Below are 57,671 nucleotides of genomic sequence, written 5' to 3' on the forward strand. Positions count from 1 at the left end.
GCCGCCGCAATGGGCCATCCTTGGCCCAGTGCGGCTAACCCGGCGTCCTGCCGGGTTACCCACGCTCCAAAGCCTGCGTTCGGCCAGCGTGTTTAACGGGGCGATCCCAGATCAAAAACAAAGCGAGGCGGCCTTAAAGCCGACCTGATCTTTGAAGCGTACGCGGTGTGGCTTCTACTTCCTTAATCGCTGACGAAGTCAGCAATCTTTTGATCTGCTCTGGCTCTGGCTCTGGCTCTGGCTTTTGATCTTGATCTCAGGCGCCCCGTTAAACACGCTGGCCGAACGCAGGCTTGAATCCGTGGGTAACCCGGCAGGACGCCGGGTTAGCCGTCCTGGGCCAAGGATGGCCCATGACGGCGGCCCACGGATTCAAGCCGGAGTGAGGGAACACCGAGCCTAAGCGAGGTGCCGAGTGTTGGGGCAAGAGCCCTTTTGGTTACTTTTGGGGCTCTTTTCCAAAAGTGACCCGCTGTAAGAGCGGAACCATAAGCAGCCGTGACCGCAGCAACGGATATGTACTCGGTCAAATCCAGCGCATGGTCGGCCCGAAGGCCGCCACGGAAGCAACCACCCTCACCACTCGGCACCTCGCCCAGGCTCGGTGTGCCCGTCACCCGGTGAGTGCAGCAACGCTTTGGCGCCGTCCGGGCCATACCAGGCGTACCCGTAGTAGCGGTTGGTGAGGTTTTTCAGTTGCAGGTCAACCCTGACGACCGAGCGCGGTGTTGGCAGCGCAACAGCGGTTCAATAAAGTGTTCGATTGTCCTGGTCGTGAAGGGTGACCGGTACAGCGCCAACCCTCGAATTTGAGGGCTTCCAGGCTTGGCATGAATTGTGTTGTGACCCGATTGGCGCTGACCCGACAACGGGAGGGAAACCTCACCTTTCATAAGAAACCACACCCATGCACAACGTCTTGCATCGCACAGTCATCGCCAGCCTGCTGGCACTCGGCGCCTTGGGCGGGCCGGTTGCCCAGGCCGCCAACGATCAACAGTTCATCCCGCTGGCCACCTACCGGGTCGGCGCCTACGCTTCCAGCGGCATTCCGTGGTGGGCGGGGGAGATTGATTACTTCCGCTACATCAACGAAGTCGAAGGCGGCGTGAACGGCGTCAAGCTGGTCTGGCAGGAGTGCGAGACCGAGTGGAAGACCGACCGCATCATCGAATGCTATGAGCGCTACAAAGCCGGTCTCGGCGGCGCACCCACCGGGTTCTTCTTCACCCACAGCACACCGGCCTCCTATGCGCTGATGGACCGTGCCGCCTTTGACCACATCCCGCTGATCGATGGCGCCGGCGGGCGTACCGAATCCACCGATGGCCGCGTGTTTCCCTACGCGTTCCCGTTGTTGCTTAACTACTACGGCCAGGCGTCGGTGGGCATCAACTACATCGCCCAGCGCGAAGGCGGCCTGGACAAGCTCAAGGGCAAGAAGATCGTCACCGTCTATCACGACTCCGCCTACGGCCGCGAAACCCAGGCAGCCATGCAATTGCTGGCGCAAAAATACGGGTTCGAGAACATCCAGATCCCCGTGGCCGACCCCGGCAACGAGCAGTCGACCCAGTGGCGCCAGGTGCGGCAGATCAACCCGGACTGGGTGTTCCTGCGCACCTGGGGCGTGTCCACCCCCGTCGGCATCAAGACCGCCGTGCGCTTTGGCATCCCCGTGGACCGCCTGATCGGTGATGTCTGGGCCGGCTCCGAAGCCGACGTGATACCCGCCGGCACCGCCGCTAAAGGCTACCAGGCGTTGGCGCCGTTCCCCGGTGGCGACAGTTTCGACATCCATAAAAAGCTCAGGCAGTTCATCCTCGATCCCGGCAAGAGCAACCTCAAGGACCCCAGCTACTTCGGCAAGGTCTACTACAACATCGGCCTGATCAACGCCGCGATTGCCGTCGAAGCGCTGCGCACCGGCCAGGCCAAATTCGGCAACCGCGCGCTGAACGGCGAGGAAACCCGCTGGGCGTTCGAGCACCTGGACATCGACGCCGCGCGCCTCAAGGCCATGGGCTTCGAAGGTCTGCTGGCACCGTTGAAGCTGTCCTGCGCCGACCACGAAGGTGGCGGCTCCGCCCGGGTGCAGCAGTGGGATGGGCAAAAATGGGTGCTGGTGACCGACTGGCTGCAGGCCGATCGCGCCACCTTGCGTCCGTTGATCGAAGCCAAGTCCGCCGCGTATGCCCAGGAGAAGGGCATCGTGGCGCGTGATTGCTCGGCACAGTAAACCTCAGGCGGCGCTTGCCGTAAGTTGCCGGCCAGGGATGGCGGCAATCAGTTCGCGGGTGTAGTCGCTGGCCGGCTGGTTGAAGATCTGCGCGACCGAGCCTTGCTCAACCACGCGGCCATTGCGCAGCACCAGCACCTCATGGGCGAAGTTGGCCACCACTGACAAGTCGTGGGACACCAGCACATAGGCAATGCCCATCTCCCGTTGCAGCTCTTCCAGCAGGTCGAGGATGCGCGCCTGCACCGACACGTCGAGGGCGCTGACCGGTTCATCCAGCAACAGCAGGTCGGGTTTCAACGCCAAGGCCCTGGCGATGGCGACCCGTTGGCACTGCCCACCCGACAGTTCACGGGGCAGACGATCCAGAAAGCTCACCGGCAGGTGCACGCGGCTGATCAACGCCCGCGCTGCCTGCTCCAGGGCGGCGCCCTTGAGCAAGCCAAACGACACCAGCGGCTCCACAATGCTGTCGAATACCGTGAAGCGCGGGTCCAGCGCCGCGAAGGGGTTTTGTTGCACCAGTTGCAGGCGTTGGCGCAACGGGCGGAAGTCGCGCCAGCTCAGGTCGGTGACGTCTTGCTGCTCGAACCGCACCCGGCCCTGGGTCGGCTTTTCCAGGCCCAGGGCGATACGCAGCGCGGTGCTCTTGCCCGAGCCGGACTCGCCGACGATGGCCAGGGTTTGGCCGGGGTAGACCTCCAGGCTCAGATCCTCCAGGGCCACGAAGGTCGAGGGCTCGCCCTTGACCTTGGGCAGGGCAAACGTCTTGCCGACGTTGTGCAGGCTCAGGATCGGCTCACGTCCCAGGTCGAGGTTGAGCAACGGTTCACGCCGCCTGGCGAAGGCGGGTGCGGCGGCGATCAGCGCGCGGGTGTAGTCGTGGCTGGGGTGCGCGAGGATCTGCCGTGGCGGACCTTGCTCTACCACTTCACCCTGTTGCATCACCAGGATGCGGTCGGCACGGTCGAGCGCCACGCCCAGGTCATGGGTGATGATCAGCAGGGAAATGCCGCGTTCACTGACCAGGCGCTGCAAGTGGTCGAGGATCTTGCGCTGCACGGTCACGTCGAGGGCGCTGGTGGGCTCGTCGGCGATGATCAGGCGCGGGTTGCCGGCCAGGGCGATGGCGATCAGCACGCGCTGGCGCATGCCGCCGGAGAGTTCATGGGGATACTGGCGTGCGCGAAGTACCGGCTTGTCGATGCCCACCTGTTGCAGCAGCTCGACAATGTCGGCGTCGACAGCGGGGTAGCGTTTGCCCTTGGCGAGTACCAGCGCCTCGGCGATTTGCTGGCCGATGCGCAATGTGGGGTTGAGGCTGACCATCGGGTCCTGGGGCACCAGGCCGATGGTGCGCCCACGCAGCTTGCGTTTCTGCCGTTCGCTGGCGTGGGTCAGGTTGTGGCCATCCACCCACAGTTCACCGGCGCCGATCTGCGCATTCTCGGGCAGCAGGCCTAGGATGGCGTTAGCCAGGGTGGATTTGCCCGAGCCGGACTCGCCGACAATCGCCACGGTCTCGCCCTGGGTGAGTGAAAACGACAGGCTGCGCACCGCCGGATTGAGCTGGCCGCCGGAACGGTAGTCGACACTCAGTTGGCGCACATCGATTAAAAGCGGCTGGGTGCTCATCGCTGGATCTCCTCGAACGTGCGGGCGATATGGTTGAGGCTGAACACCACGGCCACCAGGAACAGGCCAGGCAACAAGGACACCCACGGTGCAGTGATCAGGAAGTGGCGGCCGTTGGCTATCAAGGTGCCCCATTCCGCCGCCGGTGGGGCGGCGCCGAAACCGAGAAAACTCAAGCCTGCGGTGGCGAGGATCGCGGCGCCGAAATCCAGGGTCGCCAGCACGGCTACCGGGCCCCAGGCGTTGGGCAGGATGTGCCGCAACAACGTGCGGCCCCAACTGGCACCGCCCAGGCGAGCGGCTTCGACATAGGGCAGGGTTTTCACCCGCAGCACTTCGGCACGGGTGGTGCGGGCAAAGCCGGGAATGATGCCAATGCCCACGGCAATCGCCACGGGTACCGTACCGAAGCCAATGGCCGTGACAATCGCCAGGGCCAGCAACAGGCCGGGCAGGGCCAGCAGCACATCGACAAAGCGCATGATCAGGGCATCGATACGGCCACCGGCAAACCCGGACAAAATGCCCAGCCCCAACCCGCCCACCAGGGCGATGCCGACCGCCAGGGAGGCGGCCAGCACTGACAGGCTGGCGCCGTAGACCACGCGGGTGAACAGGTCGCGGCCCAGCTCATCGGTGCCGAACCAGTGGGTCAGGTTGGGGGCGCTGAGTTTGGCGGCGGGCGCGGTGGCGTAAGGGTCGAAGCTGCTCAGCAACTGCGGCGTCACGGCGGCGACCAGCGAGAACAGCACCACCAGCACCGCCAGGCTGAACCCTGGGCGGCGCAGCAATGGCAGGAGTGTCGCCGTTGCGCGTTGTAAGGGGCTGCGGCGGCGCCAGAGTGGTTCGCTGCGGATCAGTTTCCGGGTAAGCGTGGTCATGGTCTAGGACACCTTGGGCGTGTGGGAGATGCGCGGGTCGAGCCAGGGGTAAAGCAGGTCCACCAGCAGGTTCACCAGGACAAATGCCGCCGCCGAGACCGCGACGATGGCCAGCACCACCGGAATGTCCTGGCGCAGCACCGCTTCCTGGGCCAGGCGGCCGATGCCGGAGCGAGCGAAGATGGTTTCCACCAGCACCGCGCCGGACACGGTGTTACCCACCTGCAGGCCGATCAGGGTGAGGATCGGCAGCGCGGCGTTCCTGAACCCGTGGCGCGCCTGCACCTGGCCCCGGCTCAAGCCCTTGGCGTACGCAGTGAGGATATAGGCCTCTTTCCACACGCCCTGGAAGCTGCGTTGCAGCACCTGGGCGTACACCGCTGCGCTGGGAATCGCCAGGGTGATCGCCGGCAGCACCAGGCTTTCAACCCCGCGGCTGCCAGTGGCGGGAAACCAACCCAGGCCAAACGCAAACACCTGGATCAACAGCAACCCCATCCAGAACACCGGCACCGAAAAGCCCAGGGACGGCAAGCGCGCCAATGCCTTTTTCAACGGTTGCCAGCGGATATACGCGGTGAGGTAAGCCAGGCCGATACCGCCGAGCAGCGAGAGCACAATCGCCAGGCCGGCCAGGGAAAGGGTCTGGGGAAGGCGTTCGGCGAGCAATTCGGCCACCGGGCGATTGAGTGACAGCGACTGCCCGAAGTCCCCGCGCAATGCCCCCAGCAGCAGGTCGATATATTGCTCGAACAGGCCTTTGTCCAAGCCGTAGTAGGCGCGCGCCTTGGCCAGGTCTTCCACCGACAGGGCGTCGGCTTCCATGCCGGACGCGCTGAGCATGATCGACAAGGTATCGCCCGGCAGCAGATAAAGGATGAAGTAGGTGATGCTATAGGCCCCCCATAGCACCAGCAGCGCCTGGCCGACCCGGCCGATCAGGTAGCGGCTCATGGCGTGCCGACCTCGATATCGCCCAGCAGCGCGAAGCCTTCGGCGGTCCAGCGGAAGTTTTTCACCTTGGGCGACGTCGCGGCCTGCCACACGCGCTCATACACCGGGAACGCCGAGCCCTCGTCGATCAGCAGGTCCTGCAGGTCGCCGTAGGCTGCCGCCCTTTGAGCGCTTTGGGTGGCGGTGATGCCGGCGTCAAACAGGCCCTTGGCGCGCTCAAGCACCTGCGGCTCAAAGATGTTCGTCGCTACGGTTGAGCTGTTGGCAGTACGTGGATCAAGGATGGTTTGCAGGATGATCGGATCGGCGCGGGTCATGTAGCTGATCGTCAGGTCGTAGTTGCCGGCGGAGTTGTTGGCGACCCATTCGGCACGCGTTACCACGCTGAGTTTTACCTCAATGCCGACTTTGCGCAGTTGGTCCTGCAGCAGCACATCGCCGGCGGTCTCGGCCTGCATGACGTTGTAGTTCAGGCTCAGGCGCTTACCGTCCTTCTGCCGATAGCCGTCTGCGCCTTTGGCCCAGCCGGCAGCGTCCAACAGGCGCTCGGCGCCCACCGGGTCATAGGCGAGCTTGGCGCCCTGGCTCTTGAAGTAAGGCGTGGTCACATCAAAGATGCCGTCTACCACCGCGAACTCGTCGTTGTAGACGGTACTCGCGTAGCTCTTGCGGTCGATGGCTTTCTGCACGGCGAGACGCACCTGTTTATCGGCCAATACGCGACTGCCACGGGTGTTGGGCAACAGGTTCAGGGAGGGCCCCGGCAGCGAGCGGCTCTGGATGGTGGCGCCCTTGGATTGGAACAGTTTCAGGTCGACTTCCGAGAACGGGTTGCGGGGCCACAGGATGTCGGCCTTGCCTTGCAGGAACAGGCCGTTACGCACGCTTTCCTCGGGGATGTAGGTGACGTCCACCGCATCCAGGTGCGCTTCGCCCTGGTTTTTCATATTGGCCGACGCCCAGGCGTAACCCTTGCGCTTGGTCAGGTGCGCGCCGACTTCCGGGGTGTAGCTGGCCAATACGAACGGGCCGGTGCCGATGATCTTGCCGAGTGAGCGTTCCTTGACGCTCAGCGCGTAGGAGGCCGGCGCGAGGATGGCCAGGTTGGTCGTGGAGGTCGCCTGCAGGAAGCCCGCATTGGGTTTGGCGAGCACCAGCTTGACGGTCAAGTCATCGACCACTTCGGCGTGATCAAAGCCTGCCAGGTACGTCGCGCCGAAGGTGGCCGGCAGCTCGGTCGCCAGTGCCTTGTTGCTGTCAAACGCGGTTTTCACGGCCTTGGCATCGAAGCGTTCGCCGTTGCTGAAGGTGACGTTGTCGCGCAGGTGGAAGGTGTAGGTCAACGCGTCGTCACTGACTTCCCAGCTTTTCGCCAGCCAGGGAATGATCCTGCCGGTCTGCGGGTCCTGGTCGGTGAGGGATTCGGCGATATTGCGCAGCAGCACCCGGTGTTCGAGCCAGTAGACCTGGAACGGATCAATGCTGACCAGGATGGTGTTGTCGCCAAAGAAGGCGATGTTCAGGGTCTTGCCGGCCTGGCTGTCACTGCCCGCAGGTGAGCAGGCGGCCAGGCTTAACATCAGGACGCAAGGGGCCAATAGACGGCTCATCAAGTTGGAGGTGTTCAATGGGATGCCCTCGTATGGCGATTGGCTTAGAAGTCGTAGGCCAGCTTGGTGTACCAGTAGCCACCGCCGGGGTAGAACGGCGGGTTACCGTAGGGCGCCAGGCCCAGGTTGCTGTAGACGGCGTGCCGGTCGGGGCGCACGTCGAAGATGTTGGTGCCGCCGATGCTGACGGTGATCTGGTCGACGAAGGTGTAGCTGACGTCCAGGTCGGTGATCCATTTCGCACCGAAGCTGCGGTCGCCGGAGGGGTTTACCGCCAGGGTCTTGACCGCACCGTAGCGGCTGGTTTGCAGGTTCACTGCGAGGTCCTCGACCTTCCAGTTGGCGCCCAGGATCCATTTGGTCTTGGGCGAGGCTTGCGTGAGATCGCCTTCGCGGTCGCGGCCCACCAGGGTGACGCCGGAGTTGGCCAGCGCACTCGGGGTGTCCCGTGTGCCTTCGATAGTGGTCTTGTTCCAGTTGAAGCCCAGGCTCCAGCGCACATCGCCCCAGGCATCCAGCGGCGTGGTGTGGTCGGCGACCACGTCCAGGCCACGGGTGCGGGTATCGAAGGCGTTGGTGTAGTAGTTGACCCAGGTCCCCGAGGGCACGCCTTGGGCGGTGAGGATGCCGTTGATCACGCCGTTGCCCTGATCGTAGATATTGCTGGTCAGGGCGATGCGGTCGTCGATGTCGATCAGGTAAGCGTCGGCGGTGATGCTGGTGCGCGGTGCCGGCTGCCAGGTCAAGCCCAGCCCGAGGTTGCGTGACTTTTCCGGCTTGAGGTCATCGCCACCCAAGGCCTTGGCCAGGTTGCTGCCCGACGGGGTCAGGCGGGTCACGGCGGGCACCACGTTGCCGTTCACGTCGACGGCCACCCGGTTGTCGGCCACGGTGTAGCCGATCTGGGTCAGGGATGGCGCCCGGAAGCCGGTGCCGACGGTGCCGCGCACGGCGACGCTGTCGGTCAACTCGTAGCGCGAATTCACTTTGAGGCCGAAGGTGTTGCCCGAGTCGTCATCGTAATGTTCGATGCGCCCGGCGACGTCGAGAAACCAGCGTTCGGTCAGGTCGAAGCCCAGGTCCAGGTAGCCGGCGTAGTTGTTGCGGATCAGGCTGACTTCATCCTCCGGGCGAATCGTCACCGCCGCCTGTGCGCCCGATGCCGCCGGGTAGGTGCCGGTGATATAGGCCTCGGGGTCACCGGCGAAGGTGCTGAAATGTTCCCAGCGATGCTCCAGGCCGGCCGACACTTGCACCGGCGAGGTCAGGTTGAACAGGCTGTCGTAGCGGCGAGTAAAGTCCAGGTTGTTCACCCACTGCTCGAAACGGAAGGTGGCCAGGTTGTCGAACTTGGTCGGCGACGCGGTGCCCAGGGACGGGTTGATATTCAGGTCGCTGGAATGGTGGACGTTGTTGCGTCCGTAGGTGGTGCTCAGGTCCCAGTTCCACTCGGCCGCCTGGCCCTTGCCGCCGAACAGCAGTTGGTAGTCGCGGTCCTTGATGTTGTTCAGCGGGTAGTAGCCGTCGGGGAACACCTCGGGCACGGCGGCCCGGCCGGTCGGCAGGCGGAAGTAGTTGGCGGCCTCGGCATCGCGCTCGCCGTAGGTTGAGAACGAGTAGAGCGTCAGGTCTTCCAGGGGCAGTTCGGTGTTGTAGGCGAGGTTGAAGGCCTTCAGGTCGGGGTCGCCGTTCTTGATTGCCACGCGGTCCCAGGCCGCTTCCCTGGCCGGGTCGTTGAAGGCGCGTACGCTGCTGTCGGCCTTGTCGTTCCACGCGGCCTCGCCGCGTTTGCGGGCGTCGGCGGAGAGGTGGAAAAAGCCGCCGTCGCCCAGCTTGAAACCCTGGTCGCCGGCCACCTTGATCGTCTCACCCTGGCCGGAAAACAACTGGCCGTAGCTGGTTTCCAGATGCCCGCCGCTGTTGCCGGTCTTGAGGATGATATTGATCACCCCGGCCACGGCATCGGAACCGTACTGGGCCGCCGCGCTGTCTTTAAGCACCTCGATGTGGTCCACCGAACTGACCGGGATCAGGTCGATGTCCACCGCATTGGCGCCGCTGTTGTCGATCGACCCGCGCTGGCCGGTGGCGCCGTTGTGCCGGCGTTTGCCGTTGACCAACACCAGGGTATAGGCCGGGCCGAGGCTGCGGTTGCTCAGCGGACGCGTCACCGAGTTGTAGCCGGCGATATTGGTGCCGAAGTTGAACGACGGCAGCAGCTTGGCAATCGCCTCGGACAACTCGGCGCGCCCGGTCTTGAGCAACTGTTCGCTGTTGATCACGTCAATCGGTGCCGGGCTGTCGGCCACGGTGCGTTGCTGGCCACGCAAACCGGTGGAGATCACGGTCACCGTATCGAGCTTGGCCTCGTCGGCGGCGGCTTCGGCGAAGGAGGGCGCGCCGGCCAGCAGCAGGGAACTGGTCAGCAGTGACAGGTGGAATCTTCTGCGGGGTAGGGGGGCGGCGATGTCTGGCATGTCGGGAAGGGTCCATGTAAGCCTGCTGAAGGCTCCTGGTGATCGGGGGTACGTCCTCCGCCAGGCATGGGGTCGGTGTGTGGAATGAAGATATCCCTATAAAAAACCGTGGGGAAAGTCTTTTTTGGAATAAGCTAATTATTAGATATTGTTATCTTGTAAATTTATAAGATCATCTATTTTTATTATGTGTAGGGCCTTGGCGTGGGTTGAGTGTTCGACATCCAAAACATCGACGTGGGGTGGCATGCCTGAGGTCGGCGTGAGGATTCCCTGCGGCTGAACGTAAATCTTTAGTCTGGCTGGCGCCGGCCGTAAATGAGACTACGATAGTCTCCATCAAGTGCCGGGCAACGCTATCCATAGGGTGTTGTTTTTGTGGGCACCCGTTGGGCATACATTCAATTGACTGGTTCGGTTACCGGCTTCGCCAGATACCCAGGCTTTTATGGGCCGAACCAGCAACAACTTTTGAAGTATTTACGGTGGGGTCTTCATCGTAAGCGTGGACGTATGCAGGAGCGGTAATGGCAGTCAAGGAAGTGCTGCAAACCCTTAAAGGCGTATTTGCCTGCCTGTCGGGTGCGGTTGTGGTCCTGGATCGATCTGCACGGGTCGTGTTGGGCAACCCTGCGTTTTCAACGTTGCAGTGTCAGAACGGCGTCTCTCCTGAGGCAAACACCGAGTTTCTCTCCTTGCTGCGCCCGCAGGACAGCCAGCTTTTTTATGCGGCGCTGGAAAAGGCCGATGGGCAATCCCGGGTGTGTTTCGAGGCGACCGCGAGGCAGTCCGGCCGGTTGAACCTGTCGATGACACCGTGGCGCGACGACTATTTTATTGTTGAAATCCTTCCCCTGCCTGGGCCCCCAACCGCGCATTCCCACAGCGAGCGCTTCTCCGAGATCCCCCTTGAAGCCATTTTCGATTCCTCCGGCACTGGCTTGGCCCTCGTGTCACTGGACGGTCGTTGGCTGAGGGCCAATAGCGTCATTTGCAGGCTGCTTGGCTACAGCGAGGCACAGCTGCAAAACACCACGTTCATGGCCTTGACCCACCCCGAAGACCGCGAAGTGGGCAAGCAGCTGATAGAAGAGTTGAAGGGCGGTGCACGGCAGGGCGCTACCTTGCATAAACGCTACATCCACCACGACGGCCAGGTTGTCTGGGTGCGCCTGACCGTGGGGCTGGTGCGGGACGACCAGGGGCAGCCGATCTGTTTTGTCTCCCAACTGGAAGACATCACCGAGAACTGGCAGCTTCGCGAAACCTTGCTGGGCAGCGAGCTGAAATTCCTCACCCTGGCGGAGAATTCCCCCAACATCATTGTTCGCTACGATCGCAACCTGTTGCGTACGTACGTCAACCCGACGTTCCTGCTCTTGACCGGCATGTCTTATGACGAGGCCATAGGCGCCAGCCCCAGGGAGCAGCCCGGCGATTACCTCGACTATCTGCGTCATGTGGCATCCACAGGCGAGACCGCTCAATTCCTCAACAGTTGGCCGGCCGGCCCCGGTGGTGAAGCGGTGAGTTGTGTCGTCAGCCTGATGGCTGAACGCAGCCCATCCGGTGAGGTGGCAGGCGTGCTGGCACTGGCCCACGACATCACTGAGTTGCGCAAACAGCAAGTGCTTGAGGACGCACGTCTGCGCATCTTCGAAACAATGGCCACGGGCGCCTCACTGGACGAAACCCTGGGGTTGCTGGTGAGCTATCTTCAACTGGCCTTGCCTCACTGTTCCTGTGGCGTAGTGCTTGCTGAACCGCAAAGCCTCGATTCGTCGGTATCCAAGCCTTCTTCCGCCTGCTGGTACGAGCCCATCCTCGACAATCAGGGGCAGACCCTTGGGGCTTTCGCGTTGTCGCGCTCGCCCGGCTCTGCGCTGGATGAGAGCGACCTGCAGCGCGTGCGCCAGACCTGCCACATTGCCGCGATTGCCATTGAACGCTGGCGCTCCGAATCCTTGCTCAGGGAGCGCGAGCGCCGCTACCGGGATATTTTCGACCATACCCTGGACATGTTGTGCCTGCTGGAAGCAGCGCCACGGGGTGAGCTGCGCTGTGTCGAGGTCAATCCGGCCCTGTTGCAGGTACTTGGGAAACCCCATGGCGAGGTTATTGGCGAGGCGCTGGCGTCGATCTTTGGCCGGCTCAACGCGGAAAGAATCCAGGCCCTCCATGACCAATGCAGGGCCGCCGGACGGGTGGTGGAGTCTGAGGAGAGCATGGTGCTGCGCAACGAAGTGCGCAACCTGCACTTTACCCTGGTGCCGGTGGCCGACTCGGGCAGCGTGGGCCTGCGGGTGTTGGTGATCGGTCGTGATGTGACCCATTTGACCCGGGCCCGACAGAAAGAACTGGAACGCCAGCACGACATCAACGCCCTGGTGGAAAACAGCCCGGACGCCGTCGCGCGCTTGAGTGTTCTCGGCGAGGTGCTTTACGTCAATGCGCAGTTGCGAAAATGGGTGGGCGGGGCCTGGCCGGAACTGATGGGCATGCCCATGGATGAAGTGGTGCCCCTGAACGCCCAGTCCCAGCTTTTTCGAGAATTGGTGGCCCAGGTGATTCGCCAGAATAAAGCCACGGAACAGGAGTTCTTATTGTCGGGTTTGAAAACCGCGCCCAAGGTGGTGTTGATCCACTTTGTTCCCGAGGTCGACGGCCAGCGCGTCGTCAGCGTGCTGGCCGTCGGGCGCGATATTTCCAAGCTGCGCGCGGCGGAGCGGCGCCTGGCCAATTCCAACGCACAATTACGCGACCTGTCGACCCGCCGGGAAACGGCGCGGGAAGAGGAGCGCAAACTGATTGCCAGGGAGATCCATGACGAACTGGGCCAGCACCTGACGGCGCTGCGCATGGGCATCTCGTTGCTGAGGTTTCAGTTCGGCGCCGATACGCCTGAGCTCACCCCTCAGGTCGAGCGCTTGATGGGGCTGACCGACAAGACCATCCAGGTCGTGCGCAATGTGTCCACGAGCCTGCGCCCCTCCGCGCTGAACCTGGGGCTGGTGTCCGGTCTTGAATGGCTGACAGCCGAATTCGTCACCCTGACCCAGGTTCCCTGTGCGTTGAACCTGCCGCTGATTCCCCTGACCCTTCCGGATACCCACGTGACCGCAGCGTTTCGCATCGTGCAGGAATCGCTGACCAATATCGCGCGTTATGCCCAAGCGACGCAGGTCAGCGTCACCCTGAGCCCGCAGGAGACGCACTGGGTGCTCGAGGTCCAGGATAACGGCAAGGGCTTTGACCCCGATGCCGTCGGCCGCCAGACCCTGGGCTTGGCCGGCATGCGTGAGCGCGGCCTGATGCTGGGCGGCAAAGTGATCATTTTCAGTCATCCTGGGCAGGGCACTACGGTCCAGGCGTTCATTCCGATGCACAAGGATAGGTATTGATGATTCGCATGCTGATCGCCGATGACCACACCATCATGCGCGAAGGACTCAAGCAACTATTCTCGCTGGTCGCCGACGTGCAGGTGGTGGCCGAAGCCGAGAGTGGCACGCAACTGATCGAACTGTTGCGCCAAGTCGAGATCGACCTGTTGCTGCTCGACATGAATATGCCGGGTATCAGCGGCGAGATTCTGATTGCGCGCCTGCATACCCAATACCCGAAACTGCCGATTCTGGTGTTGAGCATGCATAACGAAATCCATATCGCGCAACGGGCATTACGCGCCGGTGCACTTGGCTACCTGACCAAGGACCGCGATCCCGAAACCCTGTTGGTCGCGATGCGTCGAGTGGTCAGTGGCCAACGCTACCTGGACCCCGGGCTGGCGGAACAGATCGCGCTGCAAAGCAGTGGCTTGAAGCAGCAGACCTTTGTCGAGAGTTTGTCCGATCGCGAGTTCCAGATCCTGCGCCTGCTGGCGCACGGTATGAGCGTCAACCAGATCGCCGAGCAGTTGGTCATCAGTAACAAGACGGTCAGCACCCACAAGACCCGGCTGATGGAAAAAATGGGGTTTTCCTCCACCGCAGACATTGTGCGCTTCGCCATGACCCTGGGTATTTCGTGAAGCGTGTACGGGGGTAGGGATTTTCCTAGGCGGTTTTCCAGGATCCCTACCCCAGAATAGGGATGCTCCGATGGTTGCAGTGCCATTATCGGGCCAGTATCTCTTTCAAGCAGTCGAATGGCCGGTCAGGTCGTGACGACATGCCTTGACAGGGAGACAAACCGTGAGCGCACCGACACCACCCCCTTCCGCTGCTTTGACCCTGTTTCCGGTTGCGTTCGCGGGTCTGCTGGGCGGGCTTGCGATTGCCTGGAGCGAGCGCTTCAGCATGGTGTCGCTGGCCGCTGGTGGCGCCTTGTTTACGTTGTGTATCGGCATGGGCCTGTGGGCAAACAGCAGGTGCCGGGCGCAGTGGCGTGGCCTGCAACAGCAGCTCGATCAACCGGCATCCATTGCTCCGACGCTGGCCGTCGATAACGGCCTGGCACAGGTGTGCGTCAGCGTGCTGCCGATCTGGTCGCGGCAGATAGAAGCGGCGCGTTCGATCAGTGAAACCTCGATTCTCAGCCTCAGCGAGCGTTTTGGCGCGCTGTCATCCAACATCAGCCACAGCGTCTCCAGCAATGGCGGCCAGGACGCTTCGCAACAATTGGTCGACTTGCTGGAGGTGGGCCAGGCCGACCTCAACTCCATCGTCGTGGCGCTGCGCGCCGCGCTCACCAATAAGGAGAATGAGCTCAAGGAAGTCATGCAACTCTCGGGCTTCACCGAGCAGCTTCAGCAGATGGCCAAGTTCGTCGGCGACATCGCCAGTCAAACCAACCTGCTTGCCCTCAACGCGGCTATCGAAGCTGCGCGAGCCGGGGAGGCGGGGCGAGGGTTTGCGGTGGTCGCCGATGAAGTGCGCAAGTTGTCGAGCATGTCCGGCGAGACCGGGCGCAAGATCAGCGAAACCGTGATCACCGTCAACGCCGCCATCGCCCGTACGGTGCAGATGTCCCGCCACCACGCCGAACAAGACACCCTGACCCTCGCCGATTCGGAGCGCGTGGTGTCGGAGGTTATCGAACATTTTCGCGCAACCGCCCAGACCATTGTGCGCAACAGCCATGACCTGCAGCAGCAGAGCGCCAACGTCGCCGACGAGATTGCCCAGGTGCTGGTTGCCCTGCAGTTCCAGGACCGCGTCAGCCAGATGTTGACCTTGATTACCCGCGACCTCGACAAGTTGCAGCAGCAGTTGGACGAACGTCATGAGTCGAGCCTCAGCGGACAGTCCCTGGCGCCAATGAGCAGTGACCGTTGGCTGCAGGAGCTGTCAACGGCCTACACCATGCCGGAGCAGCACGCCATTCATGGCGGTAAAGCGCCTGCCCAGGCCGCTGCCAACGAAATCACGTTTTTCTAGAGGAGTTTTTCCGATGAGCAAAACCATTCTGATCGTCGACGACTCGGCCTCCATCCGCCAGGTGGTGAGCATCACCCTCAAAGGCGCCGGTTACGACGTGATCGAAGGCTGTGATGGCAAAGACGCCCTGAGCAAACTGGACGGCCGCAAAATCCACCTGATTGTCAGCGACGTGAACATGCCCAACATGGATGGCCTCAGTTTCGTCAAGGCCGCCAAGCTGTTGCCGGCCTACAAGTTTACGCCGGTCATCATGCTGACCACCGAAGCCAGCGATGCGATGAAGCAGCAAGGCCAGGCTTCCGGTGCCAAGGCCTGGATGGTCAAGCCCTTCCAGCCTGCGCAAATGCTGACTGCCGTCTCCAAGTTGATCCTGCCATAGCGATGACCAGCGACCGCTGGCCAGGAGGTTTGCATGAAAAGCTCCGTCCCGATGCTACGTCGAATCCAGGTCATGGAGGGCCCCTTGACGATCTACACGGCTGCCGAGCAAAAGGACGTGCTGTTGTCGTTGTTTCCCCTGGCCCATGAAGTCGAGTTGGACCTGTCCAGTGTCGATGAACTCGACAGTGCCGGTTTGCAGCTGTTGATCCTCATCAAGCGCGAGTCTCTCAAGGAGGGCACCCAGCTGTTGCTGAGCAACCCCAGTTCGACGGTGAGCGAAGCCTTTCGCCTCAGCGGCCTTGACGACTACTTCACCAATGCGAGTTTCACCCAGTCGGTCGGAGCGTAAGCGTATGAACATGGATGACGTGCTGCAGACGTTCATTGCCGAAAGTCGCGAGCTTCTGTTGCAAATGGAAGATGCGCTGCTGCAGATCGAGAAGTCGCCCCAGGACCTGGACACCATCAACGGCCTGTTCCGCGTGGCCCACACCATCAAGGGGTCGGCCGGCCTGTTTGGCTTGATGCCGATCGTTGAGTTCACCCATGTCGCCGAAAGCGTGCTGGACCGGGTGCGCAGCCTGGAAGTGCGCGTCGACGAGGCGTTGAGTGCGTTGTTCCTCGACGCCCGTGACCATATCGGCCAATTGATCGACCTGCTGGCCGAGGACGGCAACCTGGATCGCCTGGACGAACCGGTGCGGGCTCAGGGTCAAGCGCTCATTGAGCGGCTGTCGCTGTATCTGGACGCGGCGGTCTCGACCCCGGCGCCGGCCCTTCAAGCGCCGGCGCCGGCGGATGAGCCAGGCGCCAGTCCCGGCCATTGGCATTTGTCGCTGCGCTTTGGCCCGGATGTGTTGCGCAATGGCATGGACCCCTTGGCGTTCCTGCGTTATCTGAGCACGCTGGGGCGTTTGCTGCACACCGTTACCTTGTTCGATGGGTTGCCGCCCATGACCGCCATGGACCCGGAAACCAACTACCTCGGGTTTGAACTCGCACTGGCCAGCGACGCGTCCCTGGAGGTCATCGACGGCGCCTTTGATTTTGTCCGCGAGGACGCGCTGGTTCGCATCCTTGCGCCGAATGCCACGGTGCAGGCGTGTCGGACCCATCTCGACGAGTTGCCGGAAGACAACGCCGCGCTGATTGAGCTGCTGGTGCGTTGCGGCACACTGACCGAGGCCCAGGCCTTGCTCGTGACCCAGGACGCCGAGCAGGCACCGGTCGAAACGCGCAGCGAGCCTGATGTCCAGGATTCGACAACGCCGCCGGTCAAGGCCGGCAAAAGCGCGGCGAGTAACGAAGGCAACCTGATTCGGGTCGATGCCGCCAAGCTGGACCAACTGATCAACCTGGTCGGCGAGCTGATCATTGCCGGTGCCGGCGCCAACCTGGTGGCGGTACGCAGTGGGATTGGCGAGATGATCGAAGCCACCAGCCTGTTATCGCGGCTGGTCGAGGAAGTACGCGACTCGGCGCTGACCCTGCGCATGGTGCAGATCGGCGCAACCTTCACGCGGTTCCAGCGGGTGGTGCGGGACGTCTCAAAAGAGTTGGGCAAGGACATCGTGCTGCACATCGGCGGCGGTGAGACCGAGCTGGACAAGACCGTCGTCGAACGCATTGGCGACCCGCTGACCCATTTGGTGCGCAATGCCATGGACCACGGCATCGAGCCTGCGTCGACGCGCCTCCAGCGGGGCAAGCCGGCCCAGGGCACGGTACGCCTGAATGCCTATCACGAATCCGGCAGCATCGTGATCGAGGTGTCCGACGACGGCGGTGGCCTGGCCAAGGACAAGATCCTGGCCAAGGCCCGTGAGCGTGGTTTGGTGGGAGAGGGCCAGCAGCCGTCGGACAAAGACATTCTGAATCTGATCTTCGAGCCGGGATTCTCCACGGCCGACCAGGTCAGCAACCTGTCCGGGCGTGGCGTAGGCATGGACGTCGTGAAGCGCAATATCACGGCGTTGCGCGGCAGCGTCAGTCTCGAGAGCGAAGTCGGACAGGGCACCACGGTGCGCATCCGCCTGCCGCTGACGCTGGCGATCATTGACGGTTTCCTGATCGGGGTGGGCAAGGCTTCTTACGTGATTCCGCTGAACATGGTGGAGGAGTGTATCGAGCTGGCCCCTCAGCGGGGCACCGAAACCGGCTACCTGGACCTGCGGGGCGAGGTGCTGCCAATCCTGCGGCTACGCGACATGTTTGATGTGCAAGAGCCTGGAGGCAACCGGGAAAACGTGGTCGTCGTGCAATACGCAGGCTTGCGTGCCGGCCTGGTGGTCGATCGCCTGCAGGGGGAGTTCCAAACCGTGATCAAGCCACTGGGCAAAGTGTTTGGTGATGCCCATGGGCTGGGCGGGTTCACCATCCTCGGAAGTGGAGCCGTTGCGCTGATCCTGGATATCCCGAATTTGCTAGGACAGGTTGCCAAGGAAACCCCACATCGTTCGATCCCAAGCCCTTTATCGACTCATTGAAGCGTCATCAGGAGTGCCTCGCCATGACTGTTATTAGAAATATCATGTTGCTGGTTTTCACAGCCATGCTGGGTGTCTGCGTGTTGGGTGGCACCAGCCTGTACCTGGCCGGTGAAATCAATACGAGCGCCAGCTATGCCAACGTCAACACGGTGCCCAGCCTGCTGGAGATCGACCGCGCCGCCGCGGCCTTCACCGACCTGCACGCCTTGCAATGGCAACGCTTGAACGAGACCGACAAAACCAGCGTGCCGGCTTACGCGGCCAGCGTGGCGCAGGATTTCAGTGCCGTAGGCAAAGCCCTGGATCGCTATCAGGCCGAGTTGACCTCCGACGAGCACGATACGGCGTTGTTGAAACAACTGCGCGGCCACTTGGCTGAGTTTGCGGCGTTGCAGACGCACTTCGACAAGCTCATCGATGACGGTGACCAGGCCTCGGCCCGTGCATTGATCGAGACGAGCCAGCCCCTGCAGACCGCCGTGCTCACGGCGATCGGCGAGCTGCGTGAATACAACCTGGAACTGGGGCGCAAGGGCCAGGTGCTTGCCACCACCACCGAGAAGAACGCACGCACCCTCATCCTGCTGGTGAGCGGCCTGACCCTGGTGGCTACCCTGCTGATCGGTGTCTTGCTGGGGCGCAATGTGATGCGCCGGCTCGGGGCGGAACCTACCGTGGTGCAAGCCTATGCGGCACGTCTATCGGCTGGCGAGTTGAATGCCAAGGCAACGCTCAAGGCGGGAGACACCACCAGCCTGATGGCGAGCATGCAGCAGTTGGGCGCGAACCTGCATGAATTGATCGTGGAGATGGACCGTATGTCCAGTGAACACGACAAGGGCGAGATCGATGCACAGATCGATGCCGGCCGTTTTCATGGCAGTTACCGCTCCATGGCCCAGGGCATCAACGATATGGTCAACGGCCACATCGCGGTGAAGAAAAAAGCCATGGCCTGCATACGCGCCTTCGGTAACGGTGATCTGTCTGCGCCCCTGGAACAATTCCCCGGCAAAAAAGCCTTTATCAACGACAACATTGAGCTGTTGCGCACCAACATCCTGGCGCTGATCAATCAAATGCAGCACATGTCCAGCGAGCATGAAAAAGGTGACATTGACGTGATGATTGACGTCGAGGGCTTCTCGGGTTCGTACCGGGATATCGGCCAGGGCATCAATGACATGGTCAACGGCCATATCAACGTGAAGAAAAAGGCCATGGCCTGTATTCGCGCGTTCGGCGAAGGGGATTTGTCCGCGCCTCTGGAGCGTTTCCCCGGCAAGAAAGCCTTCATCAATGAAAACGTCGAGCAACTGCGCGCCAATATCCTGGCCCTTGTGGAAGATACCAGCGAGATCAGCGACAGTGCGCTGATCGGCAAGCTGGACACCCGCCCTGACGCCGCCCGGCACCAGGGCGACTTCCGCCGCATCATCCTCGGTATCAACGGTTCTCTGGACGCGATCATCGTACCGATCACCGAGGCCATGGAGGTGCTGTCGGCGATGGCCGCCGGCGACCTGACCCGCAGCATTACCGGCGACTACCAGGGCAAGTTCCTGGAGCTGAAGCACTCGGTCAATGGCACCGTGGAAAAGCTCTCGGAAATCATCGGCGAAGTGCGCGGCTCGGCGGACTCGCTGTCGAGTGCTTCGGAAGAGATCTCCGCCACCGCCCAAAGCATGGCCCAGTCGGCTTCCGAGCAGGCGGCATCGGTCGAACAGACCTCGGCGTCGATGGAGCAAATGTCAGCGTCCATTTCCCAGAACACCGAAAATGCCAAGGTCACCGACGGCATGGCGGGCAAAGCCAACAAGGAAGCGTCGGAAGGCGGTCGAGCCGTGAAGGACACCGTGGCGGCGATGAAAACCATCGCCGAAAAAATCGGCATCGTCGATTCCATTGCCTACCAGACCAACTTGCTGGCGCTCAACGCGGCGATCGAAGCGGCACGGGCCGGCGAGCACGGCAAAGGCTTTGCGGTGGTCGCGGCCGAAGTGCGCAAACTGGCGGAACGCAGCCAGATTGCCGCACAGGAAATCAGTGAAGTGGCCAAGAACAGCGTGGCCCTGGCCGAACGGGCGGGCAACCTGCTGGACGAGATTGTGCCGTCGATTGCCAAGACCTCCGACCTGGTGCAGGAAATTGCGGCTGCCTCGGAAGAACAATCCATCGGTTCCGAACAAATCAACAGCGCGATGTCGCAGATGAGCCAACTGACCCAGCAAAACGCGTCGGCCTCCGAGGAACTGGCGGCGACGGCCGAGGAAATGAGTGGCCAGGCCGAGCAGTTGCAGGAACTCATGGGGTTTTTCACTGTGCAAAGCAAACGTGCCGGGCGCAATGTCTCGATGCCCCAGATCAGCCGAGCCATGTCCACCCAGGACCTGGACAGTCGCTCCTCGGACGGCGGTTTCGTCCGCTTCGGGAGTTGACCCATGGGCACCTCAGCGGTCATGCAGGGCGCTGTCGAAGCTGCGCCGCCAGTGGATGAACCCTTGCAGTACCTGACCTTCCTGGCGGCCGAGGAGATGTACGCGGTCAATACCCTGAGCGTTCGTGAAATCATCGAATACAACCAGGTGACCAGCGTACCGATGATGCCGGAATTCCTGCGGGGGGTTATCAACCTGCGCGGCTCGGTAGTGCCGGTCGTGGACCTCAAGGCGCGTTTCGGCAAGGGCACGACGGTACTGGGCAGTCGCACCTGCATCGTCATCCTTGAGGCGGCGAAGGAGGGCGAATCCCAGGTCCTGGGGGTGGTGGTGGACTCGGTCAGCGAAGTGATCGAGATACTCGAGATCGATATCAAGCCCGCTCCGGCGTTCGGCAATCACATTCGCACCGACTTCATCGGGGGGATGACCAAGGTGCGAGGCGAGTTCGTCACGCTCCTGCAGATCGAGCATGTGCTGTGTGTCGATGAGATAGCCGGCCTGATCTCTGTATAGGTATCTCAACGCTGAACCCCCGGCGGATAGGGCTGTTGTGGTGAGCGGGCTTGTCCCGCGCCGGGGTGCGAAGCGCCCCTGATGAAGACGAAAACGTATTTGAACCGAGGTGAATCATGGCCCCACCCATCGACAGTCCAGGCAATCCCAGCGTCTCGAGCCCGAGCCAGTACCTTACCTTTGTGCTGGGGGAGGAGATGTTCGCCGTGGGCACGCTCAACGTTCGGGAAATCATCGAATACGGGCCGATCACCAGCGTGCCGTTGCTGCCTCCCAGCATACGCGGGGTGATTAACCTGCGCGGCGCGGCGGTGCCCGTGCTCGACCTGGGGGTGCGCTTCCGTGGCGAACGCACGGTGCAGACTCCAAGGACCTGCTTTGTGATCCTTGAGGTACAGGCCAATGCCCAGCGCAAGCCGGTGGGCATCATTGTCGATGCGGTCAGCGAGGTCCTGGAGATCGCCGACCAGGACATCGAACCCTCGTTGAATTTCGGCACCGATGTCAGGGCCGACTTTTTACTGGGCATCGGCAAACTGGAGAGCGGTTTCGTGCTGTTGCTGGACATCGGTCGCGTGTTGTCCCTGGAACAGGTCGATGCGCTGGCCAACCTTGAGTCTTCGCTACCTTCGATCGCCTGAACAGGCTGGGGGAATGTCCTGATGAACGTGATCCTCTCTGACGCCGAGTTCGTGCAGTTTCGTGACCTCATTTATCAAATCGCCGGCATCAGCCTGTCCGACGCCAAGAAACAGTTGGTGAGCGCTCGCCTGGCCAAGCGGCTGCAAGTGTTCAAGCTCAATACCTACGGTGCGTACTACAAGGTATTGATGAAGGACAGCGTGGAGTTGCAGGTCGCGGTGGACATGCTGACCACCAACGAAACCTACTTTTTTCGTGAGCCCAAGCATTTTGACTTCCTGCGCGATGTCGCGTTGCCCGAGCTGCGCGGCAGCGGGCCGTTGCGCATATGGAGTGGCGCCTGCTCGACCGGCGAAGAACCCTACACCCTGGCAATGGTGTTGGCAGACAACCTCGCCGGCCGGCCCTGGGAGATTGTCGCGTCGGACATCAGCAGCCGGGTATTGGAAAAAGCCCGCCTTGGGCGTTATCCCCTCGACGGCATACGCGGCATCCCCGAGGCGCTGTTGAACAAGTATTGCCTCAAGGGCGTGGGCGCCAACCACGGTTGTTTCATGGTCGACCCGGCACTGGCGGCGAAGATCGATTTCCAGTCGATCAATCTGAATAACCCGCTGCCGAAACTGGGGATGTTCGATGTGATCTTCCTGCGCAATGTGATGATCTATTTTGACAACGACACCAAAGTGCAGGTGGTCAAGCGCCTGGTCAGCCACCTCAAGCCGGGCGGGTACTTTCTGGTCAGCCATTCGGAGAGCCTCAACGGCATCACCGATCAGCTGCGGCTGGTCAAGCCTTCCATCTACCGGAGGCCGCATGCCTGACAGTCGACCGCCCAACGAGGTGTTCCTGAATCCCGGCGATTGGTTTTTCGGCTCGGGTGCGATTCGCCTGCGTACGGTGCTGGGATCGTGTGTTGCATTAGTGTTCTGGCATCCCCGGCGCTTGCTGGGGGGCATGTGTCACTACCTGCTGCCACAGCGCGCCGTGACCAAACAGGGCGTCCTGGATGGTCGCTACGGCAACGAAGCCTTTGAACTGTTGCTCGCTCGAATACAGTCGATCAAGGCCCTGCCGACGGAGTTCAGGATCAGCGTATTCGGCGGTGGGAACATGTTTCCCGGGCTTGTGCGCTCGGACAATGATTACGTCGGCCAGCGCAATGTCGAACAAGCCATGCGCCTGCTCGACCTGCATCAGTTGCGGTGTCAACACTTCCATGTGGAAGGCGTGGGTTATCGGACGATTGTGTTCGATCTGGCCAACGGCGAAATCGAACTCAACTACCTGGCCTTGAAGTGAACCCCCAGCAGCCCTCATGGAGAGCGTGCGACATGAGCCTTATCAAAGTGCTGATCATTGATGATTCCGCCGTGGTGCGTCAGGTGCTGACGGCGACCCTGGGGCAAGACCCCGCTATCGAGGTTATCGGCGCGGCGGCAGACCCGGTGTTCGCCATGGACAAAATGAACAAGCAATGGCCGGATGTGATTGTGTTGGACGTGGAGATGCCACGGATGGATGGCATCACGTTCCTCAAGAAGTTGATGGCCGAACATCCCACGCCCGTGGTCATCTGCTCCACGCTGACCGAAAAGGGTGCGGCCACCACCATGCAGGCGCTGGCGGCCGGCGCGGTCAGCATTGTGACCAAGCCACAACTCAACCTGCGCCAGTTTCTGACCGACAGTGCCGATGAATTGGCGGGGGCCGTCAAGGCCGCCGCGCGGGCCAATATGAAACGCATGGTGCCTTCCAGCGAGCGCGCTCCCGCCAGGCTGACGGCTGACGTCATATTGCCGGCGGGCGCCCAGGCAATGGCGCGCACCACCGAGAACATTGTCGCCATTGGTACGTCCACGGGCGGCACCCAAGCCCTGGAATTGGTATTGACCGCCTTGCCCAGGGTCTGCCCGGGCATCGTCATCGTGCAGCACATGCCCGAACACTTCACCGCCGCGTTTGCCGAGCGCCTCAATCGATTGTGCGAGATCGAGGTCAGGGAGGCGAAGAATGGTGATCGGGTTATCCCCGGTTGTGCGCTGATTGCCCCTGGTGGTCGGCACATGGTGCTCAAGCGCAGCGGTGCCCAATACCAGGTGGAAATTGTCGACGGACCTCCGGTCAGCCGGCATCGACCTTCCGTTGATGTACTGTTTCGTTCGGTGGCCCGCAGTGCCGGGAGTAACGCGCTGGGGATCATCATGACGGGGATGGGCGACGACGGCGCCCGGGGCCTGAAGGAAATGCACGACAACGGCGCCCGCACCCTGGGCCAGGACGAAGAGTCCTGCGTGGTGTATGGCATGCCCAAGGAGGCGTTCAAACTGGGGGCCGTGGAGCGTGAGTTGCCCCTTGAGCAGATATCGGCGGCGATTCTGCACTCCATGCATCAGCGCCGCTGACGGTTCGGGGTTCTGTGCTGATTGATGTGGCGTTCCGGCAATCCGTTCCGGGCCCGGCTGGCGTTTCAGTATGGGTCATGGTGGGCTCAGGGCAGGGAATCAATAGCCTGTAACACCGCACAGGCAATGGTCTTCGTAATGGTTCGACGTTGAGCGTTATCGAGCATCGGGCTTAACCAGGTGGGTAGACTGTTCAGCATGGGCAAAATGGCCGTGAGCGCACCCTCGCGCAACGGCCCGCCCGGTGGATGGCCTGCCTGGCCGATCAGATCCATTATTTCCGACTCATAGGCACGCCGCAGTTGCTGGACGCTTGCCTGCATCGAGTCGCCCAGGCAATTGGCGTCCATGACCGCCAGCTTGAAGTGACCGGTCATGTGTTCATGCAATTGAAGGTGACAGTCGATCAGTTGGGCCAGGCGTTGATCGGGTGCCAATCCGCGATTCTTGATGCCGTGCACCTGGGACAACAGGGTTTGATACAGCTCCATCAGCAGTTCGTAAAGCAGCGCCTCTTTGCTTTCCACATGGTGATAGATCGCCCCCGGGCTTATACCGACATGCGCGGCGAGTTCACGCATGCTGACCTGGTTGAAACTGCGCTCCTTGAATAACTCCGAGGCTTTGCGCTGGAAGTCTGATCGGTTCAGCACACGCCGTGCCTCGGATTGCGCACACGCCTGGCGCTCCGGCACACCGGCCACGCGTTCATGTCCCGGGCGCCTGCTGCCGGGCAATTTCCTGATTGCGCAGGATAAAGCGCTGCAACTTGCCGCTGGGGGTCTTGGGGAGTTGCTCGACGAACTCCACTTCCCGGGGATAGGCATGGGCAGCCAGGCGCTGCCGTACATGCAGGCGCAGTACTTCGGCCAGCTCGGCGCTGGGCTGGTACTGGCTGTCGAGCACGACAAAGGCTTTGATCAGCTCGGTGCGTTGCGGGTCAGGTTTGCCGATCACCGCCGCTTCGATCACCGCGGGGTGTTCGATCAGCGCGCTCTCGACGTCGAACGGCCCGACGCGGTAGCCGGACGTCGTGATCACATCATCATTGCGGCCGACGAAGCTGATACTGCCGTCGTCATTCAGCTCCACACTGTCGCCGCTCAGGTAATAGCGCCCCACAAAGGCCCGGGTGGGCATACCCAGGTAGCCATCGAACCAGCACAGGGGCGAGCGCTCGCGATCCACCGCCAGGACGCCCGGCTGACCCGCCGGCAATTCCCGATGCGCCTCGTCCAGCACGACGATGCGGTAGCCGGGCACCGCATAACCCGCCGAGCCCTCACGGACCGGGTGACGCAAACCATGGTGATTGCACAACACCATGCCGATTTCCGTCTGGCCGTAATGATCGTGAATGGTCACGCCGAGCTGCTCGGCAAACCAGCGGATCACGTGTGGGTTGAGCGGCTCGCCGGCACTGCTGACGGCACGCAGGCGGCCGCGCACGGCGTCGGCGAACGCTGCCCCCTCGGCGATCAGCAGGCGATAGGCCGTTGGGGAGCCGGCCAGATTGCTGATGGCGTACTTGGCAATGACTCGGCAGGTACTTTCCACCGTGAAAGGGCCGTTGTAGAACAGCGTGGCATGACCACAGGCCAGCGGGCCGGTCACCGCGTAATACAGGCCATAGGCCCAGCCGGGATCGGCCAGGTTCCAGAACCGGTCGTCCTGCTGCAGGCCAATGGAGTCGCGCATATAACCCTTGAAGGCGAGAATGGCGCGCAACGGCACTTCCAGAGGCTTGGCCGGCCCCGTGGTACCCGATGTGCACATCAGCAGGAACGGCGCGCTGGCGTCCAGCAGTACCGGTTCGCACTCGACGTCTTGGCCGTCCAGGATGCTCCAGAACGGGTAGTCGCCGGGGTTCTGCGGGCCCTCGCCGGTTACGATCACGCTTGGGCAGTTGCCGATCTCATCCAGCTTGGGACGGTTCTGCGCATCCGTCACGATCCAGCGCGCGTTGGAGCAGCCCAATCGTTGCTCGATCGCCTTGGGACCGAATGCGGTGAAGAGCGGTTGATAGACCGCGCCCACCCGCCAGGTCCCCAAGATGGCAATCAGCAGTTCAACCGTGCGCGGCATCAGGCCGGCGACGCGGTCGCCCGGTTTCACCCCTTGCTCACGCAAAAAATGGCCGAAGCGGGCGGCGCTGGCCTGCAATTGGCTGAATGTGTATTGGGCGGCGCTGCCATCCTGCGCTTCGCAATACAACGCCACGGCGTCGTCGTGGGCGTGCCGGTCGCAGCATTCGACGCAGGCGTTCAGGGCAGTCAGGTCGCCTTGCAAAGCCAGTTCGGCGGTCTGCTGGTAATTGAAGGATGTGGCCACAGCTTGATAATCACGCATAACGACACCTGGTTCTTATTGTTGGGTTTGTACGGCCAATAGTTGCGCTGCTCACGACTCGACCCGTGGCGCTAGCTGTCCATCATGTCGGCCGCTTGCTGGGTCGCCTGGCTGGTGCGGGTCGCCAGCTTGCGAACTTCATCGGCGACCACCGCGAACCCGCGTCCGGCTTCGCCAGCGCGGGCGGCTTCAATGGCGGCGTTCAAGGCCAACAGGTTAGTCTGGCTGGCGATGCCCTGGATGGTGGCGACAATGTGCGTCAGCTTGCGCAGGGTCTCCTGCATTACTCGGTGCTGGTGTTCCTGAGCCTCACGCATGCTGTTTTCTTCATGGTGGGCATGGATATCGGTGATGGCGCCCACCACTCTTTGCGGGGAACCGTCCTCTGCGCGTCGCGTTTGCCCACGGCCGCGAAACCAGCGGTAATTGCCACTGCTGTGCTTGAGCCGATAATCGACATCAAAGGGTGTTTTTCCGCTGCGGTCTTCGACGTGGGCGACAAACGCCGCGATTGCCCGTGCGCTGTCGTCTGGATGCAAGCGTGAGGTCCAGCTTTCCAATGTGTTGGGAAATTCCTCAACCGTGGTGTACCCCAGCAGTCGCCGCATTTGCGAAGACCACCAGATGGTGTTGTTCGGGTTCGCCGGATCACCCGCCACCACCTCTATGTCCCAGAGCCCGTCATGGAGCATTTCACGGGAAATCTCGAAGCGTGTGGCCGCCAGTTCGAGTGACTCTTCGTGCAGGCGCTGTTCATGAATGTCACGCAGGCTTCCGCCGATGGCGACCGGTACGCCTTGCGCATCCCGGCGCGCCACACCGCTGATCCTGCGCCAACGATAGTCACCGTCTGATGCAAGGGCCATGCGTACGTCCAGCGCAAAGGGCGTTCGCCCGCTGCGATCACTCAGGTGCCGGGCCAGCGCGTCGAGAAGGCGTCGCCGGTCCGTCGCGTGCAGGTGCTCGTTCCAGCGGCCAAGTTGATCAATACCTTGGGTCGGGATCGACGCGGACCCTGTCCACCTCATGGCCCACTCCGGTGCGGGTGCAGCAACACCTGCCGGTTGCAGTTCCCAAAACAGGTCACCTGCGCCTTGAGCGATAAGTGCCCAGCGCGCCTCCTGCTCCTGTAAAAGCGCGTCGCGGCGGGCCAGGTGCTCGGCCAGTTGGGTGGCTTCCAATGCCAGCGCGTGTGTCTGTGCTTTCAGGGCTCGCCGCTCTTGCAGCAATGTCTCGACGCCCGCCAGGATGCGTCGCAATAACGGGTTGCTCGACGACAGCGGTGTACTCGCCTGGTCAGGCTCATCCAGTCTGTCGGCAAGCGGAGCCAATACCCAGCGGCTGGTTCGGCTGAAAAAGAGCATGGGGCACCTCTATCTCGGATCAAATGGGGTCAATCGCCATGGGCTGTGTGGGTATGCGGGCAAGGGCCTGTTGGTCAAAGGCTGTCGCCCCTGGCAGCGCTTGCCAGGCCAGTGGGCCGGCGGCGATTTCCGGCGCGCTCAGCAGGCAGTGGTCGAGCTCGCGCTGTAACGCGTCGGTGTCGAGTCCCTGGCCGATAAACACCAACTCCTGCCGGCAGTCGCCGACCACGCTGTCCCATTTGGCCCTGATGCCCCGCAGCCGGTATTCGTCCCGGGGCCATTGCGACGGCTCGATGAAGTTCCACCAGCGCCCGACATAGTCCCACTGGAACCGCTTGCCGCTTTGCACCAGCAGGCCGGTTTCCAGGTGGCGGCTGGCGAGCCAGAAGTAACCTTTGCTGCGCAGCAACCGCCCGTTGCACCAGGGCTGCTGGAGAAAGTCGAGCAACCGTTGCGGGTGGAAAGGCGCGCGCTCACGGTACACCCAGGACGTCACGCCATAGGTGTCCGATTCGGACAACGGCGCGTCGGTCGCTTCCATTTTCCGCATCCAGCCCGGCGACGCCGCGAGGCTGGGTAAATCAAACAGATGGGTGCCGAGGAGGCTGGCTGATGGGATGTTACCGTGGGCCATCGGCATGATCCGCGCCGTCGGGTTAAGCCCTGTGAGGATCGCCTGCACGGCCTGGTACTGCGCGGCATCGATGAGGTCCAGCTTGTTGACGAGAATGACGTTGGCGTACTCCACCTGTTCGACCAGCAGATCGGCCAGGTGGCGCTTGGGTGCGTCTGGCGTGGCGTCGTCGCGATCAACGGTGTCCGGCGATTCGAGCAGTTCCTGGAAGCGACTGCCATCGACCACCGTCACCAAGGTGTCCAGGCGCGCCAGTTCGCTGAGGCTGAAGCCATCAGCGTCAAGGAAGGCGAACGTCTCCGCGACCGGCATCGGCTCGGAGATCCCCGTGGATTCAATCAGCAGGTAATCAAAACGCTGTTGGCGTGCGAGCATACTGATCTGCTCGAGCAAATCGGCGCGCAGGGTGCAGCAGATACAACCGTTGCTCATCTCGATCAACTCATCGCGACCACGGTGCAGCGCGACATCGCGCTGCACCTCTTCGGCATCGATATTGACTTCGCTCATGTCATTGACGATGACGGCCACGCGCAGGCCTTCGCGATTGCGCAGGATGTGGTTGAGCAGGGTGGTTTTGCCGGCGCCGAGGAAGCCCGAAAGGACCGTCACCGGCAGTCGGCTTGCCTGGGCGCCGTCTGTCATGGGTGCACCGCGTGCGCGCCGGCGGCCTTGTCCAGGTAGCTTTCGAACAGGTCGACCACCACAAAACCCTCATCGGCCGCATCCCCCCATAGGTCTTTCACGGAAAACTCGACGTGGTAGGTGGGTTGATGGGCGGCGCTTACATCGCCATGCCCAATCGCGTCGGGGAACGGCCATTTCTCTGACGTGCGGTGCAGGACCACGCCTTCCTTGCCGCGCACGTAGGCGGGCATGCGGATGTGCCCAGCCACATATTCGTCTCGCACCACCACCCGATCCCCCACCTCGAAGGGCGGCCGCCCCGTGATCGCCGGGCGGCCCTCGGCATGGGCGGGATTCGCCAGCTTGAAGTGGGAGCCCAAGGCCTGATCAAGCTCCGCCTGGGTGATCACGCCGGTTTCGACCAGCAGGGTGGCGGTCGCGATGACGTAGCGTTCGTAGTACTGGGTGCCGACATGCTGGCGCACATCCAGGCGTTCGACGGCGTGACGCACTTCGTCCACGCTGAACTTTTTCAAGTGGTCGGCACCGATGAACATCAAGCTGTAGGCCAGATGCTCCCAGTCCTGCTTGAACACCTGTTTGTAGCTCAGGCTGTTGATGGTGTGAGGGACTTTTCCAAAGCCTTGGAAACCGCCGAGATCGTGAAAGCCATCCATAATCAAAACTCCGGGAGTGAACGATGATGAGGTGTTGTTTTCAGCCCACGCGGGGCAGGGCGACGCCGATCAGCACGTCTTTGGTCACCAGCGTTCGAAGCTGCTCTTCGCTCATGTGTGCTGAGCCTTCAGGCCTGACCGGCACGACCAGGTAGCGGCTTTCGGCGCTGGTGTCCCAGACCTTGACCACCATGTCCCGGGGCAACTCCGTCCCCAGCTCGCGCAGTACCGTGCGCCCCTCCCGGACCAGGCGTGCGCGGAACTCGAAACCCTTGTACCACTCCGGTGGCAGGCCGAGGACCGGCCAGTTGGTGCAGGAGCACAGGCTGCAGACGATCACGTTCTTCAGCGTCGGCGTATCCTCCAGGGCGACGATGTATTCGCCCTGGGGGCCGGTGTAGCCGAACTGGGCGCAGGCCGCGGTGCCGTCCTTGAGCAACAGTGCCCGGAACTGCGGATCGACCCATGCCTTGGCCACCACACGGGCGCCGTTCTCGGGGCTCCAGCCGTGCTCCATCAATTGCGTGAGCTGCTCGACATAGCCCTCCGGGATGAGTTCCTTGCTCTTGAGGACTTGAAACAATGCCCAGGCTCTTTCGCCGGGCGTTGAAGTCGCTGTATTCATGGGGTCACTCCTATCAGTCAACACGGTGGTAAAGTCATTGGATTTCTTATTGTTCTACGGGCGCCGGCGGCGCCCGTAGACGGCTCAGAGCGTGCGCCAGTCCACGGATGCTTCAAACGCCGCCGCAGCCTGGTAAAGGGTGCCTTCGGCATAGTGTCTGGCGACCAGCATCAGCCCGACGGGCAGGCCGTCTACCCGCCCGCACGGAATCGACAGGGCGGGATGCCCGGTGATGTCCTGTGGCGCGGTGTTGCCGATCATTTCCAGCGCGCGCGCCACGTACTCAGTGATCGAGCAATCCGCCGGTGGGTGAGGTTGGGCAATGATCGGCGTAGTCGGCATCACCAGCAGGTCGTAGGTCTGCAGCGCCTTGTCATAGCCCTGCCGGGCGAAGCGCGCGAGGTTTTGCGCCTTGGCGTAATAACGTCCGTTGTAGTGGTTCAGCCCGTATTGGCCGACGAACATGCACAGCTTGAGCGACGCGGACAATTGGTTGGCCTGCTCGCGCCAGCCGACCTGTTTGTCCAGCAGGCCGACATCGTAGAGGCCTTTCCAGTTAAAGCCCGCGCCGTTGCCATGCATCATCTGCATGGTCAAGCCTTCGCAGCCGATGGGGTGCCACAACGAGCCCGCCAGGTTGTGCTCGGGAACGGACACCGCCTCGACCTGTGCGCCCAACGCCTCGAGACGGGCGATGGCGTCACGCACTTTCTCGGCGACGCGAGGGTCCTGGTTGGCCAGTGCGAAGCCCTCTTGCAACACACCGATTTTGAGCCCGCGCACGCCCCTCGACAGGTAGCTGTGATAGTCGTCGACTTGCGGCGCAGCCTGGCGCGGGTCAAGCCCATCCGCGCCGGCCATGGCTTGCAGCATCAGCGCGTTGTCGCGCACGTTGGCGGTAATGGGGCCGACATGATCGATCGTGGCTTCAATCGCCATGACCCCGGAGTAGGGCACCAGGCCGTGGGTCGGCTTCATGCCGTAGGTGCCGCAGAAGGATGACGGGATTCGGATGGACCCGCCTTGATCACCGCCAACGGCCATGTCCACCTCTCCGGCCGCGACCAACGCTGCACTGCCCGAGGAAGATCCACCGGCGGCGTAACCGTGACGATGGGGGTTGTGCACGGGGGCTGGGTCAGAGGTGTGACTGCCGCCGGACAAACAGTAATGTTCACAGGTGGCCTTGCCCAGGATCGTCGCCCCGGCATCCAGCAGGCGCGTGACCACGGTGGCGTCGAATGAAGGCACGAAACCGGCCAGCGGCGCGGCGCCGTTCATGAGCGGCACGCCTGCCAGGGCGATGTTGTCTTTCAGCGCGACGGTTTTGCCGGCCAGGAGGCCCTCCCGGGCCCCGTTCACTTCAGCCCGGTAGTACCAGGCGTTCAACGGGTTTTCCTTGTCCGAGGGCCGATAGCCCGAACTGCGTTCGTAGCGTACGGGCGGAACGAAATCAGGCAGCTCATCGACCAGGTCGTACGCGTCGAAACTCGGTTGCATCAGGTCCAGGTACTGCGCAGCCTGCTCCGGCGTCAGCTGCATGTGCAACTGGGTGGCGAGGTCCTGCAGTTGATCAAGCGTGGGTCGAATAATGGCCATGATTTTCCTTGATTTCATCGATGATCGGCGGGAAGACTTGAGGCTGTTCAAACACTTCCAGCACTTTCGGGGTCGGATCGTTCCGGGTCGTAATGGAGAACAAATTAGGCCTCTTTTGCCACTGCGGCTTGGTTGAACAGGACACTCGCTTGGCTGAACAGGACAGCTCAGCCCGGTGCCACTTCATGGTCAGATGCCTGTCAAAAAGTGGCCCCGACCCCATGCGCTAGAGATGAGGGCCAAAAAATAATCGGGACGAATGGGGCGGTGCCGGGTGTCAGCTTTGCGCGACACCTGCATCACGCAACATGCCGGTCTGCGGGTGGCAGTTGATGTACTCGAACAGCTGGTTCCTGGCGTCCGAGACCGACACTTCGTGGTACAGCCGCAACTTCACCAGGCCGGCCGCCACGCGGAAGAAGGTGACAAAGATGCGCAGGTGGGTGGGATGGGATTCCGCCCAGCGTTCCAGTTTCTCGACCGAGCGCCAGTGGCCGATGTTGTAGCTCATGTCGAGGAAGTTGCCGTCGAGGTCGATATTGCGCACGAATCGATTGCTGTAGCAGCCCAGGGGGGCTCCGTTATCGCGCAGGAAATCCATGCCGTCCTGCAATGTCGGCAAGATTTCGTCGAGGTACAGTGAACGCTCGTCAGCCTCGGCGTCAGCCCAATCCTGGCCGGAGCGAATCAGCGCGATGTTGTCATGGCCCATGACGATGACACGGCCACCTTTGGCCGGGTCTCCCTGCACCACCTTCAGTTCGCCCGTGGGGCTCATCCAGTCGGTCTGGGACGCCGGGAAACGATCGCGCATCGAGCCCCAGTAACCGTGCTCTTCGATCTCGCCGCTGGTGGTGTCCATGATCGCGCCCACCCCCGGCAACTGCGTCTGGAACGCATAGAGGGTTTCGAACTGCTCGGCACGCGGCGCGGTGATTTCGCGAAAATAACCCAGGCCGTCGTTCAGGCGATCCGGCGATGCCCACCAGTCATTGACGGGCGGTGATCGCAGCCAGCGGCAATAGGCTGCGGCGTCCTTCCAGTAGCCGACGATCATCAGGTTGTTGTAGCCACTGTTGTCCGTGTGATGGGTCAAGTCGTGGGTCTGCGGGCCGTCGGGCAGGCTGAAGCTGCCGACGATGTCGCGCATGGCCTTAAGGGCACGCTCACGCTGCGCCTCACCGCGAAACTGCACGCCCAGGTAGGCCATCGCTACCTGCTTCAATTGTTCGCCAGCGCGGCCGACCCACATAGGGAAGGGCGGCTGGTAGTCCTCGGGCACCCGGCGGGACAACGTCCGTGGGCATCTAAGGTGTTTGTCGATCGCAGATTCCATGGGCGGCTCCTTGTTTTTTTCAGGTTCAGGCGTAGCGGGCTGGACAGGCTGTGAGGTCATAGTCAGGCAGGTACGAACCGCCTCGCTTTGTTCGCCAGGACAACCGTTTGGTTGGAAAAGACAGATGCCCGATGCCAGGGCTCAGGCGCGATAAAGGGGGCTGGGCGTGGTCTGAATTTTGCTTTCCAAGATCGACCGGCAGCGTGTCGCTGCTTCAAGTCGTTGCATTAAGGTGAGTGCCATGGCTCAGAACAATCACTATTCCACCCTTGCCGTTTCGCAACCGCGTCGCTTCGATTACTGGAAAGAAGTGGTGTGTCGCCATTGTCTTATGGCTGACAGCAAACCCTCGACCCAGAGCGATTTCAACGGAACGCTCCAGGTCTCCGGCGTAGGGGCGTTGGATGTCTCCAGGCTGTCGTCCCCGCTGCACCATTGGGTCCGTTCCGAGCGGCATTTACGCAGTGGCCCCGCAGACGACCTGTGGCTGGGCTTCACCCTCAATGGGTATGGCGAACTTGAGCAAGAGGGGCGCAAGGCCACACTGGGTGCGGGTAATTTGTTCCTTTATGACGCAACCCGGCCGTTCCGATTCAGCCTGGGGGGGAGCGAAAACCACTTGATGCGCATCCCTCGACAGTTGCTGACTGAGCGGTTGCCGCGTGTGGCGGAATGCACCGCAATGGTGCTGGATGACCGCCGCCCTGGCGTGGTGCCGCTGCGCGAGATGCTGCGCCAGATGGCGAACACTCCCGTGCTTCTGGAGGATGGAGGCATTTGCAATCGTTACTCCAACACGATAATCGACCTGCTCGTGATCAGCCTGGAACTCCAGGACCTGAAGACGACCCATCAGGAGCTGGATCTTTATGCGCGGATAATGACCTACATCCAGCACCACCTGAGCGAGCGAGAACTGTCGATCGAACTGATCGCCCAAGCTCACCACGTGTCCACCCGCACGGTGACCCGTGCATTCGCCCGTCATCAGAAAAGCCCGGTCGCGGAGATCTGGAAAGAACGGCTGAATGCCAGTCGCGCGGCTATCGAGTGCGGCCAGGTGCGCAGCGTTTCCCAAGCCGCACTGGACTTCGGTTTTTCCGATTTCTCCCACTTCAGTCATGCTTTTCGCAAGGCGTTTGGGGTTGCGCCGCACACGCTCTTGACGCGCAACTGACGGGGCCCCAAAAAAAAGGCGGGGGTTATTAGCGTCCTGCTCGATAAAATTGACGAGATAAAAAGGGTTAAGTTGCTAGCGATCCCCCTGCCCACCTCACGGACTTGCCCCTCGTAGATACCGTCTTATCCAACCCCCATCAAGGCCCCCCGTAGCAGCTGCCGAGCGCAAGCGAGGCTGCGTCGGGCGCGCTGCCGATTCAAGCCCGAGTCGCGGCCGACGCCGCCTCGCCAGGGCTCGGCAGCTACGGATTTGACAGGCGTCAGGGTGCTCCCACCTCAGGAATGCTCGATCACCATCACCGCCGTGGTGTCCGCCTCAAGTGCCTCGAACACATGCGGCACATTCGCCAGGTAGCTGATGTAGTCGCCGGCGTTGAGCAACACCGGGCCACTCGCCGGGCCGATACGTGCACTGCCACTGCACAGCACCACATGCTCTACGGTGCCCTGCGGGTGAGGCTGAGACAAACGAACTTCGCCGGGCTGCACCTTGAGTCGGTAGATGTCGCGCTGTACGCCGGCCGGGCAATCGGCAAGCAGGGTCGCTGCGTAATGGGCCGTCTCGGCATAGGCGGTCATGCCCTCGTTGGCGCGAATCACCCGCAGGGCCTGCCGGGGTTGTTCGAAGAACCGGGTGACTTGCAAGCCCATGGCCATCGCCAGCGACCACAAGGTTTCGATGCTGGGGTTACCGATACCCGACTCCAATTGAGACAAGGTCGACTTCGCTACCCCGGCGCGCTTCGCCAGCTCGGTCAAGGAAAGCCCGGCGGCCAGGCGCTCGCGCTTGATTGACAGCGCCAGCAGATCGATTCGACTCAGATTATTTCCCGGCAGGTTGTTCGTTATATCGATCATTTGTTTTATAAACCATCCTTAAATGGGTTGACGCTCTTGGGCACCATGTTCAGTATATCGGCCATACGTTCATTATAAAGTTGTATTTGCCAGCCTATTTCCCCGCGAACGGTGGCTTGGGCCATGGCGATGTCGATAGCAAGGAAGCCGTGAGTGATGAAGTCGCAAACCCGTGGGACGCTCGAAATGATCTCGGCCATGGTCATCTCCGGCACAGTCGGCTGGTTCGTCGTCATGTCGGGGCAGAGCCCGGAGGCGGTGGTGTTCTGGCGTTGCCTGTTCGGCGCCCTGGCGATGCTGGTCGCGTGCCTGGCGCTTGGGGTGCTGCGTCGCTCCCGGATCACTGCCCGGCAATTCCTTCTGGTGTGCCTGGGCGGGGTGGCGCTGGTCCTCAACTGGGTGCTGCTGTTCGGTGCCTACACCCATTCCTCTATTGCCATTGCCACGGTGGTCTACCACGTTCAGCCGTTCATGCTGGTCGGCCTGGGTGTGCTGTTTTTTGCCGAACGCCTCAGCATCGCCAAGGTCGGCTGGCTGCTGTTGGCCTTCGCCGGGCTGATGCTGATCGTGTCCGCCAAGGGCCGTGGGCAGGCCACCGGTGCCGACTACGTGCTGGGCGTCTGCCTGGCCCTGGCTTCAGCCTTCTTCTATGCCGTGGCGGCGGCGATCACCAAGCGTCTCAAGGATTTGCCCGCGCACCTGATCGTGCTGATCCAGATGGTGGTCGGCGTGCTGGTGCTGGCACCGTTCGTGGACTTCACTGGGGGCGAAACGCTCAAGGGCGCCTGGACTTACCTGATCATTATCGGCGTGGTCCATACCGGGCTGATGTCGACCCTGCTGTACAGCGCCATCCAGAAAATCCCCACGGCGCTGGTCGGGGCGCTGTCGTTCATCTATCCGATTGTTGCCATCCTGGTCGACTGGGTAGCCTTCGCCCATCCCCTCAGCACCCTGCAGGTGATGGGCGCAGGCGCGATCCTGCTGGCGGCGGCGGGCATGAATTTTGGCTGGTCGCTGGGCCGCGCGGGGCGTCAGGACGTGACGTAAGGTCGGGCGCCCAACCGCCATCGAGTCAAAAGACGTCACGCCAACCACTGGCGACGACGCGCCTGGGAAGAACGTCGAGGAATACGCGTGGTTCTGGTGTCACGGCCTGTCATAATCCGGGGCGCGCCTGGATCCGGGAGCGAGTGGCGCAGTGAACTGCCCATCTCCATGGCTCTCGGCCGTCCGGCCTGATTTCACCCCCCTCAAGGAGTCCGTGCCATTCATGGTGCTGTTCAATCGATTGAGCGCGTTTTCGACCCAGGCGCGCAGGGCACTGGGACTGGTGTGGGAAACCTCGCGGCCACTGTTCACGGGGCTGTTGCTGGCGACGATTGTCGCCGGACTGCTGCCTGCACTGGCCGCCTGGATTGGACAGCGCATCGTTGATGGCGTGGTCCACGCCATGCAGGTTCATGCGGCCGGCAGCCAGGCCCCCGTGTGGCCGGTGATGCGCTACGTGCTGGCCGAGGCCGGGGTGCTGGCTTTGTTGGCGGCGGCGCAACGGGCGCTGTCGATGCAGCAGTCGCTGTTGCGGGTGAAACTGGGCGTGAAGGTCAACCTGATGGTCCTGGAGAAAGCCCAGACCCTTTCGCTGCTGCAATTTGAAGACGCCGAGTTCTACGACAAGCTGGTGCGCGTGCGCCAGGGGGCTTCGACGCGCCCGCTGAGCCTGGTGACCAAAGGACTGGGGTTGGTGCAGAACCTCATTTCGCTGGTCAGCTTTGCAGTCCTGCTGGTGCACTTTTCGCCGTGGGCCCTGTTGATTCTGGTGGTCGGTGCGTTGCCGGTGTTCTTCGCCGAGACGCATTTTTCCGGCAATGCGTTCCGCCTGTTCCACCGGCGTGCACCGGAGACGCGCCGGCAGAACTACCTGGAATCGTTGCTCTCCCACGAGTCCCATGCCAAGGAGGTCAAGCTGTTTGGCCTGGCACCGCTGTTCCTCCAGCGCTATCGCGACAACGCCCAGCGTTTGTATACCGAGGACCGCCAATTGACGTTGCGCCGCGATGCCTGGGGCTTCGCATTGGGCCTGCTGGGCACCGCAGCGTTTTACCTGGCCTACGCCTGGGTGGTACTCGACACCGTGCGTGGCCAGACGAGCCTGGGCCAGATGACCATGTACATCGTGCTGTTCAAGCAGGGGCAGGCCGCAATCACCGCCAGCCTCAGCGCCATTGCCGGGCTGTACGACGACAGCCTGTTCCTCTCGGACCTGTATGAATACCTTGAAACCCCCGTGATCACGCCACATGGCCGGCTCACCCAGGGTGCGCGCCCTGGCGATGGCCTGCGCTGCGAGCAGGTGGGGTTCACCTACCCAGGCGCCGGATCCGCCGCGCTGCGCAATATCAGCCTGCACCTGGCACCGGGGAAAAGCCTGGCCCTGGTGGGTGAAAATGGTTCCGGCAAGACCAGCCTGATCAAACTGCTGACCCGTCTGTATACCCCGGATGAAGGCCGCATCCTGCTGGATGGCAGCGACCTGCAGGAGTGGGACGAACACACCCTGCGCCAGCGCATCGGCGTTATTTTCCAGGACTACATCCGCTACCAGATGAGTGTCGGCGAAAACCTCGGCGTGGGGGACGTCGAGGCCCTGGACGACCAGGCACGCTGGCGCAGCGCTGCCACTCAAGGCGTGGCGGCGGAATTTATCGAGCGCTTGAGCCATACCTATTCAACCCAGCTGGGACGCTGGTTTGGAGGCCAGGAACTGTCCGGGGGGCAGTGGCAGAAAGTGGCCTTGTCGCGGGCGTACATGCGTCAGGATGCCGATCTGCTGATCCTCGATGAACCCACTGCCGCGCTGGATGCCGGGGCTGAAGCGGCGGTGTTCGAGCACTTCCGTGAGCATGCCAGGGGCCGCATGACCCTGCTGATTTCCCACCGTTTTTCCAGTGTGCGCAGTGCGGATCACATTATTGTGTTGGAACGCGGGCAGATTCTGGAGGAGGGCAGCCATAACCAGCTGATGGCTGCGGGTGGACGTTATGCCGAGCTGTTCGACGTTCAGGCGCGGGGCTATCGCTAGAAGACCCACCGCCGCGTATCTGCCGATCCCGCCAAATGACCTGTACAGATCGCTATTTGGCAGGGCTGGATTTGAATACGCCGCTGAGGACAAACGCATAGCGTTCCGGACGGATAAAGAAGGTGGTGCGGTCGCAACAACGGCCGTCGGCAAAGTAAGAGCTGCGTTCCATCACCAGCAATGCGGCACCGCGTTTGACGTGCAGGGCACTGGCCAGGCTTGCATCGGCTGCTTGCGCACGGATGGCCAGGTCGGCACGGGTGACGGCCTGGCCGGTGATCGACTCCAGGATCGAGTAGATCGGTTGATGCTCGACGTCCGTCCAGACCACGCCGGCCAACTCGGCCGGTAGATGGCTGCGGCCCAGGGCGATAGGTTCGTCATCCACGAAATGCAGGCGCTCCAGCAGCAGGCAATCGTGGGCGCCTTCAAACAACTCCTTCAAGGCTTCCGGAACGGGCTGCAGCGTGTGGCTGATCACCTGCATGCTCGGTTTGAGCCCTTGCAATAACAAGGCTTCATGGAAACTGCGCAACGCATCCAGGCCATGCCGAACCTGCTTCGCGGCGACGAACGTGCCCTTGCCTTGCTTGCGCTCCACCACGCCGTCGTCGCTGAGCTTGCCCACTGCCAGGCGCACCGTGACGCGACTCACGCCAAAGCGTTCGCCCAGTTCGGCTTCTGACGGCAGTTTGCCGGTGGGTTCGAAATCGCCGCGCTGAATCTCTTCCAGCAAACGATGGGCGATCTGTTCGTAGAGCGAGGTGGTGCTGTCGCGCAGAATGGACGTGGACACGGTCGGCTTCCAGGGGCCTCGGAGTGGGGCGGTGCGCCTTCACTTCTAAGGTTATAAAAATAGGTTATTGGGACAACTTGTATTAATACGTATTATGTCAGGCATTCCCATTGTAAACGACCTGACGATACTTGCCATGCCCGACTCCTTGCCTTACGCACCAACGCAAGCCGACGCCCTGACGGTCGATCACATCAGTTTCAGCTACCCCAACGGCCATCGGGTGTTCAACGCGTTCAGCCTGAACGCCAAGCCGGGCGAATTCGTCGCGATCCTCGGGCCGTCCGGCTGCGGGAAAACCACGCTGCTGAATCTGTTGTCGGGCTTTCAGCAACCCCAGAGCGGCCGGATCAGCATCAACCAGACCGCCGTGCGCCCTGAGCGCTCGGAGTTGGGGTATGTGTTTCAGGCGCCGCAGCTGTTTCCCTGGTTGAGCGCGCTGGAAAACGTGCGTTTCGGCCTGCGGATGACGGCGCAGCTCAGCGAGGCGCAACAGCGTGCCCAGGCGTTGCAGTATTTGCGCCTGGTCGGCCTGGAGAACGCGGCACAGCGCTTGCCCCATCAGTTGTCAGGCGGCATGCAGCAGCGCGTCTCCCTGGCCAGGACCTTGGCATTGGAGCCCAGCGTATTGCTGATGGACGAACCCTTCGCCGCGCTGGACGCCATCAGCCGCAACAGCATGAATGAAGAGACGCTGCGGATCTGGGCCGAGCTGGGTCAGACGGTGCTGTTCATTACCCACGACATAGACGAAGCGGTGTTCCTGGCCGACCGGGTCATCGTGCTCAACATCGCCCCCGGCGGTATCCATAGCGAACTGGATATTCATTTGCCGCGCCCGCGTTCCAACCTGAAAACCCGTCGCCTGCCGGCCTTTCTCGATTACCGCAATGAGCTGATGGAGCGCATTTCCCAGGTCATGGGCGCGGCCGAAGCCATCGCTAACCCCACCCGCCAACCCGAGTTAACCCCATGATCAAACGTTCGCTGCTTGCTCTTTCCTTGTCTGTTGCCGCCTTGGCAAGCAGCACAGGTGCCGTGGCCGCTGAAGAGAAACCCCTGCGTGTGGGGTATGTGTTCGCCATGGCCAACGCCCCGGCGCTGATCGCCGACAAGCAGGGTTACTACCGCGAGGAAGGCTTGAATGTTGACCTCAAGGCCTTGGGCGATGGCCCGGTGATCCAGCAGGCGCTGGCCGCCAATGAGCTGGACGTGGCCTATGTGGGCACGCCGCCGGTGTACCAATGGTTTTCCCGAGGTTTGCAAAGCCGGATTCTGGCCAAGGTCAATTACGGCCAGGCGGCGGTGATTGTCGATGCAAAAAGCCCGATCAACAGCCTGGAGCAGCTCAAGGGCAAAAAGCTCGCCGGGGTCAAGAAGGGCAGTGGCATGGACGTGCTGTTGCGCGGCTATGTGCTGAAAGAAAAAGCCGGGCTCAACCCGGACAAGGACCTGGACATCATCGACATGCCACCCGGCAACATGAACGCGGCGCTGGAGCGCGGCATCGTCGACGCGGCGTTTTCCTGGGAACCCTTTGTCAGCCAATCGTTGCTGCGCGGGTCGAGCCGGATTCTGCTCGACGTCAACCAGGCACTGCCGAACTACCCGTGGTACGTGGTGATCGCGCTGCCCAAAACCTTGCAGGAACGACCGGACGACGTGGTCAAGCTGCTGCGTGCGCACCGCAAGGCCATCGCGTTCCTCAACGAGCATCCCGACGAGTCGAATCGCATCATCGCCGAGGCGTTCAAGCTTGAAGCGGTCCAGGGTCCTGACGGCAAGACCATTGCCCCGGAGGCCATCGTCGCCCAGGCGCGCACGCGATTGGGCTGGTCGGCGGACTTGCAGCCTGCGGATATCCAATTCATCCAGCGCCTGATGAATTACTCCCACGACCTGGGCTTTATCGACACCACGCTCAAGACCGAGCAGATCGTGGATACCGCCTACCTGGAAAAAGCCTCGCGCTGAGTCTGAGCCTGTCATGTCCTTGCCAAAACCGAATTGGGGATGGGCTTCGCTGCCATTCCTGCTGTTGATCTGGATGGCCCTGGCCAGCCGCTTTCCCACCTACATCCTGCCGCAGCCCTGGGATGTGGCGCGCGAAGCGCTGCGTTGGCTCAGCGACAGTTCGCTGTGGCAGCACCTCAGGGCGAGCGTCCTGGAGGAAGTCGGCGGCTTCTGTGCGGCGGTGCTTGTCGCGATCGTGCTGGGCACGGTCGGCGGCTTGTCTTCGCGCTTTCGCGATTTCATCTCGCCGCTCAACAGCCTGTTCATGGCGATCCCGCCGATAGCCTGGGCGCCGCTGATCATGATCATTTTCGGCCTGGGTTATGTCTCCATTGTGCTGGTGATTTTCATTGCCGCGATGTTCCCCATGGCGGTGACCATCCAGGAAGGCGTACAGAGCATTCGCGGTGGCGAAGTCCGCGCGGCGCGCACCTTGGGCGCCAACCCCTGGCAATTGCTGGCCCACGTTTACCTGCCGGCCTCATTGCCCTTCGTGACGGCGGCCTTGCGCATCGGTTTCAGCCAGGGCTGGCGGGCACTGGTCGCCGCAGAAATGATCGGCGCCTCCCAGGGCATCGGCTGGATGGTCTCCACCGGCGGGCAGATCGGCAACAGCAGCCAGGTGCTGCTGGGCATCGTGCTGATCGGCCTGATTGCCTGGCTGATGGAGAGTTTTGTGTTCCGGCGCATCGAGCGCCACTACCAGAAATGGCGCGTGCAGTAAGCATCGTCCTTTGCTTTCGAACCCTTTCAAACCTTCAGTGGACCACTGCACGAGGTGTCATGTGAGTAACGTATTCGATCCCCGCGAAGCCGGGCATTACATCGCCCCCCAAGGCCTCTACGAGCGCAACAAGAAACGCCCGTTCCTCGGTAGCATCGACTGTGACCGAGACACGCTGATTGCCGGGCAATGGGATGAAATCACCCTGGTCTACGAGGTCGGCGGCAGCGGCCTGGCGGATGGCGCCTGGTTGAAACTGGCGTTCAAGTTCTACTCCGATTGGGCGCTGTTCCAGACCTCGAACCCGGCCGGTCCCAACTACGTCAGCGCCGAGTACCAGGCGGGCGAGTTGGTCCCCGGGCAGAGCCAGGCCACCGTGCAGCACCTGAAAGTGCGCTTCGACCAGAAGGGCCACGAACGGCCGTTCCAGAAAGCGATCATCATCGACATCATCGACGGCTACCTGAATCCCGGCGACAAGATCACTATTCGCCTGGGCGACCGTCGCCAGGGCGGGGCGGGCACGCGGGTGCAGAGTTTCGTCGAGAAAGACTTCCGTTTCCGGCTGTTTATCGACCCCTTGGGCAGCTCGAAATTTGCCGAGGTGCCAGGCGATCCGTTGCTGAACATCGTGCCGGGACCGGCGCAGCGTGTGCAGCTGATTGTGCCGCGCCTGATCAGCGCCGGTGAGGCGTTCGATGTGCTGCTGCGGGTCGACGATGCCTGGGGCAACACGTGCCGCAACCTGCCGCTCAACGGAGTGCTGACCCTGGTTGATCCGGAAGGCGGCGAGCGCCAGCAAGCGTTCACCCTGGCCAATGAAGGGTGGTCGACGGTGCGGCTCGAGCGGTTTGACCTCGGGGCGGTGGGCGAGTGGCGTTTGTCCGCCGAGGTGCAGGCGCCCGGCGTGCGTGGCGCCCAGGCGTTTGTCACGGTTGACCCGGCCGGCAGCGCATTGCGCCCGCTGTACGCCGACCTGCATGTGCACTCCGATGACACCGTGGGCACCAACGACACGCTCTACAACCTCAGCTATGGCCGCGATGTCGCCGGCCTCGATGTGCTCGGCTACACCGCCAACGACTTCAATATCACCGAGCAACGCTGGGATCAGGCGGTGAAGCTGATTCACGAACTCAACGAGCCCGGCCGCTTCGTCTGCTACCCCGGCACCGAGTGGTGCGGCAACTCCTGCGCGGGCGGCGACCGCAACGTGGTGTTCCTGCATGATCGCAAGCCCGAGTTTCCGTTCGATAACCAGGGGCGCCTGGTGCGCTCGTTCGAGTGGAACGAGTTCACTGCGGGCACCATCAAACCGGGGGCCTGGCCGGTGGACGAATTGTACGCGGCCTATGCAAAAGACCCGGAAGGTCACCTGATGATGCCCCATGTCGGCGGGCGCCGTTGCAACCTCGACTGGCACCATCCGGAGCTGGAACGCTTGATCGAAGTCGGCTCTGCCTGGGGCCAGTTCCATTGGGTCTACGCCGAAGCCCTTCAGCGTGGCTATCGGGTCGGCGCCGCGGCGAACAGTGATGAGCATCAAGGCCGTTGCGGCGGCGGGGTTCCGGCCACGGCGGTGTTTGGCTCTCGCGGCGGGCTGACCGGTGTGATTGCCGAGTCTTTCGATCGTTCGAGTGTCGGCAAGGCCCTTCGCGCCCGTCGCACCTTTGCCACGACGGGCGAGCGTGCGTTTGCCAGCCTGCGCCAGGGCCAGCATTTCATGGGCGAGGTCTTCACGGCCGATTCGAATGCCACCCTGGACTATCGATTGCTGGGTGAGGCGGGCTGGGAGCAGGTGGACCTGTTCGACGGCGATAAACTGATCTGGTCGCGCAACCTGCATCAGGAGCTGGGGTTTTCCGCCCAACGCATCCGGCTGCGCCTGGGCGGCGCACGCATCAAGGACCGTTATCGCGGCGCGTACTGGACCGGCGAAATCCGGGTGACGGGCGCGGTCATCAATGGTTTTCGAGCCCTGGGCCTCGATCATCCGGAGCAAACCGTATGGCGCAAGGACGCCACGACCCTGGCCTTTCGCACCGACACCAACGGCGACACCGACAGCATCGAAATCGACCTGTCGCAATTGGCCGGCGCGAGGTTGCAGGTCCGCAGCCGCATCGACAACTACATCAAGGTCGGCGATCCATCCGAACCGCAGCCCTACGTGCATGCACCGACGGTGCTGATGGAACTGTCCGGCGAAGAACTGCTGGCGCAATCCCAGGTGATCGAAGAGCTGCCCGGGGCTGAACTGAAAGTCTCCCTGGAAAGGACCACCGCCGAAGCGCTGCCCCGTGAACTGCAGGGGCAGATCGAGCTGGCACCACTCAATCTGCAAGCGGGTCGCGAGCATCCGTTGTTCATCTGCGCGCGTCAACGCGACCAGTCCCGGGTCTGGACCTCGGCGCTGTTCCTCACGCTTGCTTAAGGCCGCCGTGTTCGAACCCGTTCGAGAGCGCGCAAAGAACCCTGTGGCGAGCGGGCTTGTTGTGGCGAGCGGGCTTGCCCCGCGTTGGGCTGCGCAGCAGCCCCAAAACCAGGCGCAGAGGCGTGCCTGATACACCGCATTCGTCTTCATCAGGGGCTGCTTCGCACCCCAACGCGGGGCAAGCCCGCTCGCCACAGGAGGCCGATTCAATCCAGGCATTGCGCCCCGGCTAGATTGCTGTGGGCTTCGGTGCGTGCAGCCGCAAGGATTCTGCAGTACCTGGTGAGGGCAACGCGGCCTCGACCAGTTCGATCCAGTGCCTGACCGGGGTGCGTCCTGCGCCGTCGAGGTGGGACTGGCAGCCAATATTGGCGGTGACGATGACGTCGGGGTGGCCGCTTTCCAACGCATTCAGCTTGTTATCGCGCAGTTGCCGCGACAATTCGGGCTGGGTCAGCGAATAGGTGCCCGCCGAGCCGCAGCACAGGTGGCCGTCGGGAACCGCGGTCAGGTTGAAGCCCAGGCTTGTCAGCAGGGTTTCAACGGCGCCGCCGAGTTTTTGCGCGTGCTGCAAGGTGCAGGGGCAGTGGAACGCCAGGCGCTGGTCGCTGTGTACGCCGAGCTTATCCAGCGGCTCGCCACGCAGCACTTCAACCAGGTCCCTGGCCAGGGCACTGACCCTTTGCGCCTTGTCGGCATACGCCAGGTCGGTGCTGAGCAGGTGGCCGTAATCCTTGATAAAGGCACCGCAGCCGCTGGCGGTTTGCACAATCGCCTCGACCCCGTTTTCAATGCTCGGCCACCATGCATCGATGTTGCGCCGGGCGCGCTCAAGGCCCATCGCCTGAGCGTCAAGGTGATAGTCCACGGCACCGCAGCAGCCTGCCTCGGGGGTGGATATGACGCTGATCCCCAGGCGATCCAGCACCCGCGCCGTGGCGGCGTTGGTATTGGGTGACAGGTGCGGTTGCACGCAGCCCTCAAGCATCAATACCTGGCGGGCGTGGCGCGTGGTCGGGCGCGGTTTGGGCGGGTAGACGCGGCGAGGCAACTTGGCCTGCAAGGTGTTGGGCAATAAAGCTCGAAATAGCTGGCCACTGCCGATCAGCAGGTTGAACAGCGCGGGATTCGGAACGACGCTGCGCAACCCTTCGCGCAGCAAACGCTGACTGAGCGGGCGTTGCACTGCCGCGTCGACCACCGCCCGGCCGATGTCGAGCAAGTTGTGATAGTCGACGCCGGAGGGGCAGGTGGTTTCGCAGTTACGGCAAGACAGGCAACGGTCCAGATGCTCCTGGGTCTTGCGCGTGACTTCATTGCCTTCGAGCACCTGCTTGATCAGGTAGATACGCCCCCTCGGGCCATCCAGTTCATCGCCCAGCAGTTGATAGGTCGGGCAGGTGGCATTGCAAAAACCGCAGTGCACGCAACTACGCAGGATGCTTTCGGCTTCTTCGGCGCGAGGCAGTCGGCGGGCGTCTTCGCTCAAGGTGGTCTGCATGGTTCAAAGCTCCGCGTACAGGCGACCGGGGTTGAAGATGCCCCGTGGATCGAGTTGCTGCTTCAGGTTCCGGTGGTAGCGCATCAACGTGTCGGGCAGCGGTTGGAAGGGACTGTCGATCAGGCCCGGGTGGTAGCAGGTCCCATGCCCGCCGGCTTTTTCGACCACCGCGCGAATGACGCTCGCGTCGGCGTCGGATTTGAGCCAGCGCTGGGCGCCACCCCAGTCGATCAATTGGGTACCTGGCAGCGACAATCGGGGTGTGTTGTGCGGCAAGGACAGGCGCCAAAGGGGCTGATCCTCATCGAAAAAAACCAACCGGTGTTCGTTCAGGTCTTGCCAGTAGGTCGCGTCCAGCAACTCGCCGCCCAAGCGCTCATGGGCCGCCGCCACCGAGCCTTCACCCCCTTCGAGCCGTAGGTGCAGGCGCTGGCCATCGTGACACGCGGCGCTGATCGGCAGCGGTTGCTGCCCCCATTCCGCCAGGCGCAGCAAGGCACGGTCGGTGTCCATTTCCAGGCTGATACTCAAGGTTTGCCGTGGTTTGGGCAGGACCTTGAGGGACACTTCGGTCACCACCCCAAGCGCGCCGTAACTGCCGGCCATCAAGCGCGACAGATCGTAGCCGGCGACGTTCTTCATCACCTCGCCGCCGAAGCGCAAATGCTTACCCTGTCCGGTGATGACCCGCGTCCCGAGGACAAAGTCGCGGACCGATCCTGACCAGGGACGCCGCGGCCCCGAGAGTCCGCAGGCAATCATGCCGCCGACGGTGGCGTGCTCACCGAAGGAGGGTGGTTCGCAAGGCAGCATCTGTTGCGCGGCGTCCAGCACTTCTGCCAACTCCGCCAATGGCGTGCCGCAACGGGCGGTGATCACCAGTTCCGTCGGGTCGTAGCTGACGATGCCCCGGTGGGCGCGGGTGTCGAGGACTTCCCCGGTGACTGCGCGGCCGAGGAACGCCTTGCTGTTGGAGCCCTGGATACGCAGCGGCGTGGCGTCGTTCAGCGCCTGGTTGACCTGCTCCAGCAGCGCTGCGCTGGCGTCGATAGGGTGTTCGCTGCGCATCAGAAACGCTCCAGGTCGGGGAAGGGCATCTGACCCAGATGAACGTGCATGGCGCCAAACTCGGCGCATCGATGCAACGTCGGGATGTTCTTGCCGGGGTTGAGCAATCCGCCGGGGTCGAAGGCGGCTTTGACGGCGTGGAACACGGTCAGCTCATCGCTATTGAACTGGGCGCACATCTGATTGATCTTCTCGCGGCCCACACCGTGTTCACCGGTAATGCTGCCGCCGACCTTCACACACAATTCGAGGATCTTGCCGCCCAGGGCTTCGGCGCGGTCGAGTTCGCCCGGTTGATTGGCATCGAACAGGATCAGCGGGTGCATGTTGCCGTCGCCGGCGTGGAAAACATTCGCCACCCGCAGGCCGTACTCGCTGGATAACGCCGCGATAGCGTGCAGCACCCCAGGCAGTTCGCGACGCGGGATCGTCCCGTCCATGCAGTAATAATCCGGTGAGAGGCGGCCCACCGCCGGAAACGCATTCTTGCGCCCGGCCCAGAAACCCACGCGTTCGGCCTCATCCCGAGCCTGGCGCACTTCGGTGGCGCCGGCCTGTTCCAGCACCTGGCGCACGCGGTGGCAGTCGTCGTGGACGTCGGCTTCCACGCCATCGAGTTCACACAACAGAATCGCTTTGGCGTCCACCGGGTAGCCGGCGTGAATGAAGTCTTCGGCGGCGCGAATGGCCAGGTTGTCCATCATCTCCAGGCCGCCCGGGATGATGCCGGCGGCAATGATGTCGCCCACCGCACGGCCAGCCTTTTCGACGCAATCGAAGGCGGCCAGCAGCACTTTGGCGGTTTGTGGTTTGGGCAGCAGCTTGACCGTGACCTCGGTGATCACCCCGAGCATGCCTTCGGAGCCGGTGAACAATGCCAGCAGATCGAAACCCGGAGAGTCGAGGGCCTGGGAACCCAGGCTCACGTGTTCGCCGTCGACGGTCAGGATGTCGACCTTGAGCAGGTTGTGCACGGTCAGCCCGTACTTCAGGCAATGCACGCCACCGGCGTTTTCCGCCACGTTACCGCCGATGGAACAGGCGATCTGCGAGGAAGGGTCAGGCGCGTAATACAAGCCAAACGGCGCAGCCGCCTGGGAAATCGCCAGGTTGCGTACCCCCGGCTGAACCCGGGCGGTGCGGGCGGCGGGGTCGATGTGCAGAATGTTGTTGAAGCGCGCCATCACCAGCAGCACGCCTTTTTCCAGCGGCAGCGCACCGCCGGACAACCCGGTGCCCGCGCCGCGAGCCACCACCGGTACACGCCGCTCATGGCAGACTCGAAGCACGCCCTGGACCTGATCGATGTGGCGCGGCAGCACTACCAGCATGGGCGTGGTGCGATAAGCCGAGAGTCCGTCGCATTCGTACGGCTTGAGCGCTTCGCGCTGGTGCAGGATTTCCAGGTCAGGCAAGCGAGTCTGCAGGGCGTGCAGGAGTGCCTGTTTGTCGACGTCAGGCAGGACGCCGTCGACGCGTTCATCGTAGAGAATGTTCATAGTCGGTAGGCAACCCTCCGTTGTTTTTATTCGAGGTCTGTTCCGATGCAGCTGGCTTGCATCATTCGCCTGGATCACTTATTCATTTTAGGAATAAGCATAATAAAATATAGTCCTTGATCGTATTAGTCATCATGCTACCTTGCTGTCACCGGACCGCCGGATATGTTCAATCCTATTGTTACGGTACGACTATGTGCGGCGCCCGAATCTTCCAAATCAGCCTTGAGGCTCTGTCACATGACGGCGCCCATGTCGCGATTTCTCACGCCGACAATATCAGCACCCGTCCTTTTTCCTCCATTGCCGTTCCATCCGTTACCGGCAAACCTCTCCCTTGTCAGGCCAACAGCGAAGCCTGCAGTGCAATCAGCGAAGGCTTGGCGTTTCTTCTCTACGCCATGTGAATCGTCGTTGTGGGGCACTTCCATACCGTTAGTCCAGCCAATCATCTTCAGGTAATCCCGGTTTATGGGTTGCAGCTTGAAGTGTGAGTGATTGGGCGCCCGTTCCGAGCACGTTCTATCGCGACTGACAACAATGCCAAACTATTTGGATGACGCTCATCGAGCGGAAATCGTCAAGCTGAGCACTACCCTGACCAGTAGAACCGAATGGCCCACCTGGCTTTTGTTAGTCGGGTTTTATCTGGCCTGGGCGTTTATTGTTTTTTATGGGCAAGTACTTGGCGAAGTATTCAGCCTTGTCCTGTTGGTGCCACTGGTTGTGCTGTGGATGTCGATTCAGCATGAGCTTATCCATGGTCATCCAACCCGTTGGCCCGCCATAAACAAGGCCTTGGGATTTCTGCCGTTTGCCGTTTGGTACCCCTATGACATTTACAGGGACACCCATTTGGCACATCACAACGACGAAGTGCTGACGGTACCCGGGCAAGATCCGGAAAGTCGTTATGTAAACGGTGCTTTTTGGTTGCGCTCGCCTCGGTATATCAGAACGTTGTTGTGGGTAAACAAGACCTTGGGCGGTCGTTTGCTTATGGGCGCGCCATTGGCGGTGACGGCCCTTGTGGGTAGCGAAATCAGAGGGCTGTTTCATACCGGTCGAATCGCTTGGCGGATGTGGGCCGCGCATCTACTCAGTGTTGGCGTAGTGCTGGCTTTGGTTGAGGAATACAGCGCCATCAGTGCCATACAGTACTTATTCCTGGTTTCGTTGCCGGCTTTGTCGATTGCCATGATCAGGTCGTTTTACGAACATCGTCCGTCAACGTATCCGGAACACCGCACGGTTATCAATGAATCGTCGGGGCTGTTGAGTTGGCTGTTTCTCAACCTCAATCTTCACCTGGTTCATCACGATCTTCCCGGTTTGCCCTGGTTTTACTTACCCAGGGTGTATAGAGCCAGGCGTGAACAATGGATCGCGCGAAACAATGGCTATGTCATTCATGGCTACTTCCAGTTATTGCAGAAACATCTGGTCAGTCCCGTGGATTGTCCTCGCCATCCTGCTGAGCACTAACACTAGGCAAGCTAATATGGGCGTCGGAAAATGATACGTTTTGAAGCCATCAGGAAAACTCATAAAGGCAGCCCGCGAATGGCCGTGAGCGATTTAACGCTTCACGTCCGGGAGGGGGAGATCTGTGTATTTGTCGGGCCGAGTGGCTGCGGCAAAACCACCATTTTGCGCATGATCAACCGGCTGGATACCCAGGACAGTGGCCGCATCTGTGTCAACGGCGTGGCGACCGATGAACTTGACGTCGTTACGCTACGCCGCGGCATTGGTTTCATGATGCAGAGCGCCGCCTTGTTTCCTCACCAGACGGTTGCCGAAAATATTGGCGCAGTCCCACGGCTGCTGGGCTGGAGCAAACATAAAATCCGCCAGCGCGTGAGCGAACTCATCTCCCTGGTTGGGCTTCAGCCGGAATTTCTGGACCGCTACCCTAATCAGCTCTCGGGCGGGCAGCAAAGTCGTGTCGCCCTGGCAAGGGCATTGGCCTCGGACCCACCGGTTGTATTGATGGACGAACCCTTTGCCGCGCTTGATCCGGTGATACGCGAGCGACTGCAGGATGAACTGGTTGCGCTTCAGAGACGTTTGCATAAAACCATTATCCTGGTGACCCATGATATGGAGGAGGCCATCAAGATTGGTGATCGGATTGCGATCTTCGAGGGCGAAGGGAAACTTGTTCAGTTCGATACCCCTCACAACATCCTTGCCCATCCTGCCAGCGAGTTTGTGAGGAACTTTATCGGCAAAGATCCGCTGTTAAAAAGACTTTCGCTGATGAAGGTTTCTGATCTTCCGGTGGATGAGGTCAGTTGTGAATTCAAACTTCTACTGGATGACAAGTCCAACCCGTTGAAGTGGGTCAGTGACTCGGACATGCCTGTTCCGGAGCTGACAACAGTGTCGAGTCACGACTCGTTGCATCACGCACTGGTTAAGATGCTAACGGCGCCTATGGGTGTGGTTGTTCGCGTGGACGAGGCCGGCGGTTACGAAGGTTGCCTGTCGATTGCCAGCCTTCACAGCGCACTCAATGAACGCCGCTTCGGAAGTGCGCAATGATTGACTGGTCCTGGATCGTTGAAAACTGGCAGCAGATCGGCCAGCTGTTAGTCGATCATATTCAACTGGTGACCCTGGGCCTGTGTATAGGGATGCTGTTAGCGGGTGCAATGGTGCTCTTGGCGTTATGGCAGCCAGGATTGGCGCGGCCGATGATTTATGTCTGCGGCCTACTTTTTACCATTCCGTCCCTGGCACTGTTTATTTTGATAATGCCTTTTACCGGGTTATCCAAGACCACGGCGGTCATTGGTTTGAGCCTGTATGCCTTGCTTATTGTGTTGCAGAACACCTTGGCGGGACTTGCGAGTAACCCTGCGGACGTATTGGAGGAAGCCCGTGCGCTCGGGTATACGCGCATGCAGAGATTCCTCGGGGTTGAACTTCCACTGGCGCTGCCTGCGTTATTGGCGGGCTTACGAACAACCTCGGTTACTTTGGTGGGACTGGTGACTGTTACTGCCTTGATTGGTCAAGGTGGACTGGGCCAGCTGTTCATTACCGGGCTGGCTCAAAGTTTCACCACACCTGTGGCGGTCAGCCTGGTCCTGACCGTGATGTTGGCGTTATGTTTTGATTTTCTGTTTTATTCAATCAATAAATGGCTGGTACCTTGGGTGCGCTGATGAACATGATCGCAAGTGTCTACCTTTGGTTTTCTCTTCCAGATAATTGGTTGGGTGAAAACGGCATACTGACTCGGCTGGCAGAGCATATTTATTATGTGTCCTTGAGCCTGGTTATCGCTTGTGCAATAGCGTTGCCGCTCGGCGTACTGTTGGCTAACTACCGAAAAGGCGCGCAGGTGGCGATAGGGCTGTTCAATATTGGGCGAGCATTACCGTCCCTGGGTATTGTGATACTTGCAATCATGCTTATTGGCTATGAAACCAGCACGGTGATTATCGCGTTGGTGACCATGAGCATCCCGCCGATATTAACCAATACCTATGTTGGCATCGATCAGGTGGATTCATCCCTGAAGCAGGCTGCCAGATCGATGGGCATGCGCAGAGGGCAGATGTTTTTTCAGCTCGAGTTGCCGCTGGCTTTTCCGTTGATCTTTGCAGGGTTCCGATCAGCCCTGGTGCAACTTATCGCCACGGCCACCATCGCCGCGTATGCAGGCTTCGGCGGGCTGGGCAGGTTTCTGATTGATGGGCTGGGCCGAAATGATACGCCGCAAATCATTGGCGGCGCACTGATGGTGTCGGCACTGGCGATTGTCAGTGAGTGGGTTTGTTCAATGATAGAAACATTCATGGTTAGAAAATGGCGCGCGGGGAAAATCGAACTAAGCGCTACATGACCTGAGGCATTTGAAAGTGTGTATTAACTCTGCAGAGGTGCAAACCCACATGAAAAACAAACAACGTTCGAAGGCTCGCTCAGCGCACGCGGTTTCATTGTTGCTGGGGTTAGGCTTGCTGGTGGGCAGCGCGTTTGCCAGCGCTCAGTCCATCACCATTGGAGGGGCCAATTTTTCCGAGCAGACGATTCTCGCCAACATCTATGCGTCAGCCTTGAAAAATCAAGGGATAGACGTCAAGACCCGACTCAATCTGGGCAACCGCCAGATCATCGCCCAGGCCCTGGAAAACGGCGATATAGACGTCGTCCCCGAATACCTGGGGTCACTGTTGAGTTTCTATGACGACAAGACCGCCCTGACCAGCCAAAAGGAGATCCTCAGCGCTTTGCAACAGAAGTTGCCGGCGGACCTCCAGTTGCTTGAACCTTCGTCCGCGGGCTCCATTACCGCTTGGGCCGTCACCCAAAAGACCGCAGAAAAGTACAACCTGCGTACCTTGTCCGACCTGGCGCCCGTCTCGCGAGATTTCACCCTGGGCGGGCCTCCCGAAGTCGCCACGGCTGCGTTAGGCCTGCCCGGCTTGAAGGCGGTCTACGGCATTAATTTCAAGAGCATCAAGTCGCTGGACATGGGCGGGCCCTTGTCGCGGCTGGCGTTGAACTCCGGTGCTATTGACGTGGCCACGGTGGTCTCCACGCAAGGCATCCTGGCGAAAGAGCCTTGGGTTGTCCTCGAGGACGACAAGCACCAACAGCCCCTGCAAAACATCACGCCACTGGGTCGCAAGGCGGTGCTGACCCCGGAAGTCACCCAGGTGCTCAACGAGGTCTCTGCAAAACTGACCGATGACGACCTCAAGCAACTCAATCGCCTGGTTGATATCGATCACAAGGACCCCGCGAAAGTCGCGGCGCAATGGGTCGCCGAACATACCGTCAAGACGGCCCAGTGAAAATCAATGCGACGTGGGTAAGGTCGCGGAGGCGTTATGTCGAATAAAAGTATGATTTTGAATTTGTTCTTTTTTAACCCCCAGGGCGATCATCGTTTTTCCTGGCGCCACCCGCTGGCACCGACCCGGGAGATATTGACCCTGGGTTACTACGTAAAACTGGTGCAGGCGGCGGAGGCGGCGAAGTTTGATGCGGTTTTTGTTGCGGATCACGTTGCGGTCTGGGATTCCGTGGCCAGCGGGCTGAGGCACTATGCCAACGCCCGCCTGGAACCGATTACGCTGCTGTCCGCACTGGCTGCGGTTACCGAGCACATCGGGCTGATGGGCACGGCTTCGACTTCCTATAACGAGCCCTTCAACCTCGCGCGCTATTTTGCTTCGCTGGACTACCTCAGCGCAGGGCGAGCCAGTTGGAATATCGTGACGTCCTGGCTGGAAGAAGAGGCTTCGAATTTCGGATTGTCAGGCGTGACGAAACACGGTGATCGTTATCAGCGGGCCGAGGAATTCATCCAGGTCGTCAAGCAGCTTTGGGACTCCTGGGAGGAGGGCGCGCTTGAATTTGACAAGGGCACCGGCGACTTTGCCGACCCCTCGAAAATTCACCCGATCAATCACAAAGGCGCACATTTCAGCGTACGTGGGCCGCTTAACGTGCCGCGTCCACCCCAGGGCCACCCGGTCCTTGCCCAGGCGGGGTCTTCTGAAGCCGGCAAGAACCTGGCCGCCGCCCATGGGGACGTGCACTTCTGTTTTATCAATTCGGTCGAGGAGGGAGTGGCGTACAGGGCCGATTTGAATCGCCGACTCGAGTTGAAGGGCAGGCATTCCAGTGATCTGAAAATCATCACCGGCGTGCTGCCGGTGGTGCTCGGGGATGAGACTGAGGAGGAACGACGTCGGCACCTGGAGGACAGCCTGATTATCGATGCGGTGGCGATTGACCTGGTCTCCAGCTACACCCGCCTGGACCTGACAGGACTATCGCCGGACGGTCCGTTGCCAGCGTTGCCGGATGAGTCCGAGTTTGATGGCATTCGAACCGAGCTGGCCCTGCTCAAGCAGTACGACACCTCCTTGTCCATCCGCGAGGTAGGGCGCCGGTTGGTCAAGAGCTCCAGCACCTGGCTGTTGATCGGAACGGCGGAGCATATTGCCGACAAGCTTTCAGCGTTATACGAGTCGAATGCCGTCGATGGCTACAACCTCATGTTTCCGTTTTTGCCCACTGACTTCGAAACCTTCACCCGTGGCGTGGTGCCTCTGCTCCAAGCCAGAGGGGTGTTCCGCCAGGAATATGAGCCCGGAACACTGAGGGATCGCTTGGGCTTGAAGACGCCGGCCAACCGTTTCCTGCTGTGAGCAGTATCAATCGCACCCTCTGAATGGATGTCATATGACCAGCGATCTATCCATGTACCTCGCTCCCGCCAGGGTTCTACACGCACAGGATGCCTGGCTTGAGCGCATCCTGGCGATTCTCGGCGAGCGCCGTGGGCAAACACAGATCGTTGATCTCGCGGCGCACTGGCTTTCCCCGGATCTGTTGTTATCCCAGACCTGCGGCTATCCATTCGTTACGTCGCTGCGGGGAAAGGTAAAGCTGGTAGGGCGCCCGAGCTATGAGCTTACCCATGGCTCTGGAGGGGACCATTGCAGTGTGCTGCTCTGCAGGGCTGATTCGGCCGTGACTGACCTGGCGGGTTTCCAGGGCCGCCATGGCCTGATCAACGCCCCGGATTCCAACTCTGGAATGAATTTATTTCGCCACACGCTGGCCGGGATCAGCGACCGAGGTTTCTTCTCGAAACTCACCTTCACCGGATCCCACAGGGAGAGCCTGCGAAGGCTTAGAGAAGGCGAGGGTGATTTGGCTTCCATCGATAGCATCACCTACGACTATCTTGCGAGAGATCACAGTGCCGAGATCGAAGGCCTCAGGATCCTGACACGAAGTGCGCGCAGTCCCTGCCTGCCTTACATCACCTCGATTGGCCAGGACGCCGCCTCAATCAGGAACGCAATGAACGATGCCTTGGGGCAGCTCCCTGAGGTGTCCCGTGACCTGGCGATCAAGGAAGTCCTGCCCGCCAGTGAGGCTGACTATGAGTGTCTCCTGGAATATGAGCGCAGTGCGGCCAGTCGCGGCTTTTCGTTTGTAGCGTCCTGAGCGGCCCCATCTCAAACACCTGCTATGCGAAGGCCAACCCTTGATCTGCGTGCACACAGCCTGGGTGGAAATACCGTAGCGATCGTGCAACGACGGAAGCGCACCCGCATCGAAAACGCGTCCGGCAACAGCTGACAGGGATTGACAGGGGAGACGCCCACGCTCGGTGGCGCGGGGTGTTTTTGGCCGGTCAGATTGAAGCCCCTTGGCTTGGAGGCCGCCGTTAGTGAGCTAGAGAGTTCGATGGCGGGGTACGGCGTTTGCACAACACGTCGAAAAAACTGATTGGGGGAGGTGTTTGACCTTCCGCGTAGAGACAATTGACCTGAAACCAACCCTGATCATTGCGAGCTTGTGACAAAAGTATAATTTGGTCACTCGTTGTCAAGCGCTTTTCGGATGCGTAAGCTAGCTCGTATGAACAAGACATCCATAGCTTCCCCCAGCATCCGTGGCCCTGCCGATCATGATATCCGGAATCAGATCGTCGCGGCGGCCAATCAGCACTTCAGTCAATACGGCTATAGCAAAACTACGGTTTCCGACCTGGCGAAAGCGATCGGGTTTTCCAAGGCGTACATCTACAAGTTTTTTGATTCCAAGCAGGCGATTGGTGAGGCTATCTGTGGCAATTGCCTGGCGGAAATCATCGCGGCCGTAGAACAGGCCATTAATGCAGAGGACATCTCGCCGACCGAGCGTTTTCGACGTTTGGTGAAAACGCTGATCGCTACCGGGGTGAATTTGTTCTTCAGTGATCGAAAGCTCTATGACATCGCCGCATTTGCAGCGTCTGAGAACTGGCCCTGCGCTCAGCAATATGATGCGTTGGTCAGGGGCTTTGTGGTGCAGATTGTGCGTGAAGGCCGAGAGATCGGCGAATTTGAACGCAAAACACCCTTGGACGAAACAGTCGATTCGATCCACCTTGCGCTGCGCCCTTTCGTCAATCCGTTGCTTTTGCAATACAACCTTGACTTCGTCGAGCTGGCTCCGGTCCTCACCTCCAATCTCATTCTGCGTAGCTTGATGCCGTGAGCCTGCGTTAATCATCTCTATCACTTTGCTCTGATATCAACGCTTGGATGATGGTGAACACCGATCCAGGTGGACACCATTTTCCGGGGCGCGGTATTAATTCCAATCCGGGGCCTGATCCCCACATTCACAGCCATGTATCAACCCTCACTACGTAACTGAGTGGATTATCCGCGCAGCATTTGCCGCGTAGCCATGCATGCTCATTTGCTGAATTTGTGACGATTGACATAAATGGTCACATGAATAAATATGCTGTACCTATCCTGGAGGAATCGCCGTGGCGCGCACGATCTTCGTAAATCTGCGCTGCGGCCCCTCCCGGTAGCCCGCGCTCAGCGTGACGCTCTCTACCGCTTTATCCCGATGATCTATCGAGTCCTAATAATGAAAAAAATACTGTGCAGGACCCCGCTTGGCCTTGCTGTTGCCCTCTCGTCGACTCAATTGTTCGCGAGCGGTTTCGCTCTCAATGAACAAAGCATCAGTGGGATGGGCTCCGGATTTGCCGGCCGTTCTTCATCTGCAGAAGACGCGAGTACCGTCTTCGGTAATCCGGCCGGTATGTCTCGCTTGAAAAAAGAGCAGGCCAGCGTCGGGGCGGCAACGCTTTTCGCAAAGGCCAATATAAGCCAGACGCGCAGCACATTCGGGGGGCAGGAGGACGGGGACATGGTGCCGACCACCACAGTGCCCATGGGTTACTACGTCAAACCCATCGATGAGCACTGGGCGTTCGGTGTGGGTTTCTATGTGCCGTTTGGGCTAATGACCGATTATGGCAGTGGGTTCGCCGGCCGCTACTACGCCAACAAAAGTGAGGTCACGACCCTTACGTTTCAGCCCACCATCAGCTATGCGTTCAACGACAAGGTCTCGATCGGTTTCGGACCGACCATCAACCGTATCAGTGGTGAGCTTTCCGGGATGGTGCTCAATCCACTCAGCCCGGGCCGCAATGACGGAAAACTCAAAAGCACCGGCGATGACACGGCGCTTGGGTTTAACGCGGGTATTCTAGTGCAAGCGACAGATCGAACTCGGTTGGGTCTGACCTATCACTCCAAGGTCAGCTACCAGTTGGATGCCAAGACCAAGCTCACCGACGGCATCTTCAGTGTGCTGGGTGTAAGCGGTACGAGCTATGACGCTTCCTTGGATGTGGACACCCCGGAATCAGTCGATTTTTCCGTGACTCATCAACTCAACAGTGACTGGACGCTCTACCTGGGCAGT

At 61.1% G+C, this 57,671-nt stretch carries 46 protein-coding genes and 4 pseudogenes (1 of these 50 running past the window's edge); 30 read left to right on the forward strand and 20 right to left on the reverse strand.

Features of this window, described 5'->3' with window-relative positions:
• Positions 1-907: 907 nt before the first annotated feature.
• Positions 908-2,239, forward strand: coding sequence for an ABC transporter substrate-binding protein (locus BFP99_RS27550; RefSeq protein ID WP_065948693.1), 1,332 nt, complete (start codon positions 908-910; stop codon positions 2,237-2,239).
• 3 nt (positions 2,240-2,242) lie between these two features.
• On the opposite strand, the gene BFP99_RS27555 is transcribed toward BFP99_RS27550, so the two are convergent.
• From BFP99_RS27555 to BFP99_RS27575, 5 genes are read right to left on the reverse strand one after another with little or no spacing between them, the layout of a single operon-like run.
• On the reverse strand, positions 2,243-3,874 hold the full coding sequence (locus BFP99_RS27555; protein ID WP_065927720.1) for a dipeptide ABC transporter ATP-binding protein: 1,632 nt from the start codon (positions 3,872-3,874) through the stop codon (positions 2,243-2,245).
• Complete coding sequence (locus BFP99_RS27560) at positions 3,871-4,755, reverse strand: ABC transporter permease (RefSeq protein WP_065927719.1); 885 nt, start codon at positions 4,753-4,755, stop codon at positions 3,871-3,873. Before BFP99_RS27560 ends, BFP99_RS27555 begins: the two co-directional genes overlap by 4 nt.
• A gap of 3 nt (positions 4,756-4,758) precedes the next feature.
• Positions 4,759-5,709: an ABC transporter permease gene (locus BFP99_RS27565; protein WP_065927718.1), complete on the reverse strand. Its 951-nt coding sequence runs from the start codon at positions 5,707-5,709 to the stop codon at positions 4,759-4,761.
• Positions 5,706-7,319, reverse strand: coding sequence for an ABC transporter substrate-binding protein (locus BFP99_RS27570; protein ID WP_065948694.1), 1,614 nt, complete (start codon positions 7,317-7,319; stop codon positions 5,706-5,708). The genes BFP99_RS27565 and BFP99_RS27570 overlap by 4 nt, the downstream gene beginning before the upstream one ends.
• A 44-nt stretch (positions 7,320-7,363) precedes the next feature.
• The gene (locus tag BFP99_RS27575) at positions 7,364-9,796 is read right to left on the reverse strand and encodes a TonB-dependent receptor plug domain-containing protein (RefSeq protein ID WP_065948695.1); all 2,433 of its coding nucleotides are present in this window, start codon (positions 9,794-9,796) and stop codon (positions 7,364-7,366) included.
• A gap of 527 nt (positions 9,797-10,323) precedes the next feature.
• On the opposite strand from BFP99_RS27575, the gene BFP99_RS27580 reads away from it, so the two are divergent.
• From BFP99_RS27580 to BFP99_RS27635, 13 genes and pseudogenes are all read left to right on the forward strand, one after another.
• Positions 10,324-13,197: a PAS domain-containing sensor histidine kinase gene (locus BFP99_RS27580; RefSeq protein WP_065948696.1), complete on the forward strand. Its 2,874-nt coding sequence runs from the start codon at positions 10,324-10,326 to the stop codon at positions 13,195-13,197.
• The gene (locus BFP99_RS27585) at positions 13,197-13,826 is read left to right on the forward strand and encodes a response regulator (protein ID WP_065927714.1); all 630 of its coding nucleotides are present in this window, start codon (positions 13,197-13,199) and stop codon (positions 13,824-13,826) included. Before BFP99_RS27580 ends, BFP99_RS27585 begins: the two co-directional genes overlap by 1 nt.
• 316 nt (positions 13,827-14,142) lie before the next feature.
• Positions 14,143-15,174 carry a methyl-accepting chemotaxis protein gene (locus tag BFP99_RS27590; protein WP_256098235.1) on the forward strand — a complete coding sequence of 344 codons (1,032 nt, stop codon included), beginning with the start codon at positions 14,143-14,145 and terminating at the stop codon, positions 15,172-15,174.
• 13 nt (positions 15,175-15,187) lie between these two features.
• Entirely contained in the window at positions 15,188-15,556 is a 369-nt protein-coding gene (locus BFP99_RS27595; protein WP_027605685.1) for a response regulator, read from the forward strand.
• A gap of 33 nt (positions 15,557-15,589) precedes the next feature.
• Entirely contained in the window at positions 15,590-15,907 is a 318-nt protein-coding gene (locus BFP99_RS27600) for an STAS domain-containing protein (protein WP_065927713.1), read from the forward strand.
• 4 nt (positions 15,908-15,911) lie between these two features.
• The gene (locus tag BFP99_RS27605; protein WP_065948697.1) at positions 15,912-18,044 is read left to right on the forward strand and encodes a chemotaxis protein CheA; all 2,133 of its coding nucleotides are present in this window, start codon (positions 15,912-15,914) and stop codon (positions 18,042-18,044) included.
• 23 nt (positions 18,045-18,067) lie between these two features.
• Positions 18,068-19,585, forward strand: a pseudogene (locus tag BFP99_RS33810) (MCP four helix bundle domain-containing protein); the annotation flags it as partial.
• A gap of 63 nt (positions 19,586-19,648) precedes the next feature.
• Positions 19,649-20,365, forward strand: a pseudogene (locus BFP99_RS33815) (methyl-accepting chemotaxis protein); the annotation flags it as partial.
• A gap of 123 nt (positions 20,366-20,488) precedes the next feature.
• Positions 20,489-21,001 (forward strand): chemotaxis protein CheW, encoded by a 513-nt coding sequence (locus BFP99_RS27615; protein ID WP_176719708.1) that lies wholly within the window; start codon positions 20,489-20,491, stop codon positions 20,999-21,001.
• 116 nt (positions 21,002-21,117) lie between these two features.
• Entirely contained in the window at positions 21,118-21,642 is a 525-nt protein-coding gene (locus tag BFP99_RS27620) for a chemotaxis protein CheW (protein WP_065948699.1), read from the forward strand.
• A gap of 21 nt (positions 21,643-21,663) precedes the next feature.
• The gene (locus BFP99_RS27625; protein ID WP_027605691.1) at positions 21,664-22,467 is read left to right on the forward strand and encodes a CheR family methyltransferase; all 804 of its coding nucleotides are present in this window, start codon (positions 21,664-21,666) and stop codon (positions 22,465-22,467) included.
• Positions 22,460-22,945, forward strand: coding sequence for a chemotaxis protein CheD (locus BFP99_RS27630; protein ID WP_065948700.1), 486 nt, complete (start codon positions 22,460-22,462; stop codon positions 22,943-22,945). The genes BFP99_RS27625 and BFP99_RS27630 overlap by 8 nt, the downstream gene beginning before the upstream one ends.
• 32 nt (positions 22,946-22,977) lie before the next feature.
• On the forward strand, positions 22,978-24,048 hold the full coding sequence (locus BFP99_RS27635; RefSeq protein WP_065948701.1) for a protein-glutamate methylesterase/protein-glutamine glutaminase: 1,071 nt from the start codon (positions 22,978-22,980) through the stop codon (positions 24,046-24,048).
• Positions 24,049-24,134: 86 nt separating this feature from the next.
• Here BFP99_RS27635 and BFP99_RS27640 read toward each other — a convergent pair whose 3' ends face one another.
• From BFP99_RS27640 to BFP99_RS27675, 9 genes and pseudogenes are all read right to left on the reverse strand, one after another.
• A complete protein-coding gene (locus BFP99_RS27640; protein ID WP_065927797.1) occupies positions 24,135-24,698 on the reverse strand; it encodes a TetR/AcrR family transcriptional regulator in 564 nt (187 codons plus the stop codon).
• Between the two features lie 58 nt (positions 24,699-24,756).
• A complete protein-coding gene (locus BFP99_RS27645) occupies positions 24,757-26,397 on the reverse strand; it encodes an AMP-binding protein (protein WP_065927707.1) in 1,641 nt (546 codons plus the stop codon).
• 95 nt (positions 26,398-26,492) lie between these two features.
• Positions 26,493-26,762: pseudogene (locus BFP99_RS34210) on the reverse strand (methyl-accepting chemotaxis protein); the annotation flags it as partial.
• Positions 26,763-27,761, reverse strand: a pseudogene (locus BFP99_RS33905) (PAS domain-containing protein); the annotation flags it as partial.
• A gap of 19 nt (positions 27,762-27,780) precedes the next feature.
• Positions 27,781-29,040: a GTP-binding protein gene (locus BFP99_RS27655; RefSeq protein WP_065948703.1), complete on the reverse strand. Its 1,260-nt coding sequence runs from the start codon at positions 29,038-29,040 to the stop codon at positions 27,781-27,783.
• Positions 29,037-29,699, reverse strand: coding sequence for a nitrile hydratase subunit beta (gene nthB, locus BFP99_RS27660; RefSeq protein WP_065948704.1), 663 nt, complete (start codon positions 29,697-29,699; stop codon positions 29,037-29,039). Before nthB ends, BFP99_RS27655 begins: the two co-directional genes overlap by 4 nt.
• Positions 29,700-29,739: 40 nt before the next feature.
• Positions 29,740-30,324: a nitrile hydratase subunit alpha gene (nthA, locus tag BFP99_RS27665; protein WP_065927703.1), complete on the reverse strand. Its 585-nt coding sequence runs from the start codon at positions 30,322-30,324 to the stop codon at positions 29,740-29,742.
• Between the two features lie 84 nt (positions 30,325-30,408).
• The gene (locus BFP99_RS27670; protein WP_065948705.1) at positions 30,409-31,923 is read right to left on the reverse strand and encodes an amidase; all 1,515 of its coding nucleotides are present in this window, start codon (positions 31,921-31,923) and stop codon (positions 30,409-30,411) included.
• A 277-nt stretch (positions 31,924-32,200) separates the two neighbouring features.
• The gene (locus tag BFP99_RS27675; RefSeq protein ID WP_065948706.1) at positions 32,201-33,259 is read right to left on the reverse strand and encodes an aliphatic aldoxime dehydratase; all 1,059 of its coding nucleotides are present in this window, start codon (positions 33,257-33,259) and stop codon (positions 32,201-32,203) included.
• Between the two features lie 241 nt (positions 33,260-33,500).
• Here BFP99_RS27675 and BFP99_RS27680 point away from each other — a divergent pair, with 241 nt between their 5' ends.
• The gene (locus tag BFP99_RS27680) at positions 33,501-34,436 is read left to right on the forward strand and encodes an AraC-like ligand-binding domain-containing protein (RefSeq protein WP_065927700.1); all 936 of its coding nucleotides are present in this window, start codon (positions 33,501-33,503) and stop codon (positions 34,434-34,436) included.
• A gap of 278 nt (positions 34,437-34,714) precedes the next feature.
• On the opposite strand, the gene BFP99_RS27685 is transcribed toward BFP99_RS27680, so the two are convergent.
• A complete protein-coding gene (locus tag BFP99_RS27685) occupies positions 34,715-35,296 on the reverse strand; it encodes a helix-turn-helix domain-containing protein (protein WP_065948707.1) in 582 nt (193 codons plus the stop codon).
• Between the two features lie 156 nt (positions 35,297-35,452).
• On the opposite strand from BFP99_RS27685, the gene BFP99_RS27690 reads away from it, so the two are divergent.
• Together BFP99_RS27690 and BFP99_RS27695 are read left to right on the forward strand one after the other, a co-directional pair.
• The gene (locus BFP99_RS27690) at positions 35,453-36,346 is read left to right on the forward strand and encodes a DMT family transporter (RefSeq protein ID WP_065941370.1); all 894 of its coding nucleotides are present in this window, start codon (positions 35,453-35,455) and stop codon (positions 36,344-36,346) included.
• A 223-nt stretch (positions 36,347-36,569) separates the two neighbouring features.
• Entirely contained in the window at positions 36,570-38,378 is a 1,809-nt protein-coding gene (locus BFP99_RS27695; RefSeq protein ID WP_065948708.1) for an ABC transporter ATP-binding protein, read from the forward strand.
• 52 nt (positions 38,379-38,430) lie between these two features.
• Here the strand turns inward: BFP99_RS27695 and BFP99_RS27700 are convergent, their stop codons facing one another.
• Entirely contained in the window at positions 38,431-39,174 is a 744-nt protein-coding gene (locus tag BFP99_RS27700) for a GntR family transcriptional regulator (protein ID WP_065927695.1), read from the reverse strand.
• Positions 39,175-39,310: 136 nt separating this feature from the next.
• Between BFP99_RS27700 and BFP99_RS27705 the strand changes: the two genes are divergently transcribed.
• The 4 genes from BFP99_RS27705 (at position 39,311) to BFP99_RS27720 (ending at position 44,345) form a co-directional block, all read left to right on the forward strand.
• A complete protein-coding gene (locus BFP99_RS27705; protein WP_065927694.1) occupies positions 39,311-40,150 on the forward strand; it encodes an ABC transporter ATP-binding protein in 840 nt (279 codons plus the stop codon).
• The gene (locus tag BFP99_RS27710; protein WP_065927693.1) at positions 40,147-41,148 is read left to right on the forward strand and encodes an ABC transporter substrate-binding protein; all 1,002 of its coding nucleotides are present in this window, start codon (positions 40,147-40,149) and stop codon (positions 41,146-41,148) included. Before BFP99_RS27705 ends, BFP99_RS27710 begins: the two co-directional genes overlap by 4 nt.
• A 13-nt stretch (positions 41,149-41,161) precedes the next feature.
• A complete protein-coding gene (locus tag BFP99_RS27715) occupies positions 41,162-41,911 on the forward strand; it encodes an ABC transporter permease (RefSeq protein ID WP_065948709.1) in 750 nt (249 codons plus the stop codon).
• Positions 41,912-41,972: 61 nt separating this feature from the next.
• Positions 41,973-44,345, forward strand: coding sequence for a hypothetical protein (locus tag BFP99_RS27720; RefSeq protein ID WP_065948710.1), 2,373 nt, complete (start codon positions 41,973-41,975; stop codon positions 44,343-44,345).
• Between the two features lie 229 nt (positions 44,346-44,574).
• On the opposite strand, the gene glcF is transcribed toward BFP99_RS27720, so the two are convergent.
• The 4 genes from glcF to BFP99_RS27740 form a co-directional block, all read right to left on the reverse strand.
• Positions 44,575-45,846, reverse strand: a complete 1,272-nt coding sequence (gene glcF / locus BFP99_RS27725; RefSeq protein ID WP_065927690.1) for a glycolate oxidase subunit GlcF — start codon at positions 45,844-45,846, stop codon at positions 44,575-44,577.
• Positions 45,847-45,849: 3 nt separating this feature from the next.
• A complete protein-coding gene (gene glcE / locus BFP99_RS27730; RefSeq protein WP_065927689.1) occupies positions 45,850-46,914 on the reverse strand; it encodes a glycolate oxidase subunit GlcE in 1,065 nt (354 codons plus the stop codon).
• Entirely contained in the window at positions 46,914-48,413 is a 1,500-nt protein-coding gene (glcD, locus tag BFP99_RS27735) for a glycolate oxidase subunit GlcD (protein ID WP_065948711.1), read from the reverse strand. The genes glcE and glcD overlap by 1 nt, the downstream gene beginning before the upstream one ends.
• A 236-nt stretch (positions 48,414-48,649) precedes the next feature.
• Positions 48,650-48,844, reverse strand: coding sequence for a hypothetical protein (locus BFP99_RS27740; protein WP_065948712.1), 195 nt, complete (start codon positions 48,842-48,844; stop codon positions 48,650-48,652).
• 109 nt (positions 48,845-48,953) lie between these two features.
• Between BFP99_RS27740 and BFP99_RS27745 the strand changes: the two genes are divergently transcribed.
• The 9 genes from BFP99_RS27745 to BFP99_RS27785 all read left to right on the forward strand — a co-directional run.
• The gene (locus BFP99_RS27745; RefSeq protein WP_065948713.1) at positions 48,954-49,898 is read left to right on the forward strand and encodes a fatty acid desaturase; all 945 of its coding nucleotides are present in this window, start codon (positions 48,954-48,956) and stop codon (positions 49,896-49,898) included.
• A gap of 30 nt (positions 49,899-49,928) precedes the next feature.
• Positions 49,929-50,960 (forward strand): ABC transporter ATP-binding protein, encoded by a 1,032-nt coding sequence (locus BFP99_RS27750; protein ID WP_065948714.1) that lies wholly within the window; start codon positions 49,929-49,931, stop codon positions 50,958-50,960.
• A complete protein-coding gene (locus BFP99_RS27755) occupies positions 50,957-51,586 on the forward strand; it encodes an ABC transporter permease (RefSeq protein WP_053187665.1) in 630 nt (209 codons plus the stop codon). Before BFP99_RS27750 ends, BFP99_RS27755 begins: the two co-directional genes overlap by 4 nt.
• Complete coding sequence (locus BFP99_RS27760; protein ID WP_065948728.1) at positions 51,586-52,269, forward strand: ABC transporter permease; 684 nt, start codon at positions 51,586-51,588, stop codon at positions 52,267-52,269. Before BFP99_RS27755 ends, BFP99_RS27760 begins: the two co-directional genes overlap by 1 nt.
• A 49-nt stretch (positions 52,270-52,318) precedes the next feature.
• The gene (locus tag BFP99_RS27765) at positions 52,319-53,224 is read left to right on the forward strand and encodes an ABC transporter substrate-binding protein (RefSeq protein ID WP_065948715.1); all 906 of its coding nucleotides are present in this window, start codon (positions 52,319-52,321) and stop codon (positions 53,222-53,224) included.
• A 36-nt stretch (positions 53,225-53,260) separates the two neighbouring features.
• The gene (locus tag BFP99_RS27770) at positions 53,261-54,589 is read left to right on the forward strand and encodes an LLM class flavin-dependent oxidoreductase (RefSeq protein WP_065948716.1); all 1,329 of its coding nucleotides are present in this window, start codon (positions 53,261-53,263) and stop codon (positions 54,587-54,589) included.
• 34 nt (positions 54,590-54,623) lie between these two features.
• Positions 54,624-55,397 carry a phosphate/phosphite/phosphonate ABC transporter substrate-binding protein gene (locus BFP99_RS27775; RefSeq protein WP_065948717.1) on the forward strand — a complete coding sequence of 258 codons (774 nt, stop codon included), beginning with the start codon at positions 54,624-54,626 and terminating at the stop codon, positions 55,395-55,397.
• A gap of 417 nt (positions 55,398-55,814) precedes the next feature.
• Positions 55,815-56,435 (forward strand): TetR/AcrR family transcriptional regulator, encoded by a 621-nt coding sequence (locus BFP99_RS27780; protein WP_065948718.1) that lies wholly within the window; start codon positions 55,815-55,817, stop codon positions 56,433-56,435.
• Positions 56,436-56,822: 387 nt separating this feature from the next.
• On the forward strand, positions 56,823-57,671 hold the 5' portion of the coding sequence (locus tag BFP99_RS27785) for an OmpP1/FadL family transporter (RefSeq protein ID WP_065948729.1). 423 nt of this gene lie beyond the right edge of the window; 849 of the gene's 1,272 nt are visible here — the first part of the coding sequence; the start codon lies at positions 56,823-56,825; its stop codon lies off the right edge, out of view.

Source organism: Pseudomonas sp. 1 R 17 (genome assembly GCF_900067035.1).
Lineage (GTDB): Bacteria > Pseudomonadota > Gammaproteobacteria > Pseudomonadales > Pseudomonadaceae > Aquipseudomonas > Aquipseudomonas marginalis.

What these genes read in the sequence shown, in the direction of transcription:
- BFP99_RS27740 (WP_065948712.1), bottom strand. Translation starts at nt 48,844, where the DNA reads ATGGAAGTGCCCCACAACGACGATTCACATGGCGTAGAGAAGAAACGC.
- BFP99_RS27550 (WP_065948693.1), top strand. Translation starts at nt 908, where the DNA reads ATGCACAACGTCTTGCATCGCACAGTCATCGCCAGCCTGCTGGCACTC.
- BFP99_RS27765 (WP_065948715.1), top strand. Translation starts at nt 52,319, where the DNA reads ATGAAAAACAAACAACGTTCGAAGGCTCGCTCAGCGCACGCGGTTTCA.
- BFP99_RS27775 (WP_065948717.1), top strand. Translation starts at nt 54,624, where the DNA reads ATGACCAGCGATCTATCCATGTACCTCGCTCCCGCCAGGGTTCTACAC.
- BFP99_RS27655 (WP_065948703.1), bottom strand. Translation starts at nt 29,040, where the DNA reads ATGACAGACGGCGCCCAGGCAAGCCGACTGCCGGTGACGGTCCTTTCG.
- BFP99_RS27750 (WP_065948714.1), top strand. Translation starts at nt 49,929, where the DNA reads ATGATACGTTTTGAAGCCATCAGGAAAACTCATAAAGGCAGCCCGCGA.
- BFP99_RS27680 (WP_065927700.1), top strand. Translation starts at nt 33,501, where the DNA reads ATGGCTCAGAACAATCACTATTCCACCCTTGCCGTTTCGCAACCGCGT.
- BFP99_RS27595 (WP_027605685.1), top strand. Translation starts at nt 15,188, where the DNA reads ATGAGCAAAACCATTCTGATCGTCGACGACTCGGCCTCCATCCGCCAG.
- BFP99_RS27585 (WP_065927714.1), top strand. Translation starts at nt 13,197, where the DNA reads ATGATTCGCATGCTGATCGCCGATGACCACACCATCATGCGCGAAGGA.
- BFP99_RS27570 (WP_065948694.1), bottom strand. Translation starts at nt 7,319, where the DNA reads ATGAGCCGTCTATTGGCCCCTTGCGTCCTGATGTTAAGCCTGGCCGCC.
- BFP99_RS27565 (WP_065927718.1), bottom strand. Translation starts at nt 5,709, where the DNA reads ATGAGCCGCTACCTGATCGGCCGGGTCGGCCAGGCGCTGCTGGTGCTA.
- nthA (WP_065927703.1), bottom strand. Translation starts at nt 30,324, where the DNA reads ATGAATACAGCGACTTCAACGCCCGGCGAAAGAGCCTGGGCATTGTTT.
- BFP99_RS27675 (WP_065948706.1), bottom strand. Translation starts at nt 33,259, where the DNA reads ATGGAATCTGCGATCGACAAACACCTTAGATGCCCACGGACGTTGTCC.
- BFP99_RS27600 (WP_065927713.1), top strand. Translation starts at nt 15,590, where the DNA reads ATGAAAAGCTCCGTCCCGATGCTACGTCGAATCCAGGTCATGGAGGGC.
- BFP99_RS27690 (WP_065941370.1), top strand. Translation starts at nt 35,453, where the DNA reads ATGAAGTCGCAAACCCGTGGGACGCTCGAAATGATCTCGGCCATGGTC.
- BFP99_RS27780 (WP_065948718.1), top strand. Translation starts at nt 55,815, where the DNA reads ATGAACAAGACATCCATAGCTTCCCCCAGCATCCGTGGCCCTGCCGAT.
- BFP99_RS27705 (WP_065927694.1), top strand. Translation starts at nt 39,311, where the DNA reads ATGCCCGACTCCTTGCCTTACGCACCAACGCAAGCCGACGCCCTGACG.
- BFP99_RS27590 (WP_256098235.1), top strand. Translation starts at nt 14,143, where the DNA reads ATGGGCCTGTGGGCAAACAGCAGGTGCCGGGCGCAGTGGCGTGGCCTG.
- BFP99_RS27645 (WP_065927707.1), bottom strand. Translation starts at nt 26,397, where the DNA reads ATGCGTGATTATCAAGCTGTGGCCACATCCTTCAATTACCAGCAGACC.
- BFP99_RS27695 (WP_065948708.1), top strand. Translation starts at nt 36,570, where the DNA reads ATGGTGCTGTTCAATCGATTGAGCGCGTTTTCGACCCAGGCGCGCAGG.
- BFP99_RS27755 (WP_053187665.1), top strand. Translation starts at nt 50,957, where the DNA reads ATGATTGACTGGTCCTGGATCGTTGAAAACTGGCAGCAGATCGGCCAG.
- BFP99_RS27575 (WP_065948695.1), bottom strand. Translation starts at nt 9,796, where the DNA reads ATGCCAGACATCGCCGCCCCCCTACCCCGCAGAAGATTCCACCTGTCA.
- BFP99_RS27710 (WP_065927693.1), top strand. Translation starts at nt 40,147, where the DNA reads ATGATCAAACGTTCGCTGCTTGCTCTTTCCTTGTCTGTTGCCGCCTTG.
- glcE (WP_065927689.1), bottom strand. Translation starts at nt 46,914, where the DNA reads ATGCGCAGCGAACACCCTATCGACGCCAGCGCAGCGCTGCTGGAGCAG.
- BFP99_RS27670 (WP_065948705.1), bottom strand. Translation starts at nt 31,923, where the DNA reads ATGGCCATTATTCGACCCACGCTTGATCAACTGCAGGACCTCGCCACC.
- nthB (WP_065948704.1), bottom strand. Translation starts at nt 29,699, where the DNA reads ATGGATGGCTTTCACGATCTCGGCGGTTTCCAAGGCTTTGGAAAAGTC.
- BFP99_RS27555 (WP_065927720.1), bottom strand. Translation starts at nt 3,874, where the DNA reads ATGAGCACCCAGCCGCTTTTAATCGATGTGCGCCAACTGAGTGTCGAC.
- BFP99_RS27560 (WP_065927719.1), bottom strand. Translation starts at nt 4,755, where the DNA reads ATGACCACGCTTACCCGGAAACTGATCCGCAGCGAACCACTCTGGCGC.
- BFP99_RS27685 (WP_065948707.1), bottom strand. Translation starts at nt 35,296, where the DNA reads ATGATCGATATAACGAACAACCTGCCGGGAAATAATCTGAGTCGAATC.
- glcD (WP_065948711.1), bottom strand. Translation starts at nt 48,413, where the DNA reads ATGAACATTCTCTACGATGAACGCGTCGACGGCGTCCTGCCTGACGTC.
- BFP99_RS27715 (WP_065948709.1), top strand. Translation starts at nt 41,162, where the DNA reads ATGTCCTTGCCAAAACCGAATTGGGGATGGGCTTCGCTGCCATTCCTG.
- BFP99_RS27745 (WP_065948713.1), top strand. Translation starts at nt 48,954, where the DNA reads ATGCCAAACTATTTGGATGACGCTCATCGAGCGGAAATCGTCAAGCTG.
- BFP99_RS27580 (WP_065948696.1), top strand. Translation starts at nt 10,324, where the DNA reads ATGGCAGTCAAGGAAGTGCTGCAAACCCTTAAAGGCGTATTTGCCTGC.
- BFP99_RS27605 (WP_065948697.1), top strand. Translation starts at nt 15,912, where the DNA reads ATGAACATGGATGACGTGCTGCAGACGTTCATTGCCGAAAGTCGCGAG.
- BFP99_RS27760 (WP_065948728.1), top strand. Translation starts at nt 51,586, where the DNA reads ATGAACATGATCGCAAGTGTCTACCTTTGGTTTTCTCTTCCAGATAAT.
- glcF (WP_065927690.1), bottom strand. Translation starts at nt 45,846, where the DNA reads ATGCAGACCACCTTGAGCGAAGACGCCCGCCGACTGCCTCGCGCCGAA.
- BFP99_RS27630 (WP_065948700.1), top strand. Translation starts at nt 22,460, where the DNA reads ATGCCTGACAGTCGACCGCCCAACGAGGTGTTCCTGAATCCCGGCGAT.
- BFP99_RS27620 (WP_065948699.1), top strand. Translation starts at nt 21,118, where the DNA reads ATGGCCCCACCCATCGACAGTCCAGGCAATCCCAGCGTCTCGAGCCCG.
- BFP99_RS27770 (WP_065948716.1), top strand. Translation starts at nt 53,261, where the DNA reads ATGTCGAATAAAAGTATGATTTTGAATTTGTTCTTTTTTAACCCCCAG.
- BFP99_RS27635 (WP_065948701.1), top strand. Translation starts at nt 22,978, where the DNA reads ATGAGCCTTATCAAAGTGCTGATCATTGATGATTCCGCCGTGGTGCGT.
- BFP99_RS27615 (WP_176719708.1), top strand. Translation starts at nt 20,489, where the DNA reads ATGGGCACCTCAGCGGTCATGCAGGGCGCTGTCGAAGCTGCGCCGCCA.
- BFP99_RS27625 (WP_027605691.1), top strand. Translation starts at nt 21,664, where the DNA reads ATGAACGTGATCCTCTCTGACGCCGAGTTCGTGCAGTTTCGTGACCTC.